This window comes from Clostridium thermarum, from assembly GCF_006351925.1.
Classification (GTDB): Bacteria; Bacillota; Clostridia; order Clostridiales; family Clostridiaceae; genus Clostridium_AU; species Clostridium_AU thermarum.
This window is the reverse complement of record NZ_CP040924.1, coordinates 2,795,001-2,852,671: the sequence shown is the minus strand read 5'-3', so window position 1 is coordinate 2,852,671 and position 57,671 is coordinate 2,795,001. Positions and strand designations below refer to the sequence as shown.

The 57,671-nt window shown below is 34.8% G+C and carries 53 protein-coding genes and 1 pseudogene (1 of these 54 only partly in view); 40 read left to right on the top strand and 14 right to left on the bottom strand.

Going from position 1 to position 57,671, the window contains the following annotated elements:
- Nucleotides 1–251: 251 nt before the first annotated feature.
- From lonB to FHY60_RS12800, 8 genes are all read left to right on the top strand, one after another.
- The gene (gene lonB / locus FHY60_RS12835; RefSeq protein ID WP_139905419.1) at nucleotides 252–1,934 is read left to right on the top strand and encodes an ATP-dependent protease LonB; all 1,683 of its coding nucleotides are present in this window, start codon (nucleotides 252–254) and stop codon (nucleotides 1,932–1,934) included.
- Between the two features lie 206 nt (nucleotides 1,935–2,140).
- The gene (gene lon, locus FHY60_RS12830) at nucleotides 2,141–4,465 is read left to right on the top strand and encodes an endopeptidase La (RefSeq protein ID WP_139905418.1); all 2,325 of its coding nucleotides are present in this window, start codon (nucleotides 2,141–2,143) and stop codon (nucleotides 4,463–4,465) included.
- Complete coding sequence (yihA, locus tag FHY60_RS12825) at nucleotides 4,465–5,070, top strand: ribosome biogenesis GTP-binding protein YihA/YsxC (protein WP_139905417.1); 606 nt, start codon at nucleotides 4,465–4,467, stop codon at nucleotides 5,068–5,070. Before lon ends, yihA begins: the two co-directional genes overlap by 1 nt.
- Nucleotides 5,071–5,172: 102 nt before the next feature.
- Nucleotides 5,173–5,571, top strand: a complete 399-nt coding sequence (locus FHY60_RS12820) for a hypothetical protein (RefSeq protein ID WP_139905416.1) — start codon at nucleotides 5,173–5,175, stop codon at nucleotides 5,569–5,571.
- 134 nt (nucleotides 5,572–5,705) lie between these two features.
- Nucleotides 5,706–6,062, top strand: coding sequence for a hypothetical protein (locus FHY60_RS12815; protein ID WP_139905415.1), 357 nt, complete (start codon nucleotides 5,706–5,708; stop codon nucleotides 6,060–6,062).
- Nucleotides 6,063–6,089: 27 nt separating this feature from the next.
- Nucleotides 6,090–6,422, top strand: a complete 333-nt coding sequence (locus FHY60_RS12810) for a hypothetical protein (protein ID WP_139905414.1) — start codon at nucleotides 6,090–6,092, stop codon at nucleotides 6,420–6,422.
- 125 nt (nucleotides 6,423–6,547) lie between these two features.
- Nucleotides 6,548–6,880 carry a hypothetical protein gene (locus FHY60_RS12805; RefSeq protein WP_139905413.1) on the top strand — a complete coding sequence of 111 codons (333 nt, stop codon included), beginning with the start codon at nucleotides 6,548–6,550 and terminating at the stop codon, nucleotides 6,878–6,880.
- Between the two features lie 309 nt (nucleotides 6,881–7,189).
- Nucleotides 7,190–7,951: a hypothetical protein gene (locus FHY60_RS12800; RefSeq protein WP_139905412.1), complete on the top strand. Its 762-nt coding sequence runs from the start codon at nucleotides 7,190–7,192 to the stop codon at nucleotides 7,949–7,951.
- A gap of 162 nt (nucleotides 7,952–8,113) precedes the next feature.
- Here the strand turns inward: FHY60_RS12800 and FHY60_RS12795 are convergent, their stop codons facing one another.
- Both FHY60_RS12795 and FHY60_RS12790 read right to left on the bottom strand, forming a co-directional pair.
- On the bottom strand, nucleotides 8,114–8,488 hold the full coding sequence (locus FHY60_RS12795; RefSeq protein WP_139905411.1) for a bactofilin family protein: 375 nt from the start codon (nucleotides 8,486–8,488) through the stop codon (nucleotides 8,114–8,116).
- A gap of 209 nt (nucleotides 8,489–8,697) precedes the next feature.
- Nucleotides 8,698–9,633, bottom strand: coding sequence for an FG-GAP repeat domain-containing protein (locus FHY60_RS12790; protein WP_163216004.1), 936 nt, complete (start codon nucleotides 9,631–9,633; stop codon nucleotides 8,698–8,700).
- Nucleotides 9,634–9,730: 97 nt separating this feature from the next.
- Between FHY60_RS12790 and FHY60_RS12785 the strand changes: the two genes are divergently transcribed.
- The gene (locus tag FHY60_RS12785; protein WP_139905409.1) at nucleotides 9,731–10,984 is read left to right on the top strand and encodes an ABC transporter substrate-binding protein; all 1,254 of its coding nucleotides are present in this window, start codon (nucleotides 9,731–9,733) and stop codon (nucleotides 10,982–10,984) included.
- Nucleotides 10,985–11,034: 50 nt separating this feature from the next.
- Here the strand turns inward: FHY60_RS12785 and perR are convergent, their stop codons facing one another.
- The gene (gene perR / locus FHY60_RS12780; RefSeq protein ID WP_139905408.1) at nucleotides 11,035–11,448 is read right to left on the bottom strand and encodes a transcriptional regulator PerR; all 414 of its coding nucleotides are present in this window, start codon (nucleotides 11,446–11,448) and stop codon (nucleotides 11,035–11,037) included.
- Nucleotides 11,449–11,881: 433 nt separating this feature from the next.
- On the opposite strand from perR, the gene FHY60_RS12775 reads away from it, so the two are divergent.
- The 11 genes and pseudogenes from FHY60_RS12775 (at nucleotide 11,882) to FHY60_RS12730 (ending at nucleotide 20,732) form a co-directional block, all read left to right on the top strand.
- Nucleotides 11,882–12,895, top strand: coding sequence for a hypothetical protein (locus tag FHY60_RS12775; RefSeq protein ID WP_139905407.1), 1,014 nt, complete (start codon nucleotides 11,882–11,884; stop codon nucleotides 12,893–12,895).
- A complete protein-coding gene (locus tag FHY60_RS12770) occupies nucleotides 12,892–13,539 on the top strand; it encodes a site-2 protease family protein (RefSeq protein WP_139905406.1) in 648 nt (215 codons plus the stop codon). The genes FHY60_RS12775 and FHY60_RS12770 overlap by 4 nt, the downstream gene beginning before the upstream one ends.
- Nucleotides 13,540–13,567: 28 nt before the next feature.
- Nucleotides 13,568–14,677: a sensor histidine kinase gene (locus tag FHY60_RS12765; protein ID WP_139905405.1), complete on the top strand. Its 1,110-nt coding sequence runs from the start codon at nucleotides 13,568–13,570 to the stop codon at nucleotides 14,675–14,677.
- Nucleotides 14,678–14,692: 15 nt separating this feature from the next.
- A complete protein-coding gene (locus FHY60_RS12760) occupies nucleotides 14,693–15,325 on the top strand; it encodes a response regulator (protein ID WP_139905404.1) in 633 nt (210 codons plus the stop codon).
- Nucleotides 15,326–15,424: 99 nt separating this feature from the next.
- A pseudogene (locus FHY60_RS12755) lies at nucleotides 15,425–16,358 on the top strand (ABC transporter ATP-binding protein).
- A 15-nt stretch (nucleotides 16,359–16,373) separates the two neighbouring features.
- Nucleotides 16,374–17,492: an ABC transporter permease gene (locus tag FHY60_RS12750; protein ID WP_139905403.1), complete on the top strand. Its 1,119-nt coding sequence runs from the start codon at nucleotides 16,374–16,376 to the stop codon at nucleotides 17,490–17,492.
- Nucleotides 17,492–18,637, top strand: a complete 1,146-nt coding sequence (locus FHY60_RS12745) for an ABC transporter permease (protein ID WP_139905402.1) — start codon at nucleotides 17,492–17,494, stop codon at nucleotides 18,635–18,637. The genes FHY60_RS12750 and FHY60_RS12745 overlap by 1 nt, the downstream gene beginning before the upstream one ends.
- 180 nt (nucleotides 18,638–18,817) lie before the next feature.
- The gene (gene trmB / locus FHY60_RS12740; protein ID WP_139905401.1) at nucleotides 18,818–19,462 is read left to right on the top strand and encodes a tRNA (guanosine(46)-N7)-methyltransferase TrmB; all 645 of its coding nucleotides are present in this window, start codon (nucleotides 18,818–18,820) and stop codon (nucleotides 19,460–19,462) included.
- Between the two features lie 276 nt (nucleotides 19,463–19,738).
- Nucleotides 19,739–20,035, top strand: a complete 297-nt coding sequence (locus tag FHY60_RS12735; protein ID WP_139905400.1) for a hypothetical protein — start codon at nucleotides 19,739–19,741, stop codon at nucleotides 20,033–20,035.
- A gap of 239 nt (nucleotides 20,036–20,274) precedes the next feature.
- Nucleotides 20,275–20,424, top strand: coding sequence for a hypothetical protein (locus FHY60_RS17980; protein WP_163216010.1), 150 nt, complete (start codon nucleotides 20,275–20,277; stop codon nucleotides 20,422–20,424).
- Nucleotides 20,424–20,732 (top strand): ATP-binding cassette domain-containing protein, encoded by a 309-nt coding sequence (locus FHY60_RS12730; RefSeq protein WP_139905399.1) that lies wholly within the window; start codon nucleotides 20,424–20,426, stop codon nucleotides 20,730–20,732. The genes FHY60_RS17980 and FHY60_RS12730 overlap by 1 nt, the downstream gene beginning before the upstream one ends.
- 203 nt (nucleotides 20,733–20,935) lie before the next feature.
- Here FHY60_RS12730 and FHY60_RS12725 read toward each other — a convergent pair whose 3' ends face one another.
- Together FHY60_RS12725 and FHY60_RS12720 are read right to left on the bottom strand one after the other, a co-directional pair.
- Nucleotides 20,936–21,862, bottom strand: a complete 927-nt coding sequence (locus FHY60_RS12725; RefSeq protein WP_139905398.1) for a transposase — start codon at nucleotides 21,860–21,862, stop codon at nucleotides 20,936–20,938.
- 120 nt (nucleotides 21,863–21,982) lie between these two features.
- Complete coding sequence (locus FHY60_RS12720; protein WP_243122149.1) at nucleotides 21,983–22,621, bottom strand: DUF4397 domain-containing protein; 639 nt, start codon at nucleotides 22,619–22,621, stop codon at nucleotides 21,983–21,985.
- Nucleotides 22,622–23,007: 386 nt separating this feature from the next.
- Between FHY60_RS12720 and FHY60_RS12715 the strand changes: the two genes are divergently transcribed.
- A complete protein-coding gene (locus FHY60_RS12715; protein WP_139905396.1) occupies nucleotides 23,008–24,306 on the top strand; it encodes an aminotransferase class V-fold PLP-dependent enzyme in 1,299 nt (432 codons plus the stop codon).
- Between the two features lie 123 nt (nucleotides 24,307–24,429).
- Here FHY60_RS12715 and FHY60_RS12710 read toward each other — a convergent pair whose 3' ends face one another.
- A complete protein-coding gene (locus FHY60_RS12710; protein ID WP_139905395.1) occupies nucleotides 24,430–25,095 on the bottom strand; it encodes a hypothetical protein in 666 nt (221 codons plus the stop codon).
- Nucleotides 25,096–25,604: 509 nt separating this feature from the next.
- Between FHY60_RS12710 and FHY60_RS12705 the strand changes: the two genes are divergently transcribed.
- On the top strand, nucleotides 25,605–27,692 hold the full coding sequence (locus tag FHY60_RS12705) for a sodium-translocating pyrophosphatase (RefSeq protein WP_139905394.1): 2,088 nt from the start codon (nucleotides 25,605–25,607) through the stop codon (nucleotides 27,690–27,692).
- A 157-nt stretch (nucleotides 27,693–27,849) separates the two neighbouring features.
- On the opposite strand, the gene FHY60_RS12700 is transcribed toward FHY60_RS12705, so the two are convergent.
- Complete coding sequence (locus FHY60_RS12700) at nucleotides 27,850–29,091, bottom strand: 6-phosphofructokinase (protein ID WP_139905393.1); 1,242 nt, start codon at nucleotides 29,089–29,091, stop codon at nucleotides 27,850–27,852.
- 266 nt (nucleotides 29,092–29,357) lie between these two features.
- On the opposite strand from FHY60_RS12700, the gene FHY60_RS12695 reads away from it, so the two are divergent.
- Together FHY60_RS12695 and FHY60_RS12690 are read left to right on the top strand one after the other, a co-directional pair.
- Nucleotides 29,358–29,912 (top strand): manganese efflux pump, encoded by a 555-nt coding sequence (locus FHY60_RS12695; protein ID WP_139905392.1) that lies wholly within the window; start codon nucleotides 29,358–29,360, stop codon nucleotides 29,910–29,912.
- A 190-nt stretch (nucleotides 29,913–30,102) separates the two neighbouring features.
- A complete protein-coding gene (locus FHY60_RS12690) occupies nucleotides 30,103–30,528 on the top strand; it encodes a Fur family transcriptional regulator (RefSeq protein ID WP_139905391.1) in 426 nt (141 codons plus the stop codon).
- On the opposite strand, the gene FHY60_RS12685 is transcribed toward FHY60_RS12690, so the two are convergent.
- Entirely contained in the window at nucleotides 30,521–30,838 is a 318-nt protein-coding gene (locus FHY60_RS12685) for a hypothetical protein (protein WP_139905390.1), read from the bottom strand. The genes FHY60_RS12690 and FHY60_RS12685 overlap by 8 nt on opposite strands.
- Nucleotides 30,839–30,925: 87 nt before the next feature.
- Here FHY60_RS12685 and FHY60_RS12680 point away from each other — a divergent pair, with 87 nt between their 5' ends.
- The 4 genes from FHY60_RS12680 (at nucleotide 30,926) to FHY60_RS12665 (ending at nucleotide 35,411) form a co-directional block, all read left to right on the top strand.
- Nucleotides 30,926–31,330 carry a DUF6762 family protein gene (locus FHY60_RS12680; RefSeq protein ID WP_139905389.1) on the top strand — a complete coding sequence of 135 codons (405 nt, stop codon included), beginning with the start codon at nucleotides 30,926–30,928 and terminating at the stop codon, nucleotides 31,328–31,330.
- A 47-nt stretch (nucleotides 31,331–31,377) separates the two neighbouring features.
- Complete coding sequence (pepF, locus tag FHY60_RS12675) at nucleotides 31,378–33,174, top strand: oligoendopeptidase F (RefSeq protein ID WP_139905388.1); 1,797 nt, start codon at nucleotides 31,378–31,380, stop codon at nucleotides 33,172–33,174.
- A 147-nt stretch (nucleotides 33,175–33,321) separates the two neighbouring features.
- Nucleotides 33,322–34,380 (top strand): HD-GYP domain-containing protein, encoded by a 1,059-nt coding sequence (locus FHY60_RS12670; protein WP_139905387.1) that lies wholly within the window; start codon nucleotides 33,322–33,324, stop codon nucleotides 34,378–34,380.
- A gap of 14 nt (nucleotides 34,381–34,394) precedes the next feature.
- On the top strand, nucleotides 34,395–35,411 hold the full coding sequence (locus FHY60_RS12665; protein WP_139905386.1) for a rhomboid family intramembrane serine protease: 1,017 nt from the start codon (nucleotides 34,395–34,397) through the stop codon (nucleotides 35,409–35,411).
- Between the two features lie 99 nt (nucleotides 35,412–35,510).
- Here the strand turns inward: FHY60_RS12665 and FHY60_RS12660 are convergent, their stop codons facing one another.
- The gene (locus tag FHY60_RS12660; protein WP_139905385.1) at nucleotides 35,511–37,250 is read right to left on the bottom strand and encodes an ATP-dependent metallopeptidase FtsH/Yme1/Tma family protein; all 1,740 of its coding nucleotides are present in this window, start codon (nucleotides 37,248–37,250) and stop codon (nucleotides 35,511–35,513) included.
- A 181-nt stretch (nucleotides 37,251–37,431) separates the two neighbouring features.
- On the opposite strand from FHY60_RS12660, the gene FHY60_RS12655 reads away from it, so the two are divergent.
- The 5 genes from FHY60_RS12655 (at nucleotide 37,432) to FHY60_RS12635 (ending at nucleotide 42,407) form a co-directional block, all read left to right on the top strand.
- The gene (locus FHY60_RS12655; protein ID WP_139905384.1) at nucleotides 37,432–38,454 is read left to right on the top strand and encodes a YkvA family protein; all 1,023 of its coding nucleotides are present in this window, start codon (nucleotides 37,432–37,434) and stop codon (nucleotides 38,452–38,454) included.
- Entirely contained in the window at nucleotides 38,429–39,196 is a 768-nt protein-coding gene (locus tag FHY60_RS12650; protein ID WP_139905383.1) for a ribonuclease H1 domain-containing protein, read from the top strand. Before FHY60_RS12655 ends, FHY60_RS12650 begins: the two co-directional genes overlap by 26 nt.
- Nucleotides 39,197–39,383: 187 nt before the next feature.
- Nucleotides 39,384–39,560, top strand: a complete 177-nt coding sequence (locus tag FHY60_RS12645; RefSeq protein WP_139905382.1) for a YtxH domain-containing protein — start codon at nucleotides 39,384–39,386, stop codon at nucleotides 39,558–39,560.
- 239 nt (nucleotides 39,561–39,799) lie between these two features.
- Entirely contained in the window at nucleotides 39,800–41,101 is a 1,302-nt protein-coding gene (locus FHY60_RS12640; protein ID WP_139905381.1) for a helix-turn-helix domain-containing protein, read from the top strand.
- Between the two features lie 46 nt (nucleotides 41,102–41,147).
- On the top strand, nucleotides 41,148–42,407 hold the full coding sequence (locus tag FHY60_RS12635) for a helix-turn-helix domain-containing protein (RefSeq protein ID WP_139905380.1): 1,260 nt from the start codon (nucleotides 41,148–41,150) through the stop codon (nucleotides 42,405–42,407).
- A gap of 177 nt (nucleotides 42,408–42,584) precedes the next feature.
- Here FHY60_RS12635 and spoVAD read toward each other — a convergent pair whose 3' ends face one another.
- Nucleotides 42,585–43,586: a stage V sporulation protein AD gene (spoVAD, locus tag FHY60_RS12630; RefSeq protein ID WP_139905379.1), complete on the bottom strand. Its 1,002-nt coding sequence runs from the start codon at nucleotides 43,584–43,586 to the stop codon at nucleotides 42,585–42,587.
- A complete protein-coding gene (gene spoVAC, locus FHY60_RS12625) occupies nucleotides 43,587–44,060 on the bottom strand; it encodes a stage V sporulation protein AC (protein WP_139905378.1) in 474 nt (157 codons plus the stop codon).
- A 377-nt stretch (nucleotides 44,061–44,437) separates the two neighbouring features.
- On the opposite strand from spoVAC, the gene FHY60_RS12620 reads away from it, so the two are divergent.
- From FHY60_RS12620 to FHY60_RS12605, 4 genes are all read left to right on the top strand, one after another.
- Complete coding sequence (locus FHY60_RS12620) at nucleotides 44,438–45,151, top strand: YetF domain-containing protein (protein ID WP_139905377.1); 714 nt, start codon at nucleotides 44,438–44,440, stop codon at nucleotides 45,149–45,151.
- A 94-nt stretch (nucleotides 45,152–45,245) separates the two neighbouring features.
- Nucleotides 45,246–47,849, top strand: coding sequence for an ATP-dependent chaperone ClpB (clpB, locus tag FHY60_RS12615; protein ID WP_139905376.1), 2,604 nt, complete (start codon nucleotides 45,246–45,248; stop codon nucleotides 47,847–47,849).
- An 89-nt stretch (nucleotides 47,850–47,938) separates the two neighbouring features.
- A complete protein-coding gene (galE, locus tag FHY60_RS12610; protein ID WP_139905375.1) occupies nucleotides 47,939–48,925 on the top strand; it encodes a UDP-glucose 4-epimerase GalE in 987 nt (328 codons plus the stop codon).
- Nucleotides 48,926–49,027: 102 nt separating this feature from the next.
- Nucleotides 49,028–49,912, top strand: a complete 885-nt coding sequence (locus FHY60_RS12605) for a polysaccharide deacetylase family protein (protein WP_139905374.1) — start codon at nucleotides 49,028–49,030, stop codon at nucleotides 49,910–49,912.
- Nucleotides 49,913–49,983: 71 nt separating this feature from the next.
- Here FHY60_RS12605 and FHY60_RS12600 read toward each other — a convergent pair whose 3' ends face one another.
- From FHY60_RS12600 to FHY60_RS12590, 3 genes are all read right to left on the bottom strand, one after another.
- Nucleotides 49,984–50,709 (bottom strand): type 1 glutamine amidotransferase, encoded by a 726-nt coding sequence (locus FHY60_RS12600; protein ID WP_139905373.1) that lies wholly within the window; start codon nucleotides 50,707–50,709, stop codon nucleotides 49,984–49,986.
- Nucleotides 50,710–50,722: 13 nt separating this feature from the next.
- Complete coding sequence (locus FHY60_RS12595; RefSeq protein WP_139905372.1) at nucleotides 50,723–52,084, bottom strand: Mur ligase family protein; 1,362 nt, start codon at nucleotides 52,082–52,084, stop codon at nucleotides 50,723–50,725.
- A 62-nt stretch (nucleotides 52,085–52,146) separates the two neighbouring features.
- The gene (locus tag FHY60_RS12590; protein WP_139905371.1) at nucleotides 52,147–53,358 is read right to left on the bottom strand and encodes a CapA family protein; all 1,212 of its coding nucleotides are present in this window, start codon (nucleotides 53,356–53,358) and stop codon (nucleotides 52,147–52,149) included.
- Between the two features lie 224 nt (nucleotides 53,359–53,582).
- Here FHY60_RS12590 and FHY60_RS12585 point away from each other — a divergent pair, with 224 nt between their 5' ends.
- From FHY60_RS12585 to FHY60_RS12575, 3 genes are all read left to right on the top strand, one after another.
- Nucleotides 53,583–55,430 carry a tetratricopeptide repeat protein gene (locus FHY60_RS12585; RefSeq protein ID WP_163216012.1) on the top strand — a complete coding sequence of 616 codons (1,848 nt, stop codon included), beginning with the start codon at nucleotides 53,583–53,585 and terminating at the stop codon, nucleotides 55,428–55,430.
- Between the two features lie 41 nt (nucleotides 55,431–55,471).
- Nucleotides 55,472–56,569, top strand: a complete 1,098-nt coding sequence (locus FHY60_RS12580; RefSeq protein WP_139905369.1) for a transglutaminase domain-containing protein — start codon at nucleotides 55,472–55,474, stop codon at nucleotides 56,567–56,569.
- A 239-nt stretch (nucleotides 56,570–56,808) separates the two neighbouring features.
- Nucleotides 56,809–57,671, top strand: partial view of a 6-phosphofructokinase gene (locus FHY60_RS12575; RefSeq protein ID WP_139905368.1) — the 5' portion only. The gene runs 235 nt beyond the window's last position; 863 of the gene's 1,098 nt are visible here — the first part of the coding sequence; its start codon is at nucleotides 56,809–56,811; its stop codon lies beyond the right edge, outside the window.

Below are 57,671 nucleotides of genomic sequence, written 5' to 3'. Positions count from 1 at the left end.
CTATAAAGTAATTGGTCCTTAAAGTAACTTTATTCCTTATAGTGGAATATAATAAGAAATTATGGTAAATAATAAAGTTATAGTTTCATTTTAGATAAATATGGGAAAGGAAGGGAGTAAGGTTTTAATCTATTACATCCATAAAGAAACTTAATATAAATTTTCTGAAATACTATACTGCAGCTGGTTTTCAGATTAGTTAAGATTAATAGCTAGGTGGGATATGTAGTTAGATTAAAACTAAGGAGGGTATGACAAATTTTTTAATTGTAGTACAGTTTATTTTTACCATAATTATGGGATTATATTTTTTTAATGCTTTAAAAGGCCAAACAACTAATAAAATAGTAATTGACAAAGAAAACCGAAAGGAAATGGAAAAGTTAAAAAAAATGAGAAGTATAAAACTTACAGAGCCTTTAACAGAAAAGAGTAGGCCAGTAAGTTTTAACGAGGTAATTGGGCAGGAAGATGGGATAAAAGCATTAAAAGCTGCAATATGCGGACCTAATCCTCAACATGTAATAATTTATGGACCACCAGGTGTAGGAAAAACTGCTGCTGCCAGACTGGTGCTAGAATATGCAAAGCAGCGACCTGATTCCCCATTTAAAGGTGATTGTAAGTTTGTGGAGATAGATGCCACCACTATAAGATTTGATGATAGAGGAATAGCTGATCCCCTTATTGGCTCAGTACACGATCCAATATATCAGGGAGCTGGAGCACTGGGCATTGCTGGCATACCTCAGCCAAAGCCGGGGGCAGTAACAAAAGCACATGGAGGCATATTATTTATTGACGAAATTGGAGAGTTACATCCCATTGAGTTAAATAAGTTGTTAAAGGTTCTAGAAGACAGAAAGGTTTTTCTGGATAGTGCATATTACAGCTCTGAGGATCCCAATATGCCTCTTTATATAAAGGAGGTTTTTGAAAATGGGCTCCCTGCAGATTTTAGACTGATAGGAGCTACAACAAGAAGCCCGGAGGAAATATCTCCGGCAATAAGATCTAGATGTGTAGAGATATTCTTTAAAGCACTGGAATCAGATGCAATAGAAATGGTTGCTAGAAATGCGGCTGCTAAAGTTGGCATAAAACTAGATGAAAAAGCTGCTGCTCTAGTGACAAAATACTGTACCAATGGAAGAGAGGCAGTAAACCTAATTCAACTGGCCGGAGGTGCAGCCATGAATGAAGGAAGAAATACGATAGTAGCAGAAGATGTTGAATGGGTAATAGACAATGGAGCTTATTCACCTAGACCAGATCAATGCATCAGTCAAAGACCAAGAATAGGATATGTAAATGGTCTAGCGGTATACGGTGCTAATATAGGAGCTCTCATGGAAATAGAGGCCAGTGCCAAAAGGGTTAAGGTACGAAAAGGAAGAGTAAAAGTAACTGGGATAGTTGAAGAAGAAGAAATCAGCTCAATGAACAGGAAAGCTAAAAGAAAAAGTAATGCGCAATGCTCTGTGGAAAATGTCCTAACAGTGATAGAGAACATATTTGATATCAACGGTGATGAATATGACATACATATTAACTTCCCCGGAGGAGTGCCTGTTGATGGACCATCTGCAGGAATAAGTATGGCTTGCGCTATTTATAGTGCCATAAAACAAATACCTGTGAGCAACAAAATAGCAATGACCGGAGAAATATCTCTTCACGGAGAAGTAAAACCGGTTGGTGGAATTAACGCTAAAATTGCTGCTGCTAAAAAGGCAGGGGCTACGAAGATTCTTATTCCAAAAGAAAACTGGGTTGAGAGCTTTAATGAAATTCAAGGGGTAGAGGTTATACCGGTAAGCCATATCAATGAGGTAATAAAGCTAGCCTTTGTAGAGGAGGATATCAATAATGAAATCAGGATAGAAAATGATAATAGTGTAGATATCATCTCTGCTAAGGGAAGCAATATTTAGTGGGTATATGAATAACATAATAAAAAGATGCATATAAATAAAAAAGGCTTGCAATACATAGAAATTGCAAGCTAATTTATTGTTGCAATTTCTACGAAGTTGGCTGACTGATTATTGACTATTAAGGCAAATTAATATTAAATATAAATAAAGCATTAAATTAAACAAAGATATCTATACTTGACGTAGAAAGTGAGGGGTGAAATATGGAAAAGGAGATTAGGGAATTACCTTTAATTCCCCTAAGAGGAATCACAATTTTCCCATACATGGTTTTACACTTTGATGTGGGCAGGGAAAAATCCATACTGGCATTGGAAGAGGCAATGCTCAGTGGTCAGGAAATATTCCTGGTCACACAGAAGGATGCTAAGACCGAAGAACCAGAGACAGAAGATATATTTAAAGTAGGATCGGTATGTAATATAAAACAGCTTTTAAAGCTTCCTGGAGATACAGTAAGGGTTTTGGTAGAGGGAGTAAGTAGGGCAAAAATTCTTAAATATACTCAAACAGAACCTTATTTTAGAGCTAATATAGAAGTTTTAGAGGAAGCTGTGTGTGTTGAGGATAACAAGTGTGAGGCTCTCGTGAGAAAAATAAAAGAGTCATTTGATGAATACATAAAACTTTCAGGTGCAATGCCAACTGAGGCCCTAGTGACCTTAGATGACATAGAAAGTCCGGGAAGACTATCAGATATAGTATCTTCATATTTAATGCTGAAACAAGAAAAGAAACAGGAGCTGTTGGAAGCCTTCAATGTAAAAGATAGACTTGAAAAACTCTTAGTGATCATCAGTAATGAGATAGAAATACTTAAACTAGAGAAGAAGATTGGAGTCAGAGTAAAGACAAAGATAGACAAAGTACAAAAGGAATATTACCTAAGAGAGCAGTTGAAGGCTATACAAGAAGAGCTTGGTGAAGATGATAATGAACAAAAGGAAATAGAAAAGTACAAGACCAAGATTAATAAAGCTAAGTTGCCTAAAGCCGTTAAGGAAAAGGCTCTCTATGAGCTTGACAGACTCAAAAATACCGGAGGCTACTCTGCAGAAGGGAATGTAATAAGGACCTACCTGGATTGGATATTGGATCTGCCATGGAATACAGAGACTAAGGACAACTATGACATAAAGAAGGCCAGGGAAATCCTAGAAGAAGAGCACTACGGCTTAAAGGATGTCAAAGACAGAATTATTGAGTACTTAGCAGTAAAGAAGATGAGTAAATCCTTAAAGGGTCCTATTTTATGTCTTGTTGGACCTCCTGGAGTGGGAAAGACATCTATAGCAAGATCTGTAGCACATGCGTTGAATAGAAATTTCGTAAGAATGTCCCTTGGAGGAGTAAGAGATGAGGCAGAAATTAGAGGTCATAGAAAAACCTATGTTGGAGCAATTCCCGGTAGAATAGTATATGGAATGAAGCAAGCTAAATCAAAGAATCCATTATTCCTTTTGGACGAAATCGACAAGATGAGTAATGACTTTAGAGGTGACCCGGCAGATGCCTTGCTTGAAGTACTTGATGCAGAACAGAACAGCAGCTTTAGGGATCACTATTTGGAACTTGAGATGGATTTATCCAATGTAATGTTTATTACAACGGCAAATTCTTTGGATACCATACCAAGACCACTGCTTGACAGAATGGAAGTTATTGAAGTATCAGGATATACCTACGAAGAAAAGCTGAATATATCAAAGAGACATTTGATACCAAAGCAGTTAAAAGAGCATGGAATTGAGGATAACACCATAAGCTTTACAGACTCAAGTATTTCTTTTATCATTGAGGGGTATACTCTTGAATCCGGAGTAAGAAACCTTGAGAGAAGACTTGGTGCTGTAATTAGAAAGTCAATAGCTGATATGCTGGAAAATGATAAGAAATCAGTATGTATTACAGTAAATCATGTGAAAAAGTATTTGGGAGCTCCACGATACACCTATGAAAGAGCTGACAAAGAAGATAAGATTGGTGTAGTTATGGGAATGGCCTGGACGGCATATGGCGGTGATACTCTTCCTGTAGAAGTTACTGTAATGGAAGGAAGCGGAAAGCTAGAACTCACCGGAAAGCTTGGAGAAGTTATGAGGGAATCCGCCAGAGCAGGATATAGTTATGTAAGGGCTAATGCTGAGGAGTTTAAAATAAATCCTGAGTTCTATAAAAATAAAGATATACATATCCACGTTCCAGAGGGAGCGGTTCCAAAGGATGGACCATCTGCTGGGGTAACTATGATTACAGCTTTGGTATCTGCCTTATCTGGAAGAAGAGTAAAGCATAATGTGGCAATGACCGGTGAAATAACCCTAACCGGTAGAGTTCTTCCTATCGGTGGCTTAAAGGAAAAGTGCCTAGCTGCCTACAGAGCTGGAATAGATACTGTAATTATACCGATAGATAATAAAAAGGATATGGAAAAGATACCAGACAGTATAAAGAGAAAACTTAAATTTATACTAGCTACAAAGATTGATGATGTACTTAAAAATGCATTAACGGAGGAAAATTCTTAATGGAAATAAAACAGTCGGAGTTTATCACATCTGCTGTTAGTGGAGCACAATACCCAAAAGACAATAGGCCGGAGATTGCCTTTGTAGGACGATCAAATGTTGGTAAATCTTCAATTATAAATGCAATAACCAACAGAAAAGCCTTGGCCAAGGTTGGAAATACCCCAGGCAAAACAAGACTTATAAACTTTTTTTTAATTAATAATTTGTTTTACTTAGTAGATTTACCGGGATATGGCTATGCCAAGGTGTCTAAAGCAGAAAAAGAAAAATGGGGACATCTAATGGAGGATTATCTCACTAAACGGCAGGAACTTAAAAAGGTTGTGCTTCTTGTAGATAGCAGGCATAAGCCTACTGAAGATGATGTGCTTATGCTAAATTGGATACGGCACCATGGTTATCCCATTCAAGTGGTTGCAACAAAATCCGATAAACTATCAAAAAATGAAATAAGAAAAAACAGACAGGTTATATTAGAAACTTTGAAGATTGCAGAATCAGAACTAATCTTCTTTTCATCCACTAACAAAGTTGGAAGAGAAGAACTAATCAATACTATATTTCATGATATAGTACAGCAAGAAGAAGTGCCCAACAATTAGGGCGCTTCTTCTTTGTTTTTGTGTCAAATTATATTAATGCGAATAGTATATACTATGAAAACTAAAGCGGAGCTAGTAATTTAGGAAGGAAGTGAAATCAAGATGAGCAGTATACTATCGGAAATAGCATCTACCTTCTGTGAAGACAAAAGCTGCAGCAAGGGTAAAAAGGGCAAGGACTTTACTAAAGATGGCATCCTTATTTGGATTGTACTAGCAGTTATTTTAGGTATTTGTCTCTGCAGTGGTGGTGGCAATTTCGGAACTTTTATTGGTAATCCATGTTGTAAGTCAAAGAGTAGCTGCAGTTCATCAAAGGGAGGCGTGGGTTTGCTGGTATTACTGCTTCTCCTGCTGTTACTTGGAGGAAACGGTGGTGTCTTAGGATTTGGAAATTCTTCAGGGAACGTAAATACAAATGTTATTAATGTAGATACTCAGGATGATTGTTGTGAAGATGATGAATATTATGAAGACAGCTGTTGCAGCAGTAAGTGTTAATAAGAGTTCTATGAATATTCGTGACGGAAAAAATTCTATTAGTACTTAAGAAAAACCTATTATTGAGTTAGGTATAGGAGGGGCTGCCCTCCTTAGTTTGGAATGAAAAACATATAGTATAAGGAGGATAGCAAATGGAATTTGGTAAGTTAAAACTTCCTAAGAAGTCAAATGACTTTCTAATCTGGGCTTTAGTAGCTCTTATAGTTCTGGGATTTGGAAAGTCATCCGACACACTTGGATTTAATTTTTTTAGCCTTCCTGATAAGTCTGAAAGCCGACGTAAAGGACATGATAAGGGAAAGAACAATCTTGTTCCAGTAGGAAAAGGACCTGGTTTTCCAGCAGTAATACCTGGACCGTTGAGTGGATTTCTGGGAGGCAATGGATTATTCTTGTTAGCAATTATAGCCCTACTCTTCTTGTGTAAAGATGATAAGAAAAAAGGTCATGACAATAAAAGGGAAGTAAGCTATTGTGAAGAAAACTAGTTTTATCTATATTTGTGGGGTGATGTAATGTCTCGACATAGTAGACAAGGAAGACATGTTAGGCCAAGCCGTTATGAAGAAGAAAGTGCACAGCAAATAAGTAATACAACGAACAATCCCTTTGGTAATTTCAACTTAAATACCATAGCAGGCATAGTAAACAGTATAGATATAAATGCTCTCGCCAATGCCATAAACAAAGCTGGAGATGATATTGATGAACAAGAGGAGAGAGGTCTAAGAAGTCCAGCTAATGCTGATATTATTCTTGCTCTAAGGACTCTTATTAACGCTGATAAAGCCCTATTAATTCAAACCGTGATTCAGCTTTTTGCACTAAGTAGAAATCAAAAGAGATAGTATAGGAATAACAGACAGAATGGCATTACCGTTCTGTTCTCTTTTAGTGTCAAAATTAAGGGGATAGAATAATATATACTATAAACTAAAGTCAAAATATAAATTGAAAGGAAGTGATATACACTATGGGTGGAACGGCAAAGGATGTTGTAGTTAAAGACTGTAAGGGCTCACGAGTTGATGTAGGGAGTGGTGGATTATTAAACAACAATAACCTTTTGCTGCTAGTAGTGGTGGTAGTTCTGATATGCTGCCTATGTGGAGGAAACAGTGAGATTCTGGACTCGTTTGGAAGTTTTGGAAGCCGTAAAAGAAGAAGGAGCAGTAGAAATGGACTGCTTCTGCTATTACTTCCCATTTTATTGTTAAGAGGGAGCAGCGGAGCACCAAATACTAACACAAATATAATCAATGTTGATACTCTTGGAGCTGAAGAAGGCGGGCTACTGGATCTTTAATAATGGTTAATGAATATTAGTTCAGAGGGGTAAGTACGAGTAGAAGAAGTGATTATTACTACTGGGGCTTTTCAACCCTCGTTATGCTGATTATTACAGCGTGATTTACGCTTATAGAATCACTATGATGAAGGAAAGCATAGCCATAAGTAGAAAAGATAATAGTGCACATTTAATGTTACAAGTCTTCTATTATAGTGCTGCGACCCTTTTAGATATTTATATTTCAGTAGGAGGGGAAGTCCCTCCTTGAATTATAGTGTATGTTGCTTCCAACATACTATTGGAAAAATTAAGGGAGGTGGCAGCGTGGGAAAACAAAATAGAGTAATCGATGTAGAAATTTATGAAGAAGATAATAACAACGGAAAATATGAGGAAAGAACCAATAGCCGTAGAGAAGACAGCAGGCACAGACGGGATCAGGAGGAGAGAGAAAGTCAACGTGTCAAAGAAAGAAGTGGCAGGGAACACAGAGATCGTAAGGAAGATATTGAAAAATCTAATACAAAAAATGTTGGTCCAATAGATTTTAACAACATTGACCTTGGACAGATTGCAGGAATTCTGCAAAATGTTGACTTAAGCCAATTAGCAGGTGTACTAGGTGGACTTGGTGTAAACAATAATACAAACAATGATATAAACAATGTAAGTAAAAGAGAAAGAAATAAAGATGATAAGGCTCAAGCTAAAGCCGGAGGAAATCAGGATATCTTAAATAGTCTTAGCGCTTTAGCGGGATCCGGAGGAGGAGAAGGACTACTAAATGCTCTAGGAGCTCTAGCTGGTTCTGGAGGAGGTCAAGGACTATTAGGAAGTTTAGCATCTTTTCTTGGATCAGGAGCAGGCCAGGCCTTGCTTGGCAACCTAGGTAATATTGCAAGTGTTTTAAATAACTCAGGCGGCAAGGGTGGCTATGACAATGGGCTAAACAGCACCTTGAGAGGGGAGCGTGGTGTAGAAATTCTATGGGCACTAAGACCAATGGTTAGTCCAGAAAGAGCCGCTTTAATAGAAATGGTAATACAGCTTTACACTATTGGAAAGATTTTAAAAGGAGTAATTTAAAAATAGTGTAACGAAATAAAAGATGGCGAATAAGATAGATACTAACTAAAGATATAAAGTAATTAACCAAACCAATAACCCATATTTAAGAAAAAGCAAAGAGGAGGAGTCTTATGATAAGTAAGATTCTCTCCTCTAAATTTTTGGAAAAATCTAAGGCAATCAGCCCAATACATCACTGGCAGCCCTTTCAACTATCATTGTACACTTGCCGTCAAGCATTCCACCTTCCTTGACAACAAGCTTCTTTACTGTAATATCACCAGAAACTTTACCGGAACTTTCAATGATAAGGGTTTCCTCACAAATTATATTTCCTGTTACCTTTCCGGATACAATAGCGCTTTTACAGGTAAGATTACCGTTGAAAATTGAGAATACGCCTAGAATAACATCATCCTGCCATAGGATGTCTCCATCGATAGAGCCATCAACCTTTAAAAGACCGCCACCATTTAAATTGCCAACTATATTACACTGTTCTCCTATAAGAGTTTCTATTCTTTCAATATTTTTACTGTCTTTATCAGAAAACATGAACCTTCCTCCACATTGATTTTTATTAATTATATTAAAAAATTTTAAAAAAATTATAAATCTATGTATATTTTATGGAAAAGAGGAGAAGATATATAATGAAAGCGGAGAGTTAATCTCCAATAGCTGAAGATGAAGGCTAACCCTTTCATTTGATGCTAAACCCCCCATCCCCCTTGGGACCGTAGCACGGTCCCTTTTGTTTTTGATTAATTAGCATTTTCACTTATAGATGATACTTTAAAAGGTTGTCCTTCCTCAGAAGTTCGTTTTAATTTTACAATTACAGATTTATTGATACTATCTTTACCGCTGCCCGGTAAGGTTGACTTAAAATTTAAAATCCATTTATATTCTATAGGTTCTCCATCTTTATTAAATTTTGAATCAGTAAAGAAGGCATCGGTAAATTTGTAAAATCTTTTTTCTGCAGCCATTTTGCCAATCAAGCTTAAATCTTTTCCAGAGAACCCAGGATAGAAAACGTCTGCAGGTTTATAGGCTTCACCACCTGGTAGTGAAGTTATGTATTGTATAATAGCTATGATCTCAGCTTTACCTTTGATATCATCGGTGTTTTGAACTTTTTCTATGTTCCAATTTAATAGCATGTAATGGGATAATTTCATATTATTGCTGGCAACTAAAGTACCGGAAATAAATTTTGGAGTCCTGTTATTTTTGCTGTCTATTACGCCCATAATATTATTATAGGAACAAAAGATATTCTTAAACTCTGAACCATCCCAAGTAAAAATATGTTGTATACTACTTCCTTTTTCACTTGACTGTAAGAAAATTTCAGGGACCTTATCTCTATTTATATCTAATAAATTTACCTTCATAGGATAAAAGGGATAATAATAACCCATGGAATTTATTTTTCTATCCGGATTTAAATAAAAACTCTTATTGTTAGAATTAACTTGAAGATAATATTTATCATTTTCTGTATTAATATAAAGTATATCTTCTTTACCATCTCCGGTTAAATCAGCTTTTATCAATGTTTTTTCCCCAACGCTTACGAAGACACTCTCATCATCCTTTCTTAACAATAAGATTGTAGAAAAGCTTAATATTAGTATAGTGAGAATTAAGTATAGAATATGTATTTTCTTTAGAAATAATACCCTTAATTTCATTAAAAACACCTCCAGTAAAGTATATGTTTCATTTATATATTTAATTAATTTACATACACTAAAATATATAATAGCCTTTTCCTTCGGAGGTGATAAAATGCGAATATCAAAGTTAAAATCAGTTATGATTTTCATTATAATGATTATTACTATATTTAATACTGCTGCCTGTGCAAGAAAAAGTAAAGGCAGCAGTGAAGGTGAGAATAAGCAAAAGTTAAATGCATATATTGAGGTTAAAGATAGGGGAACTCTAGATATAATCAGAACTTTCTTAGACGATTACCAAAAGGAAAAAAAAGATGTGGAAATTACTTTCAACAGTCCACTAGGAGAAAATAAACTTGAGGAAGATATAGTAAAAGGAAGTATAGATATTCTTGTAGTTTCAAGAGAAAAGATGATTGAACTTAGTAAAAAAGGTCTACTAAAAGAAATGGGAGACTTTTATAGTAAAAATAACATATCCGATAAGTATTATAATATTATGGGGGCCTATGGAAGAATTGGCGATAAGTATTTTGGTATAGGTATTATGCCCAACACAGTTGAAGTTATATACAACCAAGAAGCTCTAAGCAAATTAAACATAGCGCCTCCGGAGGATATGAAAGGATTAATGGAAACAGTAAAAAAGCTAACTGATACGGGTTCAAAGGTGCCGGTACTATTAGCGGAAGAGGTGGAAATAAAAAACATAGTGCCCGCTGTAATTGTGAGCAATACCATGGATGCCAGTAAAATAGAAGCTGCCTTCGGATGCAGTAATGAGGGCTATTCTAAAGTTCCCTTTCAACAGGTTTTTGACAGCTTATATAACATAGTGAAACAGGGATATGTGAAGGAAGATACCTTTGAAGCAGCTACAGAGAGTACTATACAGAGAGTTATAGTCGGTGATGTACCTGTAATGATAGCAGTTTCAAATGTGACAAAGGAAATGAAGGAAGCTAAGTTGAATATACTGAAAGACTACAACATAAGTGAAACCAAGAATAATATACCTGTACTTGTTAATGCAGTAATAAGTACTCCAGCAAACAGTAAGAACGAAGAGGCTGTTAATGAACTTTTGGAATTTATGTATGATGAAAAGACACAGAAAAAGTTGGCTGAATCAGGATATGTAACTGCCAATAAAGCAGTGAACGAAGAACTATGGAAAGAAGGCCTTCAGAAGGACATTGCTGATCATCTTCAAAGAGCAGACAGTAATAGTATATTTTATCTGCATAATTTTCCGGAAAAACTTCACCCATATATTGAGTCGGCGGTCATCAATATTCTTAAAGGTAAATACACCGGCAAGGAATGGGAAGAAATAATAAATAAGATTTGTAAGCAGGAATAAATTAAAATAACAAGGCTCTATTCATAACGGTGAATAGAGCCTTTTAAAATTTATTTATTTTTGCAATTAGGACATAATCCGTAGAAGTAAATTTGGTTTGATAGTATTTCAAATTGTGTACGTTCCTCAATTTGGGTATTAAGATTTTCATAGTTTATACCTTCTACATCACCAACTATACCACAGTTCATACACTGTACATGAGGATGCGGAACAACATTTCCGTCATATCTGAAATTGCCTTCGCCTAAATTTATTTCTTGAACTAATTTAACTTCCACAAGGGTCTTTAAAGCCTTATAAACTGTTGCCAGGCTCATTGTTGGATATGAAGGCTGCAATGCCTTATAAATTACCTCTGCAGAAGGGTGTTCGTGAGTTGACTTTAAATATTTATAAACGGCAATACGCTGAGGGGTTAATTTTAATTTTTTTTCTCTAAAAATACACGTTATGCTGTCCATACGCACCATCCCTATATTATATTCTTTACTTCATTATATTACGATATTAATTGTTTGTCAAAATTAATTACATGGTAATAATGAATGTTGTCACATAGGTTAAATCAAATTAATTCAACTACATTTAATTATACATTATTTTTACTTAATTTGTTAGTAGTAAGTTAAGTACAATAAATAATTCTAATAAATTTGTTGAAACTGCTTGATATAATGTAAATTTATGATAAAATAAATATGTTAAACAATTAACAAAGTTTAATAAATCCATGTTCATTTTTATTAAATACTTATTTTGAGAACAGTACTTTAGAGCTGTTCTTTATTTTTTTACTATAAATACAGAAAATCATTTTGACAAAATAATGAAGTGGTGTAACTATATTTACTCTGTTATAATAGTTATAATGATAGCATATAATAGGAGGACTGTATGAAGACTTTAAAAAGGTTAGGTGTATTTGTAGTTATTGCGATTATTGCCCAATTAGGAATACTAATCTATATAAATAACTTTATGCTTGGTTCCAGAAGTGTTTTTAAGGCAGAAGTCCCTACTATTCAGGATGAAATGAAGATATTGATACCGGAGAATATTCATGAATTTCAATCCTCCTTTGATGGAAAGTACTGTTCATATTATTCAAAAGATACACTATACATTATAGATATAGAAACATCAATGAGAAAAAGGATAGAATTTAAAGATGGACAAACTCTAAGCCTATATAGATGGTATAATGACAGTAATAAAATGATTTTGGCTGAGCAAAGTACTGCAAATGGGGCGGCAAAACTTAAGCTTACAATCTATGATGCTGACTTAGGCTTGCAGGAAGATTTTAAGGACCTAAGCTGGCTCGGTCATGATATTGTTATTGATGCTGTAGACTTTGGAGAGGCTGAGGATTTAGTATTAAAAGTGGTTAATGGAGGGGGAAGAGCTGACCTATTTTATGTTGGAGAGGAAATAAGCAAGCTAAGCGCAACTACAAGAAATATCGGAACCATGACATACCTGATCAAAGAAAAGAGAGTTATATATCAGGACAAAACCAGTAAAAAATATTATATCACCGGCAATAAAAATCCTATAGATTTAATTAGTCCAACCTCAACTATTATTGATGTAGATTCTTTAGGCAATTTGTATCTGTTTGATATGGACTTGGAAGGTAAAAAGCAGATATATTATAAGCAGTTAGGTACAGAGGATGACTGGATTGCTTTGGAGGTTGAAGAGGATATAGATGCTGAAGATATTTATATAGATGGGGAAGGAAACATATACGCCAATAATGTCTTAGAAGGAAAGATTACAGAGCTTAAAAGCAAAGCTGTCTTCACTTATTCTGGTAAATTTATGGAGTTTTTTAAAGGCGGAGTCTTTACGGCAAAGGATAATGAACTTAGAAAAATAGAATTTAACAAGGAGGAAAATAAATGACTACTGATAAATTACTTAATTTAGTACTACGAATACCAGCCTTATTGATAGCATTTACTTTTCATGAGTATGCTCACGCTATTGTAGCAGATAAATTAGGAGATAAAACTCCAAGATTCCAAGGAAGGCTGACCTTTAATCCGATAGCCCATATTGATCCCATCGGTTTTTTAATGATATTGGTAGCTGGCTTTGGATGGGCAAAGCCGGTACAAACAAATCCCTCTGCCCTTAGAAATTATTATAAGGATCATTTAAAGGTAGCATTAGCAGGACCTATAGCAAATATCCTAGTTGCGATAGTATTTTTGCCTATTTTGATTATTTACTACAAGTATATCTGGGATGTGATTCCCAATGCCATTATTGCTAATATAATTGGCCAAATAATAAATTATATTATTCTTTTAAATATTGTATTGTTTATTTTTAATCTACTTCCGATACCAGGTTTGGATGGTTACCATGTACTGGCGGACCTATTTCCTTCAACATTCAATAGGATCAGCTATAAAATCTATAAATACGAATTATTAATTCTGATAGTTTTTCTGGCAACTCCATTATCGGATTATCTAGTTGGGGTACCAGCAGGTTTTATATATTCAAAGTTTATAAATGTAACTAGTATTTTGTTTGGTTAGTTGAAAAGTAGTATGAGGGTTTTAGTTTATGAATAACTATATACTATTCAATAAGTTCATAATATTGATTTACTGTATAGTATCGTATATAGAAGGCAAAGGATACAGGGCTGCAGTTATTGTGGCTCTGCTTGTTATATATGTCACTATTAATGTAGCAATTTATGTGATAAATTCAGAGCTAATTAAACTGGTCGCAGTGATAATTTCTATTGTACTTTGTATACACTTGTCATACTACACTTCTAGTGTGTTTATATTATTGTTAATCCCCAACCTATCGGAACTTTCAGCCTTGTATTTTAAATCTGTTTTTTATTCAATTTTATTTCTTCTAATACCTGCTTTTACTTTGGAGGCGGTGATATTAAAGAATTACATATTGATAGCGTCTCTAAGCTGTATAATCATATATATATGCTTAAGGACTGAAAATAGATTCAGAGATATGAATAAACAAATAGATGCCTTGAGACAAGAAAAAGATAAGCTTTGCAAGTTAACCATAATAGAGGAAGAATATAAAGGGCAGTTGATATATGCAAAACAGTTGGAAGAAAGAAATATTATTGCCCAAGAAATACATGACAGTCTAGGACATGCTATAACAGGCAGTGTCATGCAGCTAGAGGCGGTGAAGCTGCTTTTGGATAAGGACAAGGATAAGGCACTGTTCATATTGCAAAGTGCTATTGAATCTCTCAGGAACGGTATGGACGATATAAGATTTACTCTAAGGAATATAAAGCCTCCAAGGGAACAGATTGGCATAAATAAGCTGAAACTGTTTATTGATGAATTCAAAAGAAAGAGTACCTTGGATATAAAGCTTACTTATGGTGGAGATATAAATAAAATAAGTACGGAACAATGGAGCTGCATTTACGATAATGCGGTGGAAGCACTCACTAATGCAGTGAAATATTCCAAGGCACTAAGTATGGTAATATCTATAGAAGTTTTAAATAAAATATTGAAGGTGGAATACAGGGATAATGGGGTAGGAGTCTTGACAATTAAAAAAGGTTTAGGCCTTCAGGGAATGGAAGACAGATGTGCTGCCCTAAAGGGAAAATTTATAGTGGACGGAAGCAGAGGATTTTCAATAATAATGCTTATACCTGTTGCGAATAATTAATGTAGGTGAGGATAAATGAAAATAAAATTGTTAATAGCGGATGACGATCCTTTAATAAGGGAAAGTTTAAAGATAATTTTGGGTATGGATGAGGAGTTCTCCGTAGAAGCCTGTGTTAGTAATGGACAAGAGGCTGTGAGGTTTTGCAGGGAAAACCCCGTGGATGTGGCACTGATAGACGTCCAAATGCCGGTAATGGATGGGGTGCAAGCTACAAGGGAAATAACCACTTCCACAAATGTAAGGGTATTGATCCTGACAACTTTTGATCATGATGATTACATCATGGATGCACTTAACAATGGAGCAAAAGGCTATCTGCTTAAGAACAATACTCCGGATAAAATTAAAGAAGCAATAAAGGTAGTATATTCCGGAAATAGCGTTATGCAGGATGCTGTTTTAGACAAAATGAAGCAGGAGCTTAGGAACCAGAAGGATTCTAAGCCTGATCTTAGGGACTTTACAGAACGGGAAATAGATATAATCAAAGCGGTGGCAGAAGGCTTATCCAACAAGGAAATTGCAAAGAAGCTTTTTATATCAGAGGGAACAGTAAAAAATTATATTACTTCAATATTGGACAAAACCGGTCTTGAACATAGAACACAAATAGCTATCTATTACTTAAAAGGCGGTAAAGTATGACTTTTGTCATAGGAGAATATGACTTTCTTTACTATAGGGAGGTCATATTTTTTTATATAATATGATTAATGAAAGATAGTTTTTAGGGAGGAAGAATTTATGAAGATAGTTAATATTAATAAACTTACAAAGAAATTCAAGGACCTAGTGGCAGTAGATAATCTAACTTTGTCTATATTTGAAGGGGAAATCTACGGACTTTTGGGACCGAACGGAGCTGGAAAAAGTACAACCATTAATATCATTAGTGGATTACTAAACAAAGATAATGGTTCAATCGAAATCTTTGAGAAGGATATGGCTAAGCACTCCAATGAAATTAAGAAGTATATTGGAATTGTGCCACAGGACCTGGCTATATGAAGATTTAACCGCCTATGAAAATGTAAGCTTTTTTGCCAGTCTTTATGGAATGAGAGGACAGGCGCTTAAGCAAAGCGTTATGCAGGCTTTAGGCTTTGTAGGCCTTACAGAAAAGGCAAAAGAATTTCCCAAACAGTTTTCTGGTGGTATGAAGAGAAGACTGAATATAGCCTGTGCCATAGCTCACAGACCCAGATTGATAATAATGGACGAACCTACAGTAGGCATAGATCCTCAATCGAGAAACCATATACTGCACTCAGTGAAACAGTTAAATTCTATGGGATGTACTGTTATATATACCAGCCATTATATGGAGGAAGTAGAGGAGATATGCAGCAGAATAGGAATTATAGATCATGGTAAGCTTATTGCAGAAGGTACTAAGGAAGAACTGAAGGCAATTATTACAGACAAGAATTCCTTCTATATAACTGTTGACTCTACAGATAGAGTAAAGGAAGAAGAGATAAAGGCAATTCAAGGAGTTATGAGTGTAGTTATAGATGAAAATATTATAAAGATAAACTCACATAAGGAAATAAATAATTTGGATAAGGTCATACTTTATCTTTCAAATAAAAAAATTGCTATCAAAAATGTTGAAAGCAAGGTGCCGGATTTAGAAACTGTGTTCTTGACTCTTACCGGCAGAAAGCTCCGGGATTAAAGGGGGGAGGTATAAATGCTGCTGAACATAATGCTAAAGGAAATTAAGCAGAATTTTAGAGATATAAAGGGCACTTTACTAATGACGCTTTTCGCATTGGTGCTGATGATAATTTTAGGTACAGCCTTTTCAGGGATCTTTGGAGAGGGTGAAATTACAAAGATTAAAGCCAAGGTGCTCTACAAAAATGAGACCCGACAAGCAGTTGCAGAAGGTTTTAAGCAGTTAGTAGAAGCCCTTAAGGAAAATGGCATGACTTTTGAAGAAACTCTGGATGAAACTAGTGCTTTGGACAGCATTAAAGCTGGTAAGTACTCCTGTTATGTCGTATTAAAAGATGATGAGATAATCATATATAAGAATGAAAAGTTAGACCTGGAAGCAAATATTGTTGAGTCGGGTTTAAAGGTTTTTATAGATAAATTTAACCTTATGAGCGAGATTGTAAAATATAAGCCGGAAGCCGCTCAGTATGTGCTTAGCTCAGAGAATGAGAATGCCGTTGAAATAACAACTCTAGACAAGAAAAAGGCACCAAGAGCCATAGACTACTATGCCGTAACCATGGTCAGCTTGATTATAATGTATAGTTCAATGGCAGGAATGAATTCAATTTTATCTGAAAAGACAAGAAAAACAGAAAACCGGCTGTTGATTGCACCAATAACGAAGAATAAGCTGCTGATAGGGAAAATGCTTGGAACAATTGTGTCCACAATTCTGCAGTTAACAATGGTAATCCTAGCAAGTAAATTTATATTAAAGGCAAATTGGGGAGAAGATATTTTAACCGTTGCTATAATTCTGATTACAGAGACAATGGCTTTTATTTCTCTGGGAGCAGCAGTGGCCCTTTTGTTCAAAAGAGAATCAGCCGCCAATGGTATATTGAATACTGTAATACCAGCTTTTGCGTTTTTAGGCGGTGGATATATGAATATCGAAGATATTGGCAGTGAAGCCTTGCTAAAGGTTGCAAATATATCACCTATAAGATGGGTTAACAGAGCCATCCTCAATATAATCTATAATAATGATTACAGCGCTGTTTCAACTACACTGGCAATAAATATTATATCAATAATTATTACAATAACCCTCTGTGTACTGCTATTTAGAAAGGAGGAAGCGTAATGAGAGAAATTTTCCTAATAGCAGCCAATACCCTTAAAATTATATTCAGAAAAAAGAGTAATATTATATTGTTTATTATAATACCAGTAACAATTACTCTTGCTATGATGTTTCTCTTTAGCAATGCCTCTTCCGGCACCATCAGGATAGGGATTTATAATCAAGATCAAGGGAAGCTAGGCAGTGAATTAGCATCAAATATAGCAGCGGTAGAAAAATTTAAAGCTATTGAAGTTAATGAAGAAGGGATAAATGATTTGGTACAGTCTCAAAAGGTTGACTGTGTGATAATTATACCAACGGATTTCAGTGAAAAACTCTATAAGGGAAAATCGGCAAAGGTAAGTATGAAAACTATCAAGGGCGAAGACACTACCATATGGATAGAAAACTTTACAAATATGTTTATTGAAAATTTAATGATTATAGGGAAAGCTTCAGAAGGTAGAAGAGAGGTATTCAGGAATATATTGGATGGATACATGGATGGAAACATTAAGCTAAGCATAGGAAAAGTAGAGGATGTATCCATAAGCAGGCAAACTACAAGTAGATCTCTAGGTATGCTGATTATGTTCATGATGTATGCCGCTACAATAACTTCAAGTCTTATAATAAAGGAAAAGCAGGGTAAAACCTTCTACAGAGTACAAACTGCACCGGTGAGCTCCAAGGCTGTAGTTTTTGGAAATACCTTAGCCAATTTAATTATAGTAGCCATTCAGGCTGCCATAGTGGCAATAACCATAAACCATGTTTTAAATATGAATTCCGGAATTGGCACTTTATATCTGGTTATTGTACTTCTGTTTTTCGGATTGGTATCGATATCTATGGGAATGGTGATAATTGCCTTCTCACAGAGCACGGCACAATCGGCAAGTCTTGCTACCTTGGTGACTACTCCAACCTGTATGTTGGGTGGTTGCTTCTGGCCGGTGAGTTTTATGCCCCAGGTGTTACAAAGAGTATCAGATTTTATGCCTCAACGGTGGGCGCTCAAAGCTATAGAAAGCCTTCAGACTGGATCCAGCTTAAATGAAATACTAGTAAATCTGGGAATTTTGATAGCCTTTGCAATAATGTTCTCAACCATCGCAGCTTACAAATTTAAAAATAATAAATCTGTGGGAAGCTTTATATAATGGAGCTTTTATACAGAATAAGTTTTATATAAAATGAGATATATATAATAAGTTTTATATAAAATAACTATATTAATTGTTATGAAAATTGTATAATATATATATCCCATAGGCAGACTCAATTTCAACTAGTGATATAAAAATCTATAACTGCACAGAGATATTGCGGAGGTATATAAAATGAGACTAAGGAAAAAATGGTGGGCAAGACCTGAGATGGAGAGTAGTGATTATGTAATCACAGAACCAAAACAGTTCAAGGGAAAGTGGAAGGAAGTTTTCGGCAACGATAATCCCCTTCATTTGGAGTTGGGCTGTGGTAGGGGACGGTTCATTACTACTAAGGCTGAAAACCATAGTGAAATAAATTATATAGGCATAGACTTAAAGGATGAAGTATTGATATATGCTCTTAGAAAGGTAGCAGAAAAGGAATTGCCTAATGTAAGGCTGATACCTATGAATATAGCTTGGGTGGGAGAACTATTTGATAAGGATGAGGTTGATAAGATCTATATAAACTTTTGTAATCCCTGGCCAAAGCTTAGACATAATAAGAGAAGACTAACCCACAATAATTTTCTGAATATCTACAAAGGCTTTTTGAAACCAGGTTCTCAGATTTGGTTTAAAACTGATGACGAAGGGCTTTTTACGGATTCTCAAGTTTATTTTGAGGAAAGTGGATTTACAATCAAGTATATAACCTATGATCTTCATAAAAGCGAATTTAAAGAAAATGTAGTTACGGAATATGAGGAGAAATTTACTTCATTGGGAATGAAGACTATGTTTTTAATTGCAGAACTCAATGCTGCTGAATAAACTTATTATAATATAGATATAAACAATGATATACACGTCAGAGTCTCAGTGAGTACTTTGATGTGTTTGTTTTATTTCAAGTAAACTAGGAGAGGTTAGCTAAAATCTGTAAATTAAAAAAATTCATTAATTGTTAATACCTTCTTAAATAATAATTAATACTGTATTATATTGAACATGTTATAATAAATACATACAAGATGCATATTGCGTATAAGTATTTTTGAAAATGGTACAAGTGATATCCATTTAAAGAAAGAAAGGATGTAAAATAGCATGACATATAAATTTAAAGATATAGTTACTTATATAGCTATTGCTTTGGGACCAGTGTTGTTACTTGGTGCAGTGTTTCAAGTGTTGGTTTATGCTGTTCCTGTTATATTTATTATATGGGCAATAAAGTGGATAATAGGCAAAATAATGGGGACGGTTCATGAACATAAGCAAACAAGAAGTTGGAAGAAATCAAACAATGAATTTGAATCCATTGAGAGTGAAAAAGTGAATTTCAATTATTATACTAACTATAAGTCTAGTATTGTAGATGTAGAATACGAGGAATTAAATTAATATAGATATTAGGATACAGCTTAGTTTACTATGATTTCCCCCTTCATAGTGAACTAAGCTGTATTTTTTTATGCGGAATAGAAATTTAACAAATTCATTGGAATAAATTAGGCTATTCGTAAAATTAATTATATTGGGGTGTGAATAAGTGATACAGATTGAAAATGTCACTAAGATATGGATAATACTCTGACCTATGTAATTTGAATTAATAGTAAAATAAATGAGAAATCTTAGAGATGATGGAGCTGAACGGTACTGGAAAGTTTATTACTATGAATATTTTAACTGGATACATGTCAACACATGAAGGTACCGTAGAGCTTGAGGATATTGATATATTAGACAAGCCGAAAACGGTGAAGAAAAAAGTAGTTCTTTATCTGTAATGCCTACACTTTACATGGAATTGACTATCTATAAGTATTTAAAGGTTATTTCAAAACTTAAAAAAGGAAAATCTAATGAAGTTAAGCCAAGTCTTGATAAAATCATGGAATTAGTTAATATCATGCAAGTAAACGATAGACTTACAAGAAACCTAGCAAAGTTGGATAAGCAGATAATTGGCCTTGCTCAAATAATTATATGGGATACACAAATAATTATTCTAGATGAGATAACTGTAGGTCTTGATCCTAGAAATATCATTGAAATAAGGCATAATGAAGTATATTGTAGAAAAATGAATTGCTGAATAAAGCTTTTCCTTTTTTATATGAAGATCTATATTAGATAATATAGGTTAATTGAGGAATGAGGCTATAATATGGTAAGTAGGGCTTGTACAATTAGCATATAAATTTAAAGTGTATAAAAATTATAAAAAATTTAAAATTAATAGTTATTTTGTAAAGGGCTATATTTTCGATTACACCAAAGCCATTTTATATTTGTATATTACGCAGGAGTATGCATAACTATGAAATTCTTAATTATATACTGATACTTTGAGTTTATAAGTTCATATCCCTTAGAACACAGTTTTGAGATATGAGATTGGGTGACATCTCCTAGGTATTCACAAATTTCTTTAATGGTCATATCACAGAGGCCACGGAGCATTATCACAGTCAAGGCTTTATATGTAGTATTAGATTTTAAATGTTTTATACGGAGATTAAAAGCGTCCATTGAAAATAATTCTGATAAATATTCGATAACTTTATGTTTATCAATATCTTGAATTACCTTAACTTTTTCACTTCTATACTCAATGATATTATTATATATTTCATAATCAAATTCTTCAGAATTGTCAACATTTTCTTCAGATGGTTTAAAAGTATTTACAAGTAGGGTGTATCTACTAATTGCTTTAAACTTGTCTTTGCTCAACCTTGTCAGAATTACTGAAGGATCTAGAATGTTATATCTGTCTTTTGATAATCCAAGGTAAACAGGCAAAGATGAAAATTCGTATTTATATATAGATTTAATACCTTTTAGGTCTTTGGCATTATTATGAATGTAAAGCGATAAAACAAACATATATCGATCATTATCCACAACTTTACTTTTAAATCTGTCTTGAAAAACATGACCATGTCTGGCATATTTGTGGTTATAATATTGGGAATAGCTTTGATTTATTCCATGCATAATCTTTGAAATATCAGAGCCATTGGAAAAAAGAAGTATGTGCAAATGATTATCCATTAAACAATAAGCATATATTTTAAAATTGAAAATTGTTTGATATTTCTTTATAAGTTCCATGTATCTAACTTTATCATCGTTATCACGAAATAAATCTATTTCAGATATAGAACGGCAGATAATATGGTAGGTATATTCATTGCTTTTAACTCTTGCGCATCTTGGCATTTTTATCACTCCTCAGTTTAATTATTGCCGCTAGCCGAAAAAATAAACAGGGGACGGTTCATGAATATAACATCCTTATGTTCATGAACCGTCCCCCATTAAGCTAAGCAACTTTTAATCTTAATATCCAATATGGTCATCCCTTAGATAAGTTGAACCATCCAAAGGAATAAGTACTTGAAGCGGAGGAGTACCTTGAGGTTTTCCCACAACATAAACAGTATATATCTTATTTGGCTGCAGTTTAATGTTAGGAACTATTAAAATGATGTTATTAGTTTCACTTATTTTGGCTTGTATTGTATAATTACCTGCTGGAACAGGTATATAGCCTGTAACTTCTTTAAATTCAACATCACTAAATAGTATTTTACCATCTGGTAAGATTATATCAACAGCTGGTGCTTCTGAAGAAAGATGAGCAAACCTAACCATTGAATAACCAGGAGTTGGCCCAGAAAGTGGTTCTAAGATGGGTAATAATGAACCGTCCCCATTAGGCACTGCTGCAATAGTGTGGATTGAATTTGGCATTAGTTGTAGGTTTGTCTCGATTAGAATAGGTGTCTTTTTTCCAGCAGGATATACCTTAATCTCGTAAATCCCTCCTGGGGTTTGAAAATAGTTTGTAAAGTTTGCGTATCTTAGGTTTGATGCAGTAAGCTTTCCATTGATATATACATCAATAGCAGGTGCATCTGGCATAGCATTTAATAACCTATAATATGTTGGTAAGGCCTTAGGTACGGCTTCCCTCATAAAATTTTGGTAAGGGCAATAGAACATAATATCCACTCCTTTTGAATTTTAATAAAGCATATGAAAACATAGATTGAAATTAGATATACAACGAGATGTTATCTCTTCTTTATCTACAAAATGAGGCTATGAAAGAGAAGGGGGATAAAACTTTGCTAAAAATACAGATTAAAAGCACTCCATTAACATAATATGAACATCAAATGGAAATTGTGAAATGTTTTGGGTTATTTAATAAAGTCATTGATGTGTCTATAAAATGAAAAAATATATAATCACTAAATACAAGTCTAAGAAATTAATGAGGAAAGTATGTATCCTAAAGTCGAAACAAGTTATCACAGAATGAACCGTCCCTTAATAGAATAATTAAGAGGTGGAGTGTAATGAGTACCGCGCAATTAAACAAACAATACAGAAAGCTTATCGTAGGGTTAGATAAGGAAGTACCTGTTAGAGGAGACATGTATGTTAAGTATATCAATTTTGATAATGCTGCAACTACGCCTCCATTTGTTTCTGTGGTTAATTCTGTAATCCGTTTTTGCCCTTGGTATTCCTCCATTCATAGAGGAATGGGATATAAGTCGATGGTATCTTCAAGAATATATGAGGAAGCCAGAGCTAAGGTTTTAAAATTTGTTGGTGCTGAGGAGAAAAGTAATACTGTAATATTTGTAAAGAATGCAACGGAAGGTTTAAATAAGCTTTCTTATAGGCTGATACAAGATAAAAATTGGGTAGTACTTTCAACATGGATGGAGCATCACTCCAACGATTTGCCTTGGCGAGATAAGTGCATAGTAGATTATGTAGAAATTGATGAAGAAGGAAGGTTATCACTAGAAGATCTAGAACAAAAGTTGAGAAAGTACAGAGGTCGTGTAAAGCTAGTTACAGTTACTGGAGCCTCAAATGTTACAGGTTATATTAATGACATTCACAAAATCGCCACGCTGGCGCATAAGCATGGAGCAAAGATTATCGTAGACGGTGCACAATTGGTTCCCCATGTTCCTATTGATATGAAGAGCGACAACAGTGAGGAACATATCGATTATCTGGTATTTTCAGCCCACAAAATGTATGCCCCCTTCGGTATCGGAGCAATTGTTGGACCTAAGAAGAGCTTTGAGTATGGAGCACCGGAATATAAGGGTGGAGGGACGGTTCATGTGGTTACGAGAAAAAATATATATTGGGATGATCCACCGGCCAAGGAGGAAGCAGGAAGTCCCAATATTATCGGAGTGGTAGCTCTTGTAGCAGCCATTGAACAATTAACTAAAATAGGCATGGACAAAATCAAAAAAAATGAAAAACTCTTAATGGATTATACCCTAAGTAAGTTAAAACAGCTACCATTTCTTAAGCTGTATGGCTGCGATGATGGCTGCGTTGAAAGGGTAGGTATTATTCCCTTTGTTGTTATGGGAATTCCACATATAGAAATTGCTAAGGCTCTTTCCGAGGATAGTGGGATTGGAGTGAGAAATGGTTGCTTTTGTGCCCAGCCCTATATACAGAGGCTTTTGAAATTAACAGATCAGGAAATAAAATATTACAAAAAACTTCCAGATGACAAAAAACCTGGAATGGTGAGAGTGAGCTTTGGCTTATATAATACGCCTAAAGAAGTTGATAGGTTGGTAAGTGAATTGAGAAGAATCATAAAAAGTAATTAAAAAGGTTATAATAAAACAAATCTGAAAAAAAGGATTTGTTTTATTATAACCTTATAGTCTATTATAGCTTGTTTTATAATAGCCTTATAAAAAATGTATAAAGTGAGCATAACAGAATCTAAATTATAATGACTTTTGATTATAAAGCCATTCAATGAATTTAGCTGCCATCTCTTTTCTCTCACTGTTAGATAATACTGTTAGCACCGGATCTTTCTCGGAATATTGTAATTCATCAAAAATAGCAAAATTGCTCAAGTCAATACCGTAGGCTTTTTCAGTAGTGTCAGCCTCTGGAACTTTATATAGCACATAGTTCAGCTTCTCAGAAGTCTCTGAAAATAAACCAGACAGTTCATTTATATCTATAAAAGCACCATTGGATGCAAGCAGCTCAAATTCCGACTTTGAAAGGATCAATACATCCAACTCACCAGCGGCCATCTGCACTGTAATCTTTTGATTAGACATATATGAGGTTGCACCAGAGCTATTTTCAAAAGACATCAACATATCAGTTTTATGTTTGTCGTCAATCAATTCTTCATAAGCTTTTTCCGAAAGTTTCTCAAAGTTGTCTATATTTATACCAGCCCCATACACTGTAACATTTAGAAGATTATCCTTTTCATTAATCTTTCCTACAACCAGGCTGATAATGCATATTATAACAAACAAAGCAACTATAATATGCAACTTATAATATTGCCATATATACTCTGCTTTTTGCTTTTTTGTTAACTTAGATGCTAGTTCTTTTGCCGCTAATTTATCCTTATCGATATCCATATAAATAACCTCCATTATAAGTTTATTGCATTATAATACTATGTTGTACTAGTGGGCCGATAGCACATTTTGAAACTTTAAATCATTAATGAATTTTTCATGTAAAAAATTGAACCACATCAATGCCATATTTTTATTATAATTAATTGTTGAATAAATAGTAAATAGTTTTTTTTATTACCAGATTGTAAATTATAAATTAATATTAAGATAAATTAATATGGGTTTGAGCATGAAGAATGTGATAGAACAGCGCTTATTTAGGTACATTTATTTTAGGAACTGTTATATAACAGAGGTAATAATGGCGTTAACTGCATTATTCAGAATAGAAATATAAGTTGCAATTTTAAGAAAAGTTGGACAACTATTTAGAAATATCAAAATTTAGCTGTTATTAGTGCCATTTTGGACATAAAAGAGTTTATGGAAACGTTGTGATTCCCAAATTTATCAAGTACAATTAATTTGTACTTATATGCAATAAACAATATTAGGGAGGGTTTATCATGGATTTATTAATTCTAGCACCGATCGGATCTATAATTGCGTTACTTTTTGCAGTATATCTTGCAAAAAGCGTACTTAAGGAGAGCGAAGGAACCGAGGAAATGAAAAAAATTGCTTTGGCAATAAGAAAAGGTGCCAATGCGTATTTAAAGAGGCAATATACAGGTGTAGGTATATTCTTTGCGGTAATGTTTGTTATACTTCTAATAATGGCCTTTGCTGATCTATTAACCTTCTTCGTTCCTTTTGCCTTTTTATCCGGAGGCTTTTTCTCAGGACTATCAGGCTTTGTTGGAATGAAAATAGCCACTGCTGCAAATGCTAGGACAACCAATGCTGCAAAAGCCGGCTTAAACCGTGGTCTAAGAGTAGCTTTTTCCAGTGGTGCAGTTATGGGCTTAACAGTAGTAGGCTTGGGATTACTGGATATTAGTATTTGGTATTACTTATTAAATTGGTATTATGGCCCAGGACATATAGCTGAAATAACCAGCGCTATGATTACCTTTGGTATGGGTGCTAGCTCCATGGCCTTGTTTGCCCGTGTTGGTGGAGGTATCTTCACAAAGGCGGCAGACGTTGGAGCAGACTTGGTTGGTAAAGTTGAAGCCGGTATTCCGGAAGATGACCCAAGAAACCCAGCAGTTATTGCTGATAACGTAGGAGATAATGTTGGGGACGTTGCAGGTATGGGAGCAGACTTGTACGAATCCTATGTTGGATCTATAGTTTCCAGCGCCGCTCTTGCCGTTGCAGCTAAGCTTGGGGTAGAAGGTGTTGCTATACCAATGATTATGGCTGCAGTTGGTGTACTAGCTTCTGTTATTGGTACTTTCTTCGTTAAGTCCGGTGAAAAGGCTGAGCAAAAGGTTCTTCTTGCAGCCTTAAGAAGAGGTACAAACATAAGTGGTTTAATAATAGCTGTAGTATCCTTCTTCTTAGTAAGAGGAGTTCTGGGAATGGATAGAATAGGGGTATACTTCTCAATACTAAGTGGACTTGCAGCAGGAATACTTATTGGTATCTCTACAGAATACTTTACATCAGATACCTACAAGCCAACTAGAAAGCTGGCATCAACTTCACAAACCGGACCAGCTACAATAATAATCGGCGGTTTATCTTTAGGTATGTTGTCTACAATAGTACCTGTAGCAATCGTTGCTGTAGCTATTCTGGCAAGTTACTTCTTTGCTGGTGGAGCAAATGATGCTAGTATGGGACTTTATGGTATAGGTGTTGCAGCTGTTGGTATGCTTAGCACCCTTGGTATCACTCTTGCTACGGATGCTTATGGACCTGTTGCGGACAATGCCGGTGGTATAGCAGAAATGACCCATCAAAAGCCTGAAGTCAGAGAAAGAACAGATGCTTTGGATTCTTTAGGAAACACTACAGCTGCTACAGGTAAGGGCTTTGCTATAGGATCCGCTGCTTTAACAGCTCTTGCACTTATAGCTTCTTACAGAGATAAGGTGTTAGAAGTAGCTGAAAAGGCTGGAAAGAGTGTTGATTTAAGCTTCTCAATACTTGATCCAAAGGTATTAATAGGTCTATTCGTAGGTGCAGCAGTTCCATTTGTATTTGCAGCATTGACTATGGATGCTGTAGGTAAGGCTGCACAGAAGATCGTTGTTGAGGTAAGAAGGCAGTTTAAGGAAATAAAAGGACTTATGGAAGGAAAAGCAGAGGCAGACTATGCAACCTGCGTTGATATATGCACAAAAGCTGCTCAGAAAGAAATGCTTGCACCTGCACTTTTGGCAATTATTATACCAATACTGATTGGTGTATTGCTTGGTGTAGAAGGAGTCGGTGGACTACTTGCAGGAGCTACTATTTCCGGTTTTGTATTGGCAGTTATGATGGCAAACTCCGGTGGAGCCTGGGACAATGCTAAGAAGCATATCGAAGCAGGAAACTTCAATGGTAAGGGTTCTGATTGCCACAAGGCAGCAGTAGTTGGAGACACCGTAGGTGATCCATTCAAAGATACTTCCGGGCCAGCTATCAATATACTTATAAAGTTACTATCCATGGTATCAATAGTATTTGCTGCATTAGTAGTTAACTTCCATATATTCTAAAGATAATAAAATTCGGAGATATAAAGTCTCCGAATTTTTTATGTGAAGCTATAAATTTAGAATAAGAGTAAAAGAGTTCAAGGCCTATGCTTTGAACTCTTTTACTTGGGACAAATGTGTATCAAAATGAAAGCAAGTGATGCCTTCAAAGGAACTGCTATTTAGTAACAAGATTATTCTTATCTATGCTATAGTACACTGGCAAGCCCACAGCGTTGATTTCGATAGAATTATCACCATAGATTAGGGGACGTAAATATTCTACAGCTTCTGCAGTAACAAAGTTTCCGGAAGCTGAAATCCACTCTAGGGGGAAATGCTTTATCTTATTGCATACCTCTGAAGCGTCTATCAGGAAAAAGTCGTATTCATATGGCAAGTCATTGGTACGCCTTACTCCAATCATATAGCCGCTAAAGCCTTCCACAGCATAGTTTACTGCAGCTTTACCGGCGCTAAATGCTTCCTCAATATCAACACTGGAAACCATATGCATGCCACAACGCTGTATAACTCCTAACTCAAGAGTTTTTACTCTTGAAGTTATACCGGAATCTATAATCAAGGATTTTAAGTAACCTGCAACTCCACCCAGTTGAGCATGTCCAAAATTATCGTGACCACCATGAGGTACTATTTCAGAAAGATATTTGCCCTCAGAATCCTTTAAACCCTCTGAGACAACGATATAAGCATGCTTCTTTTCCTTGTAAACCCTTTGTACATCCTTCAAGAAGGCCTTCTTGTCAAAGGCTCTTTCAGGCAGATATATAAAGTCTACAACTGGTTTATCATTGATGGTGGCTAACACAGAACTGGCTGCAAGCCAACCGGTGTCTCTGCCCATTGTCTCCAATATAAAAATACCGTTGTTGGAATAAACTGTTGAGTCTAAGTAAGTCTCCAGAGTTGTAGTGGCAATTAACCTGGCTGCACTTCCAAAGCCTGGGCAGTGGTCGGTAATTACCAAATCATTATCAATAGTTTTTGGGATACCAAGAATTTTTTTATCAATGGAATGCTCTTTAGCATACCCGCTTAATTTGCTTACAGTGTCCATGGAGTCGTTACCACCAACATAAAAGAAGGTGTCAATCTGATACTTGTCCAATATCTTAAAAAATCTTTCATATTCTTCCGGAGATTCGCCAGTGGATTTTAGCCTATACCTGCAAGAACCAAGACCAGAAGAGGGAGTATATTTTAAATTGTTAATAGCATTTTCATCCATATCAGAAAGATCAACCAATCTTTCTTTTAATATCCCCTCTATGCCGTTTATACCACCATATATTTCGTCAAAGTAACCATTGAGCTTATTCTCCATCAAAACTCCGGCAACACTGGCATTAATAACCGGAGTTGGCCCACCGGATTGAGCAATCAGACATCTTCGCATTGTTTAACCTCCGAGGATAATATTTTATTAAATAAGTTTAATTTTTAACACATTAATTATTATACATAAAATAATCAAAAAGTATAGTATATTTACGAAAAAATATATATAACGACACAAAATAACTAAATGTACTATACTAATTTCTCGGAGAATAAAACTTTTAAATTATATATTTTCAGATATAATAAAAAAACTTTATCAGCATATAAATTTATTATGATTAAATAAGTGATTAAATTGATATTTCGAAAGGTTGTGCTGCTGTGACATATTATAGCCTATCATTAATAGCTCTGGCCTTGTCTTTGGATGCCTTTGGAGTAGCTCTGAGTATTGGACTGAATCCAGGGGTAAAACTAAAGAATAAGTTCATATTTTGCCTATCCTTTGGCTTTTTTCAATTTCTATTTTCCTTCGTAGGGAGTTACGCAGGAATATATTTCACCAATAACATTAAAGCACTACCTCATTTATTTGGTGGTATAATAATACTTATTGTTGGAGTTTTAATGGTTAAGGAAGGATTTGAAGAAAAGCAAGAATGTTTGCTTTTTACTGGGAAAATGTACATAATCTTAGGGGCATCGGTGAGCATAGATGCCTTAGTGGTTGGATTTACCATGTTTGGATCTATGGTTAGTTTTCAAAATACCCTACTATATACCGTGATAATTGGCCTTGTTACCTTTGTAATAAGTGTTACAGCTTTTATTATATCAAGATATCTAAATAAAATTTCACTGGTGGCAAGATACGCAGATTATATTGGGGGAATAATACTGATAATTTTCGGCCTGCGAATGATATTTATGGGATGATCCAGTAATTCAGGGTTCATAGGGTTTAAATATATCCATAATTGTATATATAAGTTAGACAAAGTTAGCTACTTCAACTGTATCAACTTACCATATAAAATATTTGAGAAATTTAATATGCTTCTAAACTTTTGTAAGCATATTTTTTTGTGTTATAATGTTCTTAATGAATATGTAAAGGTGATTAACTATGACTAACTTTGAAATATTAAAGAGCAAAAAATTAAAAATAACCTTAGCAAGAAAGGTTATTTTTGAGATCCTAAATGATGCTGATGCTGCGTTAAGTGCAGAGTATATATATGACAAATGTGTTGAAAGAGACAACAGTATAAATTTATCCACGGTATACAGGACCCTTGAGGTTTTTCAAGATACCGGAATTGTTGAAAAATTTGATCTGGGAGATAGAAGATATAGTTATTCCATAAAAAAGGAACACCATAAGCACACAATAGAATGTAGTTTGTGCCATAAGTCCATCGAACTGGACTGTCCTGTTAAAATGCTGGAGGAAATTATTAAAACAAAAACTGGCTTTACAATGATGGAGCACGAATTGCGCATCAAGGGTATTTGCGAAAAGTGCAAAAAAGTCAATAAACAGATCATCTGATGGTATAAATATCTTTAACTTTCCAGGAGCCATTAGAACGTTTTTCTAAAAGCACCTTATAGGTTATGGTAGTGTTGGGTGCTTTACTTTTTATTCCATTTACCAGTACTATAGCCAGTATTTCATCTGAGTAGTTTAACTCATATGTAGATATAGAGCTAAGTTTATATCTGTTGAAAATACCTTTAGTTAGTCTTTGCTCTATTACATAGGTTAAATCCTTTTTTTTATAAGTATCATAATTATAATAGAGGGTAGAAATTACAATAATAAGAGTAATTATAATAACTGCAGGTATGAATTTTTTCATGGATACCTCCGGTTAAAGATTGTATTGATAACTATATTTAATATATATTCATAAAAGACAAAATATTGATTAAGGAGAGGATATAACTTGGATTTTTCATCAATAGTTATTATGGAAAAGGATAAAGAAACCGGTATGCTCACGAAGGAGCTTGGAAGTTATAAGGTAGAAGATGGTGCTGAATATATCACTAAGACCTTCTGCCAGGATAACATTGTACATATTTATTTTGATACTGCAAAGGATGTAGAGGATTGGGAATACTCAGCCATATATGATAATTTTCCTGAAGATAGTTTTGAGGACAACGGCTTCCACATCGAGTTTATAGATGATGAATATAATCCTACATGGCTCATTAAGTTTGAATTTGTGGATGATTATGTAGATATGGAATCAAAACTTGCTATATTATGCAGATTAATAAAAGAAGGTATAGAAGGCACCATGGAAGCAATAAAAGGAAGAGAAGAGGAATACAAAGAAGAATAAATCACACATTAAATAATAGTATATTTAGCCGTAAGGAGGTAAGAAATATGGCAGAAACAAAGAAGGTAAAAACAAGAGATGAGATTGCTGAAAAGGATAAATGGGATATAGGTAAGATATATGCCTCAGCAGAATTATGGGAAGAGGATTTTATGAAACTAAAAAATGAAGCTGTTCAACTAAAAGAATATGCTGGTAAATTATCAGATCCCAATAAGCTGTTGGAGTACTTAAGACTTAGTGAGAAAATATCAAGAGCGGCAGATAAATTATTTATTTACGCTCACTTGAAATATGATGAAGATACAACCAATACTAAATACCAGGGCTTAAAGGATAAGATAGATACTTACCTATCTGAACTAAAGAGCTATGAAGCTTTTTTTGTACCGGAAATTTTATCATTACCTGACGGCACAATAGAAAGTGCTTTGGATCAAAACCCAGACCTAAAGCTTTATGAGTTTATGCTGAAGGACATATTAAAGGCTAAGCAGCATATATTAAGTAAAGCAGAAGAAGAGCTTTTAGCCAGTGTTTCAGATTGCTTGGAAGCTCCTCATAACATCTATAGCATGCTGACAAATGCTGATATGACTTTCCCTGTTATAAAGGATGAAGATGGCAATGAGATAGAGCTTACAGAAGTAAATTACGGAAAGTTTATAAGAAGCAGAGATAGAAGGGTTAGAGAAGAGGCCTTCAAGGCATTATTCGGCACCTATGAGAAGTATAAGAATACCCTATCAGCTTCATTGACATCCTCTTTGAAAAACTTCATATTTAATGCAAAGATAAGAAAATATAGTTCTGCACTTGAAAGTTCTTTAAAACCCAACGACATACCATTGGAGGTTTACAACAATGCAATTGAAACCATGAATAAAAACCTCTCTGCCCTGCACCGTTATGTAAGCATAAAAAAGAGACTGCTGGGACTTGACGAAATCCATATGTATGATTTATATGTGCCTTTAGTAGAAATAGAAAAGCAGCATATAGAATTTGATGATGCAGTGGCTATGGTAAAGGAAGGCCTAAAGCCTCTGGGAAGCGAGTATTTAAGCATCTTTGATGAAGGCATAAATTGTGGTTGGATCGATAAATATGAAAACAAGGGTAAACGAGGTGGGGCTTACTCCTGGGGAAGCTATGATACAATGCCCTATGTTTTACTAAATTATAATTATGAGTTGAATGACGTATCTACTTTGGCTCATGAAATGGGTCACTCTATTCACTCCTACTATTCAAGAAAGACTCAGCCCTTCATTTATGCTGATTATACTTTATTCTGTGCTGAGGTAGCTTCTACTACAAATGAAGCATTATTAATAAACCATCTTATAAAAAATGAACAAGATGAGAAAAAGAGATTCTATTTGATCAATCAAGAGTTGGAGCAAATAAGAACAACAGTATTCAGACAGCTTATGTTTGCTGAATTTGAGAAGATTACACATGAGAGCATAGAAGCAGGAAATCCACTTACTTCAGAAGATTTTTGCAGGATATGGCATGACCTAAACGTAAAATATTTTGGCCCTGAAATGGTAGTAGATAAGGAAATAGATATGGAATGGTCAAGAATTCCTCATTTCTATTCAGATTTTTATGTATACCAATATGCTACCGGTTATGCTGCTGCCAGCTCCTTTGCAAGAGCTATTCTTCAAGAAGGTGAAAGTGCTGTGGCAAGATATACAGAATTTTTAAAAGCAGGAGGCAGCGATTATCCTATCAATATATTAAAGAAGGCCGGAGTGGATATGACTACTCCAAAACCATTAGAGGATACCGTTAGACGCTTTGAAGAACTCTTGGATATGATGGAAAATTACTAATATATTTAATCACCTTTTATTTTATACTTAAGAGCTTGTGAATTTCACAGGCTCTCTTTGAATTTTGATGAAATTTATCATAATTAGCTGAAAAATGAAAGTTAATGTAGTATAATAAATTCCAACAATGTTTTTATGAGGTGAACTATGAGGTTGGAGTTTATTAACAGAGTATGTGATGGCGAAGTACTCGGAAAAAGCATCCTTAGTAGTGACGGAAAGATACTGCTCAGGGCAGGAGTTAAGTTAACTAGCCAGTATATTAATAAACTAAGAGAATTAGGCGTTTTTTATGTATATATAGAGGATCATAGGCTGGAAGATATTTGTGTTGAAGATGAAAGACTGTTAGAATTAAAAAAAGATACTATTAAAAATATGTCTGTGATAATGAAGGGTATCAATAATTGCAGTAGGGCAGATTTTAACAAGTCCTTAAGGAAAGTAGAAGAGCTAATAGATTACATAATTGATGATGGAGTGGTTAGCTGTAGTTTATGTGATATAAAAACCTATGATAACTATACCTATTTACATAGTATAGATACCGGTATTATGGCAGCCTATATGGGTTTGGCCTTTAACTTTAAGGAAAGAGAACTGAAGGACCTTGGAATTGGAGCAGTGCTGCATGATATAGGAAAAACAAAGATAAACTGTAATATAATAAATAAGACCGGGGCTTTGAATGAGGAAGAGCTTATGCAAATAAGAAAACACCCCTCCTATGGAGCTGAAATTTTAAGAAAAAATTATTCAATTTCCAAAAGTATTATTGATATAGTTGAACAGCATCATGAGAGAATGGACGGCAGAGGTTATCCATATGGGTTAAAGGGATGGGAAATAAGTAAATATGCAAAGCTGGTAAGTGTTTGTGATGTGTATGACGCTGTATCTAGTGATAGGAGCTATAGAAAAAAGCTAAAGCCAAATGAATCTTATGAACTTATTTTAGCCGGCAGTGGGACTGCTTTTGAAGATGAAGTGGTGAAGAAGTTTAAAGAGACTTTTTCAGTTTACCCCTTAGGGTGTTGCATAAGATTGTCTAACGGTGTGGAGGGGTATGTTATTAAGCAAAATAAGAATTTTCCTGACAGACCCATAATCAGAGTATTATATGATACGGAAACTAAAAGTCCAATACCTTTCTATGAGATAGATTTGATTAAAGAAAAGTCATTAACAGTAGAAGCTATCGTATAAAGGATGGTGATTATTTGAGAAAAAATTTTGAAAGAGATTTAATCAATTACTTTTTATCCAGTGGTCATTATAGGGTATATGAGCTTGCAGAGACTAATGAGGGAGAAACCATCTGGATGATTCAAGGCTCTCAAGGTCAGGTAGATGAGATTGCAATTTTTACGGAACCCCGTAATTTTAATTTTGCAAGGGATAAGTTTGAGCAATACCTTAATAGTTCCTATGTGGGCAATAAAGGCGTTGCAGTCAGCTTTATCGTCAGCGGCACTATCCATGATGATATGGTTGAAAAAGACCATTCAGTCATTAATAGCAGATTTATTGTAAGTACTGCCTTGGTTCAAATTGATGTGGATAGTTACAAAGTGGCTGACTATATGGGGATCTCCAATGTGCTTCAAGGGGTACTAACCTACCTGCAATATAAACAGAAGCAAATGTTAGCATCTCCTAAGTCTAAGTTGACTGTGACCAATGGTCTGATTGTAATAAACGTAATTATGTATATAATTACAGCAATTGCTTCAAAAAATATTTTTAACATAGATATAACAACTTTATTGAATTTTGGTGCAAAATACTCGCCTCTTATTGATTTAGGGGAGTATTACAGGTTGGTAACGGCAATGTTTTTACATGGTGGGTTACTGCATATAGCCCTAAATATGTACTCATTAAGAATGATTGGAACTTTAATAGAAAAAATCTATGGCAATGGAAAGTTTATACTGATTTATTTTATGTCTGGGATTTTTGGATCCGTATTTAGCTATGTATTTTCAAGTCCTGCTTCAGTGGGGGTAGGTGCTTCCGGTGCTATTTTTGGCCTAATGGGAGCATCAGTGGTATATGGTATCAGGATGAGAAAAAAGATTGGAAGGGACTTTTTAAGTCATTTCTTTCAAGTTATTGTGGCAAATTTATTCTTAGGTTTTACTATCAGTAACATAGACAATGCTGCACATATTGGAGGCTTGCTTGGAGGCTTACTAATAACTGCTGCTATCGAAGCTTCCAGGAAAACAGAATAACACTACATAAAAAAGCCCAAAGTAACTTTGCTATAATAGCATAGATACCTTTGGGCTTTTTTATATTTATGAAGGGCAGTTAACTTAGTAATAACTATATTAGTTGGCTAATGCGTAAAGTTCCTCAGAAAGAAGAGTTTCCTTTTCCAATAGAACCTGAGTGATAGTTTCAAGTTTATCGCTTTCTTTTAGTAATAATTGCTTTGTTTCCTCATACAGGTTATCCACTAAGGTTTTACATTCGTCTAATATTTGATTTGGATTTGCACTGAAGGAGTTATTTATTTCATCAAGGCTTAATAGGCCTAAAGTCCTACCCATACCATATTCGGTAACCATTTTAGTTACAATATTTGTAGCTTGTTTTATATCATTATAGGCTCCGGTAGTAACGTAATCTTTTCCGAATATGATTTCTTCTGCAACTCTTCCGGCCAGCAGAACCATGATCCTTCTCTTTAAATATTCCATATTATGAAACATATGATCTGCAGGTATACTCAAGGTATAGCCACCGGCACCCTTAGTGCTAGGAATTATGGTAACCTTTGAAACCTTATCCTCTGGTAACATACATAGAGATACCAACGCGTGTCCCACTTCGTGGTAAGCAGTAATTCTTCTATCCTTTTCTTTTATAGCTTGTCTATCCATTTTTTCATGGCCTGCAACTACTATGGAAAAGGCTTTATCCATATGGCTGTCGTTAATATATTTACTATCTTCCTTACAGGCTAATATTGCAGCTTCATTAACTAAACTTTCAAGCTTGGCACCGGAGAAGTAGGAAGTTTTTTGTGCCCATTCCTTTACGTTGATGTCACCAATAGGCTTGCCTTGAAGATGTAAATTTAGTATCTTCTCCCTGGCAGCTACATCCGGCAGAGTTACTTCAATGTGTCTGTCAAATCTACCAGGCCTTAACAGGGCAGAATCTAGCATGTCCAATCTATTCGTAGCAGCGATTACAACTATACCATCGTTATCATTAAAGCCTGACATCTCGGTTAATAAGGCATTTAAGGTCTGATCCCTTTCATCTGAACCACCGGCCTTATTAGCATCTCTTTTCTTTCCGATGGCATCAATTTCATCTATAAATATAACAGCCTTTCCCTGAGCTTTAGCTTTTTTAAATAGGCTTCTTATACGGCTGGCACCAACCCCTACATAGACCTGTACAAAGTCAGAACCGGACATAGCATAGAAAGGAACACTGGCTTCACCGGCAACAGCCTTAGCTAGTAGTGTTTTACCGGTACCAGGCTCGCCGTAGAGTATTATACCCTTTGGCATTCTTGCACCATAGGAAGCATACTTTTGAGGATTCTTTAGAAAGTCCACCACATCATTTACACTTTCTTTAGCCTCCTCATTACCGGCAACATTTTTAAAACTATACTTAGCATTTTCAGTGCTGTTTACATCAATTGCATCTACAGAAGAATACTTCTTATAAGCTGCACCATTAGCTCTGGCAAATAGGACCAAAATACCCACCATAGATAATCCCAGAACCACCGGAGGAAGTATTTCCATAGCGCTATTACCAGCATTTTCAACAACTTTTACTCCGCTAATAAGTAGGGTTTCTTTTAAGGATGAGCTTCTTGGATTGTCAGTCTTGTATTCAGAACCATCCTTAAGTAAAATCTTTATTTTAGCAGAATTAGTTAAGTAAACAGTGTCCACTTTGTCTGAAGCTATATCTTTACTGAAGTCAGAATAAGTTTTCTCTAGTTTTGAATCTTTATTTATACTTATAGCAATCGTAATTACAAGTGAAATGATAGCTGTTATGATAGGTATCAGTATATACTTTTTCTTATGTTTATTCATAGTGTTTTTGAAACCCCTTTCTATTTGGTTTACATAATATTATTATATAGATTTAAAAAAACTTGTCTAATGATCTTCATAAAAATTGTTAATGTAATTTATGGTGAAAATAGAATTTCACTATAGATCAATTTTATTGTATACTTTAAACATATAGTGTTTTTTAAGGAGTTGTTTTAACATGAATATAAGTGGTGCAAGCTTTACTGTTACTTCTGAGGACATAAAAAGTATTATTACGGATTTCTTAGAGGTTCCTAATTTAATTATTGATAAAATAGAAGTGAACAAGCATATATACATATCTGGAAGTTACAAAAAATTTATCAAGTTGAATTTTGACATAGCTGTAAGTATTGTAAGCATCAGAAAGCAGGAAGTACTGCTTACTATAGAGAAAGTACATATAGGAAAGTTGTCAGTTTTCAAATGGATAAGAAATCTAGTATTAAGCAAGCTGATTAAAACTCTTAAGGAATATGGCCTTACCAGTGATAAGGGCATTATCAAGCTAAGTATTCCTTCAATTTTGAAAAAGCTTCCTGTTAAGTTAGACTTTAAACTACATACTGTAGAATTATATAAGAATAAGGTGTATATAGAAGTTGAGAAAATTAGTCTCAACCTGAAAGGACAACCTATTTTGGAAAAGATTGATGAACCTGTATCACAGAAAGAAAATTTGAAATCTGCAGTTGTAATTATTGAAGATCAATATACAGAGTTTAGAGAAGAAATAAACAGCAAGCTGCCGGAAAAGTTTAAGGGTTTTATGCCGTACATGATGCTTCTACCGGATATATTAGCTCTTTTTATAAGGCTTTTCAAGGATAAAAGAGTACCTCTTAAGGTAAAATTAATATGTGGATCCATAATTGCTTATTTTGCCCTTCCCATAGATATTGTTCCGGATTTTCTGCCAATCTTGGGAAAGGTAGATGATGTGGCTATTGCTTTTTATGCATTAGATAAAATGCTCTGTGAACTGCCGGAAGAAATAATCAAAGATAACTGGGCTGGAAGTGAGGATATAATATTAATGATAAGGAAGGGGATAAATCTTATCTGTAAGACTATAGGAACAAGCAACGTGGTTAAGGGTTATAGTTGGATAGCAAGTAAATTTAGAAAGAAAAATAAGGCTCAAATAGAAACAGAGGTAAAGGAGACAGTTAAAAATGCCGAAGAAGTACTATGCGATTAAAGAAGGTTTTGATAGAGATAAAGGAGAAAAAATAGTAAACCTAATAGTTGAAACCTGGGGGCAATGTGAGTCCCTGATAAAGGGAGTCAAAGGAGCAAAATATAAGAGCTTCACAACTATTGAGGAAGCTAAGCAATATCTCGCTGAGGCCGACCCCATACTGAGAAAGGGGAGAGATCAATATCCTTTAGATGTGCCTCATGCATATGTGGATGGCAGCTTTAATATAGCTACCGGAAAATATTCCTATGGTTTAGTCATCACTGCTGAGGATGTTATCATCTATGTTGAAAACGGAGCTGCGGCGGACGACAGTCATAAGCACATAAGACAGATTGGGGGAGAACTGAAAGCTTCCATCAGAGCCCTTCAGTACTGTGCAGAAAACAATATTAAGGAAATAGCGATCTTTCACGATTATGAAGGGGTATGCTACCACGCTACCGGCTTCTGGGAACGCCGTGAAGAGTCATCAAGACAATATTATGAAATATTTAATAAAATAATAAAAGATCATGGCATAAAGGTACATTTTGTAAAAGTTGACAGCCACACGGGTGACTTATACAACGAGATGGTAGACGAATTTGCAAAATCCGCAGGCTCCATGGAGCTTAACGGAGTAACGGAAAAAATGCTCAAAAGCAAGCACATATTAGTCAAAAGCCAGGCTATAAAAGATAAATTTACAGAAATAATAAAAGATAAAACGGCTTTAGCAAAAGTAGTCGTTGTAGAGTAACAGTTTACTTAATTGAAAGTTGACAATGGACAATTGACAATTATGGAAGAAATTCAGCCTACAGCTGAATTTCATTATTAATTGCTTTCTACCCACCCGAAAATATTACCAAAAAGTCTCTAGTTTATTATAACAATTTTTGCACATTCTATTATTATAGATAAATATATAAAGGAGAGTGTAAAATATGGGAAAGGGTTATATTAGAGGTATTACTACAGGAGCAATTATCGGTGCTGCAGTCAGCATGTTGTTTGCACCACAATTAGGAAGAGATACTAGGAAAAGAATAAAGAAGTTCGATGATATGGTTATGGATATGGCTGAAGGAATGTATTACGGAATAAAAAAGATGTCGAAGTAAGACAAAATGCCTCGGTAGTGTGCCGAGGTTTTTTAATTTTGTAAATTTTGAAAAAATAAATGAAATATGGTGTTTGATGAAATATAAATATGATATAATATATTGAGATTTATATAATAATTTAATAGAATTAAAATTAATATTATCTGTAATTCTATATAGTTATAGTCTAAGTAAAAAATTAGTGGGATTTTGTATCTCTAATATTGTTTATATACCTTTGTAAAGGAAGAGTGATTATGGAAATATTATCTCTTGGTGAAAAAATAAAAAGAAGACGAAAAGAACTGGACATGACGCTGAAGGATTTAGCTGGAGACAGAATTACTCCAGGACAGATTTCTCTAGTGGAATCCGGAAAATCAAATCCAAGTATGGACTTATTGGAATATCTTGCTGATACATTAAAGACTTCTGTAGAGTATTTGATGGAATCAGAGGAATCACAGGCTGAGAAGATTTGTTTATATTATGAGAATATAGCAGAAGCAAATGTAATTAGCGGTAACTTAACTTATGCAGAACAGAATCTGGAAATGTCCATCTATTATTCTGAAAAGTATAACTTAGAATATAGGAAGGCCAGGAATCTTTACCTTAAGGGTCAGATTCATGTTAAAAGAGAGGAATACGCAGCAGCTCAGCAATTTTTCTTGTCTGCAAATGTTGTATTTATTAAGTATAATTACTATGAAGATATAATAAATACATTTATAAATTTAGGAAAGATTACCTATATACTAAAGGCCTATCATTCCTCCAATAGCTATTTCCAACAAGCTGAAAAGGCCTATACTGACAATGATGTTGGAAACGATTTCCTTATGGCTGAAATTTACTATTATACTGCTTTAACTTATTTTAAACTAGATAATATAGAAAAATCTATTAATTATTCTTTCTTAGCAAAGGAAAAATTTCAGCATTTGGAGAATAAAAGGGAGTATGGAAAGACTTTAATGCTCTTATCTGAAGAGTATAGTAAAAAAGGTGACATAGAAAATGCCATAAAATACTCTAAGAAGACTTTAAGTGTCTTTAAGGAATTGAACGATATAGCTTTTGTAGGAGAAATAGAAAATAATCTAGGAAAACTATTTTTTGAATTTGAAAATATAGAGGAATCCTTTAAACATCTTAACAGAGCTAAGGAAATAAGAGAAAAGAATAATGATGCAAACTTAAATGTAACATTAATCAATATCTGTGAAAATTATATAAGATTAAAGGATGTTGAAAATTGTAACATTGTATTAGCTGAAATTATTGACAATATCAAAGATGGAGATAATAACTCCTTGATAAGCTACTATTTACTGAAATATAGGGTTAACTTATTGGAAAACAACCTTAAAGAAGCAGAGAATACACTCTTAACAGCACTTAAATTTGCCAAGAATATGGATTTATTAAAGCAGGCTGCTGAAATTTCTGTTATACTGGGGAAATTTTATATTGATAATAAAATGGACAAAGAGGCTGCTAAATATCTTAATGAGGGAGTTGAAATTTTTAAGGAGATAGGAGTTATCAGAGAGTAGATAAATTTTGGGTTATACTTATTTAGTAGATAGGGTGGATATATATATGGAAATACTAGCTACCGGTGAGAAAATTAAAAGAGCCAGAATATATAAAGGGCTGACTCTGAAAGATTTGTGTGGAGAAAGATTATCTGTATCTAAAATGAGCTGTATAGAAAATGATAAGATTATAGCTGAACCAGACACCCTCCGATATATTGCAGATATATTAGACTTAGATTACAGTTATCTAACTGAAAGTATTATGTCACAAATCGAAAGAAATACAAAGCTTCTAGTAAAGAGAAAAGATATAAAAAACTATGAAGAGGCTATAGAATATAATCTTCAATATGCTCTAGATAATGAATACTATGATTTAGCATGTCAGCTGATGCATTTACTTTTCTTATACTATTTAGAACATGAACAAGTATATAAGCTTCAGACAATCACATCAAGATACTATGATATTTGCAATAAATCAGCTTTAGAAGCAAACTATGTTATTTTTAATAGAGATATGGGAAGGTATTTCTATGAAAATAAGGAGTATAGTCAAGCATTAACTTATTTCAATGGTGTGAGAGAAAGCTTGATGAACAACCCAGAGAGAGACTCAGAGCTGTTGGCGGCAGTAATTTATGATGAAATTTGCTGCCATGTAGCTCTAAAGAGCTATGCCGTAGCTGATGAGTTAGCGGCCCAATTGGAAGGCTTAATTGAAAAGGTTGAAAACAAGTTCAAAAGAGGTCAAATGTATCAAATCCTTGCAGCACTATATATTAGAATTCATAAGGATAAATTTGAAACTTTTGAAAAGAAGACTTATGAAAGCTATGAGGGGGATTCTGAAAGTACTTGTCTTGCCATGCTAGACTTTGCCAACAGTATGATGGATAAAGGGCTAAAAGATTTGGCTTTAAAATATATAGAGAAGGGATTAAGCCTTTATCCTAAAAATAACGAGATGAAAAGGGTAAAGTATATGCTCAACTGTATAGGGACCTTAGTGGAAAATGACATACTTGATATGGCACAGGAGATTTGTGATGAAGCACTAAACATTGCAATTATGTTAGACAATATACGTTTTATTGAAAAAGCATATTACTATAAAGCACTTATATTACAAAAGTCTGGAGATTATGTTTCTTCGGAAATGTATATGAATCTTTCAACAGATGCACTTTTTAAATGTGGCAATAAGCGTGAAAGGTATGAAAGATACTTGGAACTGGGAAATATGTACCACAAATTAGGACAAGTTAATGATTCAATTAAGTACTTATCATTAGCCATGGTCTTAGAAAAAAAATTATAGATATAAGAAGTTATCTTGTTAAATTAATTTTTATCTGGTAGATGTACCGCTTATTTACTTAGTAATACTTAGTATTGGGGTTATATCGCTCTGTTTAGAAAAGTGTTGTTAAGGAATAACATTATGTAAAAATTCACTAATCATTATTAATAAGAAAACTGCGTTCATACGCAGTTTTCACATTTCTATAGATACTGCATGAGCAATACAAGGAATACTTTCCTTTTGCTGATAAGACAGTGGTGATAGTAATGCTCCAGTAGCAATAACTAATATCCTTTTTAATTCACCTTTCTTCATACGTTTGAGGAAGTGACCGTAAGTAACGGTGGCAGAACAGCCGCAGCCACTGGCACCGGCAAACACTGGCTGATCCTCTTTGTATATTAGTAATCCGCAATCGGTAAAAATCTCACTTGGTATTTTCAAACCATGCTTATCTAATAGATCAGCAGCTATCCTATGGCCAATCCGTCCTAAATCGCCGGTTGCAATCAAGTCATAATAAGAAGGGCCCATACCCAATTCTCTAAAATGTGTTTCTATAGTATCAACGGCAGCTGGCGCCATGGCACCTCCCATATTAAATGGATCAGAAATCCCCATATCAACTACCTTTCCTATGGTGGCAGCAGTTACTTTTGGACCATTTCCCTGTTTAGCTACCAAGCCTGCTCCGGCTCCAGTAACTGTCCATTGAGCAGTGGGCGGCTTTTGGGCCCCATACTCAGTAGGATACCTAAATTGTTTTTCAGCTGTCACATTATGGCTGGATGCAGCGGCTATTACATAGTTGGCGGCTCCGCTATCCACCAGCAAAGATGCCAATGCAAGTCCTTCCATTGCACTGGAGCAGGCGCCAAAGACACCTAGAAATGGAATTCCTAAATCCCGGGCGGCAAAACTACTAGAAATTATTTGATTCATTAGATCTCCACTGATGAAAAAGTGCACATCTTCTTTTTTCAGATTTGCTTTATTAATAGCAGTTTCACAAGCCTGCTCTAAAAGCATCTTTTCAGCTTTTTCAAAGCTGTCTTGGCCTAACCAAAGATCTTCATTTAACACATCGAAATCTTCTGCTATAGCCCCCTTGGCTTCAAAGGGGCCACCCACAGCGGCGGAGGATATAATTGTGGGTTTTGAATCAAAGATCCATGTTTGCTTACCTTTCAGCATTTACATCCCACCCAACCACTTAATAGTCAATTTAATAATTGCTACTATAAAAGCGGCAAAGGTTCCAAATACAATAACGGACCCGGAAAGCTTAAACATATTTCCGCCTACACCTAGGACATAGCCTTCTGTTCTATGTTCGATAGCCGCTGAAGCCATAGTATTTGCAAAGCCGGTAACAGGAATAGCAGTACCGGCTCCCGCCCACTGAGCTATATGATCAAATACTCCAAAACCGGTGAGCAAGACAGAAACAAAAATAAGAACAGCCACAGTGGGATTTCCGGCAGTTTCTTCTGTAAAGTTAAAGTATCTAATGAAAAACCATTGTATAAGCTGACCGATTACGCAAATTAATCCTCCCACTAAAAAGGCTCTGCAGCAATTTTTAAAAACCGGGCGCTTAGGTTCTCTGGCTTTAGCAAAATCCTGATACTCTTGTTGCGTAGGAGTGAATTTCTTCTTACTTGGCATATTTCTTTCACCTTCTAACGTAATAAATATGGCTTAAGTGTATAAGTACTTTTAAGTGTGTCAGTATTTTAAATGCAAAAATCCTTTTGAATTTATAAAGGCTTACGTAACATTTCAAGCCATTGTCATTACTATCAACTTCCTAAACAACTTACTAAGGTTATTATTATCAATGGAGCAAAATATTATTACTTTTTACTTCATATCTTTTTCTTCTTGTGCAGAAAATATAATGAAGTTATAACAAAAATTATAAAAGTCAGTGTTAACAAAGCTTTTACAGCTAATGTCATGATGAGGCCTCCTGAATAATTTTATATATTATGCTTATTATAGTATTGGATTAAAAAAAAATTATATACGAAAGAGTGGATTATATGAACGATTTAATTGATATAGTACTTCAGACCTTAATTGCTTTTTTTGCAATATTATTTATCACAAGAATTATAGGACGACAGCAGGTTGCACAGCTTACTGTATATGAATATATCAATGGTATTACCTTTGGCTCAATTGCGGGAACTGTAGCCACAGATTTGGGGCAGTCAACTTGGGGACATATTATTGGACTATTCTTGTTTGGAGGATTGACTTTGTTTATGGCTTACCTATCAAAGAAAAATAGAAAGATTTCTAAGATAATTCAAGGTGAACCTGTATTGGTGATTCAAGATGGTCATATACTTGAAAAAAATTTAGAAATCTTTCATTATACGGTTGATGATTTAGTTCATCTATTAAGAAAAAAGGATATATTTAATATCACTGATGTAAAATATGGAATTCTAGAAACTACCGGTGAGCTCAGTGTCTTAAAGCTAGCCGAAAAAGAAAATGTTACGACAGAAGATTTAAAATTAAAAACCAGTCAAGAAGAACTGAGCACAGATATTATTGTTACTGGAAAAATCATCTATGAAAATTTAAAAAAGCGTAATATCACTGTTAATTGGCTTACAGGCCAGTTAAAAATGATGGGGGTAAAGAACATCAATGAAATATATTATGCAACTTTAGACAAAGATAATAAGCTTTATATTGACTATTATAATGATAATTTGGAAAAACCTGTGGAAATTACAGAATAAACAAAATGTTAAAACTGGGGGAACTATAGGTAGAATATGTAAGAATAATAGTTTATAATGTTATTTATCGTATATTTATTTGAGAGGTGATACCATGGATGTAGAAAAGATGACCATCAAAGTTCAGCAGGCCTTGTCAGAGGCCCACGGGACTGCTATCAGATTTAATCATCAACAGGTTGATGTAATACATTTATTCAGTGCTCTCATAAATGATAAAGAAGGCTTAGTAGCAAATATCTTTGGTAAGTTAGGCGTCAATTTGAAGGCTATGGGAGAAAGTGTTAAGGCGGAATTGGATAGAATGCCAAAGGTTCTGGGAGAGGGAGCAGGCACCTCGGGAGTTTATGCAACCAGAAGAATTGAGGAAGTATTGGTTCAAGCTGATAAGATTGCTGGTGAATTTAAAGATTTATATATCAGTGTTGAGCATTTAATATTGTCCATCATGGAAGTAGATAAAAAGGGATTTGTAGGTGGACTAATAAAACAATATGGAATTACCAAAGAATCTTTGCTGACAGCTTTAAGAGAAATCAGAGGGAATCAAAAGGTCGAAAGTCAAGATCCGGAAGGTACCTATGAGGCACTGGTAAAGTACGGCAGAAATCTTGTGGAAGAAGCAAAAAGACATAAGTTGGACCCTGTCATAGGAAGAGATGAGGAGATAAGAAGAGCAATAAGAATTCTTTCAAGAAGAACAAAGAACAATCCTATACTAATCGGTGAGCCTGGGGTGGGTAAGACCGCTATTGTGGAAGGTTTGGCTGAACGTATCGTCCGGGGTGATGTTCCGGAGGGGTTAAAAAATAAGATAATATTCTCTTTGGATATGGGTTCATTAATTGCTGGAGCAAAATACAGAGGTGAGTTTGAGGAGAGACTCAAAGCTGTTTTAAAGGAAGTAGAGAGCAGTGAAGGGAGAATAATATTATTTATTGATGAAATTCATACCATCGTTGGCGCCGGAAAGACAGACGGTGCTATGGATGCTGGAAATTTGATAAAGCCTATGCTGGCCAGAGGCGAACTTCACTGTATCGGAGCCACAACCTTTGATGAGTATAGAAAATACATAGAGAAGGATAAGGCGCTGGAGAGAAGGTTTCAGCCGGTGGTAGTAGAGGAACCTACGGTAGAGGACACAGTTTCCATATTAAGAGGTTTGAAGGAGCGATTTGAAATCCACCACGGAATAAGAATTCATGACTCTGCCATAGTGGCAGCTGCCAAGCTCTCTCACAGATATATAACCGACAGATTTCTTCCGGATAAGGCTATAGACCTTATTGACGAAGCAGGAGCCATGCTGAGGTCAGAAATAGATAGCCTACCCTCAGAACTAGATGCTGTGAGAAGAAGAATATTTCAGATGGAGATAGAATTAGAGGCTCTATCTAAGGAAAGGGATTATGCCTCAATAGAACGCACTAAAACACTTGAAAAGGAATTGAGTGAATTAAAAGCCAAAGATGCGGAAATGACCGCAAAGTATGAAAAGGAAAAGACTTATATCACAGAAATAAGGAATTTAAAAAGTAAATTGGATGAGGCAAGAGGAATCTTGGAGAAAGCTGAGCGAGAATATGATTTAAACAAAGTGGCGGAATATAAGTATGGTGTAATTCCGGAAATTGAACGAGAAATAAATGAAAAAGAAAAAGTTATAAAAGAAAATTACGAGGAGGCTTTGCTTAAGGAAGAGGTTACGGAAACAGAAATATCTGAAATTATTTCGAAGTGGACTAACATACCTATATCTAAGCTGGTAGAAAGTGAAAGACAAAAGCTCATGAGATTGGAGGAAGAACTTTCAAAACGGGTAATTGGACAGGAAGAAGCTGTAGTCTCCGTAGCAAATGCAGTTATTAGGGCAAGAGCTGGCTTAAAGGATGCAAAGAAGCCTGTAGGGTCCTTTATTTTCCTCGGACCTACAGGTGTAGGGAAGACAGAATTAGCAAAAACCTTGGCAAGAAATTTATTTGACAGCGAGGAAAATATTATACGAATAGATATGTCTGAATATATGGAAAAGTTCTCAGTATCCAGGCTTATAGGTGCACCTCCCGGATATGTAGGCTATGAAGAAGGAGGGCAACTTACAGAGGCAGTAAGAAGAAACCCCTACAGCGTAATATTATTTGATGAAATCGAAAAGGCTCACCACGACGTTTTTAACATATTCCTTCAAATTCTTGATGACGGCAGACTTACAGACAATAAGGGCAAAGTGGTGGATTTTAAAAACTGCATAATTATCATGACCTCTAATATAGGAAGTGAATATATACTGGACAACATTGCTGACGGAGACGTTGATGAGTCTGCCAGAAGTGAAGTTATGGAAGAACTGAAGGAAAGATTTAAACCTGAGTTCCTGAACAGACTTGATGATATTATCATATTCAAGCCTCTTGGAAAAGAGTCGGTGAAGAAAATAATAGATATATTTATAAAGGAGTTTGAAATAAGGCTTAAAGAAAGAAATATTACATTGAGTATAAGTGATGCAGCCAAAGATATTATGGTGGAGGAAGGCTATGATCCCCTATACGGTGCAAGGCCTATGCGACGATATCTAGAGACAACCTTGCAGACAGATATAGCAAAGAAGATTATTTCCGGGGAAATCTATGATAACTTCCATATATATATTGAAGCAGAAGCAGGAGAATTAGATATAAAGGTAAAAAAATAAGACGGCCATAATAAATTTAAAAAAATATTTAAATCTCCACAGTTTTGTGATAGAATATAATAGAAAAGGTTTTCTAAGGAGGTTGTAATATGGCAATATTAGTATGTGGTGGAGCAGGTTATATTGGAAGTCACATGGTGGCCCAATTAATCGAGAATGGCGAGGATGTTATAATAGTAGATAATTTTCAAAAAGGACACAGAGACGCTGTAGCTGGAAGAAAAGTTTACGAAGGTGACCTAAGAGACAGAGAATTTTTAGATAAGGTTTTCTCTGAGAATAATATAGAAGCGGTTATTGATTTTGCAGCTGATTCACTGGTTGGTGAAAGTGTTACAGAGCCATTGAAATATTTTAATAACAATGTTGGAGGAACCATAACTCTTTTAGAAACTATGAGGGATCACAATGTAAAATATATCGTGTTTTCCTCAACTGCTGCAACATATGGTGAGCCGGACAGAATCCCGATACAAGAGGACGATAAAACTGTACCAACAAATCCCTATGGTGAATCAAAACTGATGGTGGAAAAAGTATTAAAGTGGGCAAGTAATGCCTATGGAATAAAGTACACTGCCTTAAGGTACTTTAATGCTGCAGGGGCTCATCCAAATGGAAGTATAGGAGAAGATCATAGACCGGAAAGTCATCTTATACCATTGATAATTCAAGCAGCTCTAGGACAAAGAGAAAAGATAATGATATTCGGTGACGACTATGATACCCCAGATGGCACTTGTATCAGAGACTATATCCATGTTATGGACTTGGCTGATGCACATCTTCTTGCTCTAAACAGAATGAGAAATGGTGGAGAAAGTGCGATATTTAATCTTGGAAACGGTAAGGGCTTCTCTGTAAAAGAGGTTATAGACGCTACCAGAAAGGTAACAGGAAGAGATATAAAAGAGGAGGTAGCACCAAGAAGAGCAGGAGATCCAGCAGTATTGGTAGCATCCTCACAAAAGGCTATTATAGAATTAAATTGGCAGCCTAAGTATAATTCTCTTGAGACCATAATCGAAACCGCTTGGAAGTGGCATTTATCACATCCAAATGGTTACGAAAAATAAATACATTAATTTACCACTTTTAAATTGTGGAAAGATGCTAAACATATATAATGATAGGACAAAATACCAATTGTTAAATTGTTCAATAGTTAGGGGGAAGCTATGAATAATGAAAAGTCATTATATATGTTATATCGTAATAAAAGAAAAATGATGAGCTTCAGCCTTTTTATAATTACTTTTTTTATTGTAAGTATGGCTTTTGCTATTAGATACTTTTCTATTTTACAAAGAGAGACTGGAAATAGTGTGGCTTGTCTAAGCCCCTTTTCCGTCTTTCCTTCTGATGATGAAAAGAATATCGGCATACCTGAAAAAAGAAATAATCAGCCTTTATATCCAAAGGAGGTATACTTAACTTTTGACGATGGTCCCACAAAGAAGAATACTACGGCTATCTTGGATATATTAGAGAAAAATGATATAAGGGCAACCTTTTTTATAATAGGTGAACTAGTTGAAAAAAATTCTGAAATTATAAAGAGGATGAGAGACAGCGGGATGGCTGTTTTACCTCACTGCTATATTCATGATTATTCCATTTATAAAAATATTGATGAGTATTTTCATGATCTTAACAGTTGTATAGAGGCTATTCAGAATGTAACCGGAGAGACTGTTCCAGCTTTTATCAGAATGCCGGGTGGTTCTGATAATAGTGTTGGCCGCAAAGAAGAGTTGAGAAAAATAAGAGAAGCCTTGAAGGATAATGCCATCAGATATGTAGACTGGAATGTAAGTTCAATGGACGCAAGTGCCAATGTTGTAGATATGAATATTATAGTTAACAGTGTAATTAGCAGCTCAAAGAATAAAAAACTCGCAGTTGTTCTAATGCACGATGCCAATAGTAAAGTCACTACAGTGGAGGCCCTTCCGGAGATAATTAGATTTTTTAAGGATGAAGGCTTTGTATTTAGAACCTTCAAAGACATAACGGAAGAAGAAGAGCGTGAGATGATTAAGAGAAGGATAATATATAAATAGGATTTTTGCATATTTAATGTAATGGACAATTGGCAATTAAAAAAACTGCGTCTAAACGCAGTTTTTTTGAGTTACTTCTTCTCAATCTTATTAATAATATGTTGGCGTGCTTGAAGCTCCAGGCTGTCATCCAGAGGAGTAAGGTCTACATAGCCATATCTGTTTTTTAGAGCAGCCATCAATAGCCTGTCTGCAAGTTCTGGATTTTTTGAAAGTAGGGAGCCATGGAAATAGCTGCAGAAGGTATTTTTGTATATACAGCCTTCCTTGCCGTCTTCACCATTATTACCATAACCAAGGAGAGTCTTACCAAGAGGCTTTAAATCACCTGTATAGGTTCTTCCGGAGTGATTCTCAAAGCCTGCATAGGTTTCATTAAATTCTTCATTGTAGATTACGGTGTTTCCTATAAACCGTGTGTCTCCACCCTCGGTATAGATATCCAAAATACCTAAGCCCTCAAGCTTTTCGCCCTCGGGCGTAGTATAATATTTTCCCAAAAGCTGATATCCGCCGCAAATGGCAAGGAGTACACCGTTATTTTCTATATAGCTTTGAAGAGCAGCCTTTTTTTCATTAATTAAATCCGGTGAAACTATAGATTGTTCATAGTCCTGTCCCCCTCCGAAAAATACTATATCGTATTTTTCACCTTCAAAGGGGTCGCCTATGGAACAATTTATTACATTTACCTTTATTCCTCTTTTTTCTGCCCTGTATTTTAAAATCAGAATATTACCTACGTCGCCATATACATTCAGTAGATCGGGATAGAGGTGGCATATGTTCAACTCCAATTGTATTTCCTCCTTACCATAGTTTCTCAATATATCCTTTGCTATGAAGATATTTTCTAAAATCTATCATTGCAGTATAAGTGGCAAGTATATAAATAAAATCACTCTTTGATGACTTTATGCTGTCAACTATTTTCTCAAAGCTGTGGCAGATTTTAAAGCTTTCAGGGTCAAAACCTGCAATTTTAAGTCTTATTGCCATATCATAAGCTCTTACTCCACCAACGATGATATCATCGATCTTTAAAGTGGTGGCTTGCTCAAAATTAACATCCCATATCCATGATATATCGCGCCCATCAGCATAATTGTCATTAAGTAAGAAAGCAGCACTGAAGTTTCTGTTATCCAAGCTCAGAGTGTCTAGAGCTTGGTTATATCCTGCAGGATTCTTAACTAAGACTATTTTCACTTCCTTGCCCTCAACATTAAGGGTTTCTTGTCTTCCGAAGTGGCTGCTCTGATTTTTCAAGGAATCATATATTACTTCATCAGTAACGCCCAGTTCTGAACAAACAGAGTAAGCGCATAGCCCGTTATAGATATTATAAACACCGGGCTGGCCAATGATTATGTTTCTATCATTGATGGAGATCTTAGAATAATAGGGAGTCATCTCACTGATTGCAGTAACTGCATACTTTAACTGGGGTCGCCTATAACCGCAACCGGAGCAGTAAAAGTCTCCAAGATGATTGTAAGTTATCAAATTATAGCTATAGGGCTCTTTACATTTCTTGCAAAACCTTGCATCAGCATTAACCTCTAATTCTTTGCTGTTTTGTGGGCTGGTATTAAAGCCATAATAAACTATGTTGTTGCCTTCTACACTCAAATCACCTAATAGTGATTCATCGCCGTTTAATACTAATGTAGAGCCTTTTAAGTTCTCTAGTCCCTCCATAATTTTATTCAAGGTAGTATATACTTCACCATAGCGGTCCAGCTGATCTCTAAAGAGATTGGTAATTGTAATTATTTCAGGGGTTATATACTTTGTAATAAATTTCAAATTTGCCTCATCCACTTCGATTACTGCATAACTTTCTTTATTTCTTTTAAGAAGTCGATAGTTGTCTATAAAGGAAGCGGTTATACCGGGTAGCATGTTAGCACCTGTACTATTAGTAATAACGGGCTGACCTGACTTTTTTATAATATTATAAATCATGCTAGTGGTTGTTGTTTTCCCATTGGTACCAGTTATTAATATAGTTTTATAATGTTTTGCAACAACTTTTAAAATGTTCTTGTCTATCTTTAATGCCACTCTTCCGGGGAAATTACTTCCGCCCTTCAAGAATTTCTTGGATATTAGCAACACTGCTTTTGAAAGAAGTATACTTAAAAGAGACTTAATCTTAATTTTTGTCACCACCTATTGTGTAGTTATTTATATCATTTGATAAAAACTCAATAATCAAAAGATATTATTTTTTATTTAATATCTAAGTAATTAAAATTGTCATTTATTGTATAGCCAAGATCTATGCTATATTTATTAATCTTCTCCAACAACTTAATTTTTGCATCACCGGCAAGAGGTGTTGGCCTATAATCGTTAGTGTTAGGTACTGAAGACACACTGCAGGGAATCACCCTTACGCCTAAGGAAGTCAACTTATCGTCGGTAAATTTGAAATCCGCTTGGAAAATCAATGTATCCTTGTCTTTTGGATTGCTATTACCACCAAAGCAAAAATTACCCAAGCTGTAACAGATATACCTGTCCTTATATTTTTCTACACCTTGGATAACATGAGGATGATGGCCCAATACCAAGTCTGCACCGTTATCTATAGCAAAGTAAGCCAATTTCGTCTGGGTATCATTGTGGAGGTACATGCCTTCATCTCCCCAGTGAAAAGAAACTATAACTACAGCATCTTCAGCTTTTAGGGTTTCGATGTCAGTTTTTACCTTATCTATTAATTCTTGGCTGTACACCCAACCCTGATAGCCTAAGAAAGCAAATTTAATACCCTTTACTTCTTTTACCCACTTGTATCCTTCTCCAAAGTAGGCCACATCATAATTTTCAAGAGTATCAATGGTATCAGTGAACCCTTTAGTGCCATAGTCATAAATATGATTGTTTGATAAGTTAACTCCTTCTATGGATGCAGTGACAAGAGATTCAGCCAAAGAGGGGTCCCCTTTAAAATGAAACACTCGACCGGTTCCCTTATTCCTTTTAACATTTGAGGTAGTAAAGGTAGTTTCTAAATTGGCAATGGTAATATCATCTTCCTTGAAAATATGTGCTACGTTATTAAAGAGGTAACTGGGACTACCGTCATTTTTTTGTACTACTGTGGGCAATGATGTAGCTTGATTAAAATTATCGTCAGTTCCGATTGTACAATCTCCAACTGCACTTATTAAAACATTAGTCTCTTTAATAACCTCAACAGGTGTCTCTTGAGGTGTTGGCTCCCTATCTGGAGATTCAGTTTCCTTGGAATTATCATCATTATTTTTTATTACTTCCTTGCTGTCTTGAATTACTTCTTTACTGGAGTATAGGTATTTTGATATAGCTTCATAGGCAAAGAATCCTCCTGAAAATAATACAGCAGCAATGGCTAAAAAAACAGCAGTATTGAGAATGGTTTCTTTGGTTGTATTTTTACGGTATCTCTTACCCATGTTAATAACCTGCCTTCCTTCTTTAATTTATTTTATATTATTAGTCAGCATTTGTCTAACGAATAATATATTAGTTGATTAGTTTTAGGCTGTAAATAGACTTTCTACAGCATTAGTATATCCATTTTGTGGTAAAAAGTAAAACACATTGAATTTTCATAGTAGTATTTATACAGTTTATTTGATAAAATGTTTAGTAAAGGAAATACGAGAGGGAGATGGTTATGGGAAACAAGATGAGATTTATTAAAGAAAATTATTTAGATAAGATGTTGAATTGTAAAAAATATTTACTTAGAATAAAAAAAGTTATGTCTAGTAATCCGAATATAATGATTTATACGTGTTCTGTGGTATTTGCTGTTGGAATAAGCAGTTTCGGGATATACAGAGCTGAAAAAAATAAAGCTTCCATGCCAGTACCTACTACTGCTACCGCAAATGTTGAAAATACCAATAAAGAAAGTGAAATGGCTGATCTTGCCGAATCATATTTTTATGAAGGCCAGTATGAAAAGGCAATTGAGGAGTATGAAAAGTTATCACAAGAATACGCATATAATCCAATTTGGCCTGTAAAAATTGCTGAAATTTATTCGACACAAGGAAATATTGAGAGTTCAAATATATATTTAAAGAAATCCAAGGAAATACGAGAGAAAAATTCTACAGATATTGAAAATATTAGACTTCAAGATCAAAATTATGAAAAAAAGGATGCTGAGGCTGCAAATTATATTATTTTTACTGAATACATGAACAGGAACTTTAAAGAAGCTTTAGAGTATGGAGAAAAGGCGCTGGAAGTATATCCTAAAAATAAAAAGTTAATAATGACCATGATACCTGTTTTTTTAGCTAATAATAACATGGATATGGCTAAGCAATTAATTGAAAAATATCCTATCGATACAAATTCGTCCTACGATGTAGCCAAATTAGCATACTTGAATATACTCGTAGATAAGTGGGATGTAGGATTAGACTTGTTGAAGATATCGTGGGATATAGATTCGGATGAGTATAAGGTATTTGATGTTTTAGCTCATATTTCAAAATATAATAAAGATATGCTACTGGAAAAGGTTACACAGCTTTCAGAGGCAAAACCCGATGAGCCGGCTTATAAAATGTGGCTTGCAAAGATATATTCCATGAGAGAAGAAACTGCAGAAATGGCACAGAGCTTTTGGGATGAAGCAGCCCCAAAAGACACAGGAAACTTTATGAAAGTAGTTATCCAGGCTCGAATATATCAAAATAGCAACAAAATTGCTGAGGCTGATGAACTTATTAATAAAATAATTGAGGATGGCGGTGACGATTATAGAATCCTTCATACCGTAAGCTTATTCTACTTTGAAAAAGGAAACTATGAAAAAGCCTTAGAATACTGCAAGAGATCAATCCAAAAGAATAAACAGTATCCTGATAATTATGGATTCCTTATGACTGATATACTAAAGGCCATGGGTAAAAGTAATGAGGGAGAACCTTACTTTAGGACGGCTCTGTATCTGGAACCCTATAATTATAATATAATTCATGCCATTGCCAATTATTATTGGCATACCGCAGAAAATACTGAGAAGGCTCTTGAGTATTTCCATTTCTTTGAAATTGTAAGACCTAATGATCCTGAAATAAAGTATAGTATTGCCAGCATCCATACCGCTAACGGAAACTTTGACGAGGCCATAGTAAAATTAAAGGAATGTATAGAGATTGATACTTCGGTACCAAAATATCATAGGACCCTTGGTACTATATATATGCAACAAGAAAAGTTTGATTTGGGAATAGCTGAAATTAGAAATGCCTATCAAGCTGATAAAGAAGATATTCTAGCTTTAAATAATGCCGGTTGCTATTACATCATGGTAGAAGGCGATGTTGTCCGAGGAAGATACAACCTCGAGAAGGCGGCAGAAGGAATTACTGATTCTGTAGATGAATATACTAAGCAGACAATCAAAGAAAACTTACAAAAAGCAGAGGATATCTACGAAAAATATAATAGCGGTAAAAGTGATGAAGTTATTAATGTTCCGGAGTTTAAACTATTCTATTAATAATATAGATATACTTACACTACAGAAATGAAGGTGGAAAGATGACTATCAATAAAAGATTCAGATATTTAGTTCTAAGTATGATAGTGTTATTAATTTTATCAGGCTGCAAGAATGTAAATACAAATAAAGGCCTCAAAATTACCAAATGGGATAATTTTTATGAGGGAAATAATATACACTTTTATTATGAAGATTTTAATAATACCAATATAGAAGAATTAAATAGCAGCTATAAATTAAATGAAAACATAGGACATTCCGGAGATGAGTTGGAAAGATCCTTAAAGATTGTTGAATGGATGAAGACCTTAATGGAGTACAATAAAGGGAGTATAGGAACCAAGGAAGATGCACTAACTATTTTAAAAGAAGTAGAGACTACTAAAAAGGCATCAGATAGAGAATTTTCTATTGTGTTCAGTCAAGCTTCTACTGCTATAGGTATATATGCCAGAAGGGGAGAGTTTAGGCTAAAAGAGGCATCCACAACTAATGGAGAAGATTACTACAAAGTTAATGAGATTTGGAGTGATAAATTTAATAAGTGGATAATGATAGATCCGTCTACAGGTGTATATATTAAAAAAGATAATGTTCCCCTAAGTGCCATGGAACTGGTTAAAAATGGACTTGAAAATGTTGAGGCTGTTGGCGTAAAGGAGTCTAAAAAATATATTGAAAAACTTGAAAAGCTTCTATACTCCTACAGTATACCAATTGACAACGGGATATATGGAAGAAAAAGAAGCAATACCTATATTACCTATCTAAAAAAAGGTGAAGTACCTACGTTAAAAATGAGTCAAGGCTTTGTGGTGCCATCTATATATGTAAACAGTGATATCTTGTTCAATATTTCACCTAAGATAGTATATACAGATGATAAAAGTGATACAATTCCTACACTGGTTATAATGAAGAAGTCGGGAGAAGATACAATAACAGATGATAAAACCTTTGTAGTGGGAGTATTTATGAATAGTGTCATGCTAGAGACCTATCAGCTTAAGATTAATGAAGAGCCGTGGAAAAAGATTGACATGTACACAGACTTTGTCTTAAATGAAGGAGTAAACACTATAAGTTTATCTCTAAACGGAAGTGATATTTTAAGGCAAATTGTTATTGAATATTAGCTGATTACCGCCTGCTTTATGTAGGCGGTATTTTCGTGTGCTTTGCATGTGAATAATTTAATTATATAATGCAAAAAATAAATTATATCGTAGTAAAAATTGACATTATTATAATGGATATGATATAATTTCACATAAATGTGTCAATATTAGATAATGACGATGATGAGGAATCCTATTTAATTTAAGTTTTATGAGTACATATTATAAACAAAAATGGGCTTGGAGGGATAGAGTAAATGTCAAACAAAATTAAAAAAATAGCCTTATTAACTGGTGGAGGAGATTGCCCAGGATTAAACGCAGTTATCAGAGCGGTTACAAGAACAGCAATACTACAGTACGGTTATGAAGTAATAGGATATAAGTTTGGGTATAGAGGCCTTTACAACAACGACTATGTTCCTCTTACTTTAGATAGCGTTTCAGGTATCCTTCACAGAGGAGGAACTATTCTATATAGTTCAAACAAAGATAACCTATTTGACTACCTCGTTGAAGAAAATGGAAAAATGGTTAAAAAGGACGTATCAGACGTTGCGGTTGAAAATCTTAAAGAAGCAGGCGTTGATGCACTAGTTGTAATAGGTGGAGACGGTACATTAACAAGTGCAAGAGATTTTGCAAGAAAAGGTGTAAATGTTATAGGCGTACCTAAGACAATAGACAATGACTTAGCTGCTACAGACGTAACTTTTGGGTTTAATACAGCTATAGAAATAGCAACTGAAGCTCTTGACAGATTACATACAACCGCTGAGTCTCATCACAGAATTATGTTGTGTGAAGTTATGGGAAGAAATGCAGGTTGGATAGCACTAGAAGCTGGTATAGCAGGGTCAGCTGATGTAATCCTATTACCTGAAATTCCATATGATATCAACAAGATAGTAGAAAAAATAAGAGAAAGAGAAGCTCAAGGAAGGGTATTCAGCATCATAGTTGTTGCTGAAGGAGCTAGACCTAAGGATGGAGAAGTTGTTGTAAGCAAGATAGTTGAAGATAGCCCAGATCCAATTAGATTAGGCGGTATAGCAAATAAGTTAGCTTATGATTTAGAAAAGCTTATAAAGGATCATGAAATTAGAAGCACAGTATTAGG

What these genes read in the sequence shown, in the direction of transcription:
- lonB (WP_139905419.1), top strand. Translation starts at nt 252, where the DNA reads ATGACAAATTTTTTAATTGTAGTACAGTTTATTTTTACCATAATTATG.
- lon (WP_139905418.1), top strand. Translation starts at nt 2,141, where the DNA reads ATGGAAAAGGAGATTAGGGAATTACCTTTAATTCCCCTAAGAGGAATC.
- yihA (WP_139905417.1), top strand. Translation starts at nt 4,465, where the DNA reads ATGGAAATAAAACAGTCGGAGTTTATCACATCTGCTGTTAGTGGAGCA.
- FHY60_RS12820 (WP_139905416.1), top strand. Translation starts at nt 5,173, where the DNA reads ATGAGCAGTATACTATCGGAAATAGCATCTACCTTCTGTGAAGACAAA.
- FHY60_RS12815 (WP_139905415.1), top strand. Translation starts at nt 5,706, where the DNA reads ATGGAATTTGGTAAGTTAAAACTTCCTAAGAAGTCAAATGACTTTCTA.
- FHY60_RS12810 (WP_139905414.1), top strand. Translation starts at nt 6,090, where the DNA reads ATGTCTCGACATAGTAGACAAGGAAGACATGTTAGGCCAAGCCGTTAT.
- FHY60_RS12805 (WP_139905413.1), top strand. Translation starts at nt 6,548, where the DNA reads ATGGGTGGAACGGCAAAGGATGTTGTAGTTAAAGACTGTAAGGGCTCA.
- FHY60_RS12795 (WP_139905411.1), bottom strand. Translation starts at nt 8,488, where the DNA reads ATGTTTTCTGATAAAGACAGTAAAAATATTGAAAGAATAGAAACTCTT.
- FHY60_RS12790 (WP_163216004.1), bottom strand. Translation starts at nt 9,633, where the DNA reads ATGAAATTAAGGGTATTATTTCTAAAGAAAATACATATTCTATACTTA.
- FHY60_RS12785 (WP_139905409.1), top strand. Translation starts at nt 9,731, where the DNA reads ATGCGAATATCAAAGTTAAAATCAGTTATGATTTTCATTATAATGATT.
- perR (WP_139905408.1), bottom strand. Translation starts at nt 11,448, where the DNA reads ATGGACAGCATAACGTGTATTTTTAGAGAAAAAAAATTAAAATTAACC.
- FHY60_RS12775 (WP_139905407.1), top strand. Translation starts at nt 11,882, where the DNA reads ATGAAGACTTTAAAAAGGTTAGGTGTATTTGTAGTTATTGCGATTATT.
- FHY60_RS12770 (WP_139905406.1), top strand. Translation starts at nt 12,892, where the DNA reads ATGACTACTGATAAATTACTTAATTTAGTACTACGAATACCAGCCTTA.
- FHY60_RS12765 (WP_139905405.1), top strand. Translation starts at nt 13,568, where the DNA reads ATGAATAACTATATACTATTCAATAAGTTCATAATATTGATTTACTGT.
- FHY60_RS12760 (WP_139905404.1), top strand. Translation starts at nt 14,693, where the DNA reads ATGAAAATAAAATTGTTAATAGCGGATGACGATCCTTTAATAAGGGAA.
- FHY60_RS12750 (WP_139905403.1), top strand. Translation starts at nt 16,374, where the DNA reads ATGCTGCTGAACATAATGCTAAAGGAAATTAAGCAGAATTTTAGAGAT.
- FHY60_RS12745 (WP_139905402.1), top strand. Translation starts at nt 17,492, where the DNA reads ATGAGAGAAATTTTCCTAATAGCAGCCAATACCCTTAAAATTATATTC.
- trmB (WP_139905401.1), top strand. Translation starts at nt 18,818, where the DNA reads ATGAGACTAAGGAAAAAATGGTGGGCAAGACCTGAGATGGAGAGTAGT.
- FHY60_RS12735 (WP_139905400.1), top strand. Translation starts at nt 19,739, where the DNA reads ATGACATATAAATTTAAAGATATAGTTACTTATATAGCTATTGCTTTG.
- FHY60_RS17980 (WP_163216010.1), top strand. Translation starts at nt 20,275, where the DNA reads ATGATGGAGCTGAACGGTACTGGAAAGTTTATTACTATGAATATTTTA.
- FHY60_RS12730 (WP_139905399.1), top strand. Translation starts at nt 20,424, where the DNA reads ATGCCTACACTTTACATGGAATTGACTATCTATAAGTATTTAAAGGTT.
- FHY60_RS12725 (WP_139905398.1), bottom strand. Translation starts at nt 21,862, where the DNA reads ATGCCAAGATGCGCAAGAGTTAAAAGCAATGAATATACCTACCATATT.
- FHY60_RS12720 (WP_243122149.1), bottom strand. Translation starts at nt 22,621, where the DNA reads ATGAGGGAAGCCGTACCTAAGGCCTTACCAACATATTATAGGTTATTA.
- FHY60_RS12715 (WP_139905396.1), top strand. Translation starts at nt 23,008, where the DNA reads ATGAGTACCGCGCAATTAAACAAACAATACAGAAAGCTTATCGTAGGG.
- FHY60_RS12710 (WP_139905395.1), bottom strand. Translation starts at nt 25,095, where the DNA reads ATGGATATCGATAAGGATAAATTAGCGGCAAAAGAACTAGCATCTAAG.
- FHY60_RS12705 (WP_139905394.1), top strand. Translation starts at nt 25,605, where the DNA reads ATGGATTTATTAATTCTAGCACCGATCGGATCTATAATTGCGTTACTT.
- FHY60_RS12700 (WP_139905393.1), bottom strand. Translation starts at nt 29,091, where the DNA reads ATGCGAAGATGTCTGATTGCTCAATCCGGTGGGCCAACTCCGGTTATT.
- FHY60_RS12690 (WP_139905391.1), top strand. Translation starts at nt 30,103, where the DNA reads ATGACTAACTTTGAAATATTAAAGAGCAAAAAATTAAAAATAACCTTA.
- FHY60_RS12685 (WP_139905390.1), bottom strand. Translation starts at nt 30,838, where the DNA reads ATGAAAAAATTCATACCTGCAGTTATTATAATTACTCTTATTATTGTA.
- pepF (WP_139905388.1), top strand. Translation starts at nt 31,378, where the DNA reads ATGGCAGAAACAAAGAAGGTAAAAACAAGAGATGAGATTGCTGAAAAG.
- FHY60_RS12670 (WP_139905387.1), top strand. Translation starts at nt 33,322, where the DNA reads ATGAGGTTGGAGTTTATTAACAGAGTATGTGATGGCGAAGTACTCGGA.
- FHY60_RS12660 (WP_139905385.1), bottom strand. Translation starts at nt 37,250, where the DNA reads ATGAATAAACATAAGAAAAAGTATATACTGATACCTATCATAACAGCT.
- FHY60_RS12655 (WP_139905384.1), top strand. Translation starts at nt 37,432, where the DNA reads ATGAATATAAGTGGTGCAAGCTTTACTGTTACTTCTGAGGACATAAAA.
- FHY60_RS12650 (WP_139905383.1), top strand. Translation starts at nt 38,429, where the DNA reads ATGCCGAAGAAGTACTATGCGATTAAAGAAGGTTTTGATAGAGATAAA.
- FHY60_RS12645 (WP_139905382.1), top strand. Translation starts at nt 39,384, where the DNA reads ATGGGAAAGGGTTATATTAGAGGTATTACTACAGGAGCAATTATCGGT.
- FHY60_RS12640 (WP_139905381.1), top strand. Translation starts at nt 39,800, where the DNA reads ATGGAAATATTATCTCTTGGTGAAAAAATAAAAAGAAGACGAAAAGAA.
- FHY60_RS12635 (WP_139905380.1), top strand. Translation starts at nt 41,148, where the DNA reads ATGGAAATACTAGCTACCGGTGAGAAAATTAAAAGAGCCAGAATATAT.
- spoVAD (WP_139905379.1), bottom strand. Translation starts at nt 43,586, where the DNA reads ATGCTGAAAGGTAAGCAAACATGGATCTTTGATTCAAAACCCACAATT.
- spoVAC (WP_139905378.1), bottom strand. Translation starts at nt 44,060, where the DNA reads ATGCCAAGTAAGAAGAAATTCACTCCTACGCAACAAGAGTATCAGGAT.
- FHY60_RS12620 (WP_139905377.1), top strand. Translation starts at nt 44,438, where the DNA reads ATGAACGATTTAATTGATATAGTACTTCAGACCTTAATTGCTTTTTTT.
- clpB (WP_139905376.1), top strand. Translation starts at nt 45,246, where the DNA reads ATGGATGTAGAAAAGATGACCATCAAAGTTCAGCAGGCCTTGTCAGAG.
- galE (WP_139905375.1), top strand. Translation starts at nt 47,939, where the DNA reads ATGGCAATATTAGTATGTGGTGGAGCAGGTTATATTGGAAGTCACATG.
- FHY60_RS12605 (WP_139905374.1), top strand. Translation starts at nt 49,028, where the DNA reads ATGAATAATGAAAAGTCATTATATATGTTATATCGTAATAAAAGAAAA.
- FHY60_RS12590 (WP_139905371.1), bottom strand. Translation starts at nt 53,358, where the DNA reads ATGGGTAAGAGATACCGTAAAAATACAACCAAAGAAACCATTCTCAAT.
- FHY60_RS12585 (WP_163216012.1), top strand. Translation starts at nt 53,583, where the DNA reads ATGGGAAACAAGATGAGATTTATTAAAGAAAATTATTTAGATAAGATG.
- FHY60_RS12580 (WP_139905369.1), top strand. Translation starts at nt 55,472, where the DNA reads ATGACTATCAATAAAAGATTCAGATATTTAGTTCTAAGTATGATAGTG.